A 57032-nucleotide genomic window follows, 5' to 3' on the forward strand; every position below is an offset into this window, starting at 1 on the left:
CGACGACATCGCACGCGCCCAGCTCGAAGAGTTCATCATCGAGGGCTAAAGCCGGCCGGTCGCCCCGGCCATTAGGTAACTCTCCAAAGCGCTGGCACATGCGCTAGCGAAACCGTGGATCACCTAATGGCCGGGGCGCTGTCATGTCTGGGGCGCCACGACCATTCCATCGACACGACGCTGTGCAGTTGCTTAGCATCACTGTCGATGACCGTTCAACCCGCAGCGTTTCTTCGCACGACGCTCCCCCTCGACCTGTCCCGGCTCGCGGAGCTCGACAGTGGTCGCTACCACTCCATCTGGCTGCCCGACCACATGGTCAGCTTCTGGCCGGACTCGATCTGGACTGCCGAGTTCACCGACCTGGCCACCGCTTCCCCATCGCCGCACCGACATCTGGACGGCTTGGCGGTAGCCGCTGCGGCCGCGGTCCTGACCGAGCGGGTTCCACTGGTCAGCGCCGTCGTCGACACGGTGCGGCGCCATCCCGCCCTGCTGGCCCAGACCGCGCTCACCATCGACCATCTCGCCAAGGGCCGGTTCATCCTCGGACTGGGCAGCGGCGAGAGTGAGAACACACTGCCCTACGGCTTCGACTTCTCGCGTTCGGTCAGCCGCTTCGAGGAGGCGCTGGCGGTGATCCGGCTGCTGTGGGAAAGCGACGGCCCGGTCGACTTCGACGGCCGGTTCTACTCGCTGCACCACGCCCGGCTGGACACCGAACCCTACGAAGGCCGGCTACCGCAGATCTGGATCGGCGCCAGCGGCCCGCGGATGCTCGACCTCGCGGGCCGGCATGCCGACGGGTGGTGGCCGGCGGGCGCGTGGACTCCGGAGCACTACGCGCAGATGCTGTCCGTGGTGCGGGCATCCGCAGAACGCGCCGGCCGCGATCCGCTGGCGATCACGCCATGCTTCATCCAGGTGTGCCTGATCGGTGCGGACGACGACGCCCTCGCCGAGATCCTGCAGGCGCCACTGGTCAAGGCCTTTCTGCTGCAGGTCTCCGCGAAGACATTGCACGACTTCGGATTCGAGCACCCCATGGGCGATGGTTGGCGCGGATTCCAGGACATCGATCCGGCCGTACTCACCCGCGAGCGGATCGTGGAGTTTCTGGACAACGTGCGACCCGAAATGGTCCTGGCCGTCGTCCCCCATGGCACACCGAAAGAGGTCGCCAAAATTGTCAAGACGTACGTGGACGCGGGTCTGCGCGTGCCCAAAATCCTCGATTACGGCGCCATGGCCGGGGTGAAATACGCGCAGGCTTCCGCGGCGAATGTCCTTGCGGCCGAAGACGAACTCGTGCGGCTCTGCGGAGAGCTGTCGTGACTGCACGTCTGGACGCGGCGGAGATGCTCGCCGCCGCCGAGGCGGAAACCGGATTGCGAGACTACGGCGACCCCACCCTGCCGGAACGCTTCGCCGTCGCGGTCGAGCACCTGAACGGCCTGGGCATGGATGCCGATGGCCGCTTCGAAGCCGCACAGGTGTGTCGCTGGCTGCTGACATCGCGTCTGGAATTCATCGAGGACCGCAACCGCTACCCGATCGGCGCCGAAGTGATCGACTCACCGATGTTCGTCACCGGCGAACCCCGTTCGGGGACAACGCTTATGCACGCCCTGATGGCCGTCGACCCGGACGCTCGGGCGTTGCGGTTCTGGGAGGTGATGTACCCGTCGCCACCGCCGGGACTGGCCGCACCCGACGACGCCCGCCGGACGCGGGCCGACGCGGACTGGCGTGAGATCAACGCAAAAATGCCGAAATGGCTGCACAGCCACCCCTACAACGACATGCTGGGCGACGGCCTTCCCGAAGACGAACGGACCTGGGCGTTCGACTTTCGGGTGATGACGCCCACCGCGTGGTGGCGGGTCCCGATGCAGTCGCTGGTCGGAGGTCTGGCGACCGACGCGGCCGCGCAGTACCGGCTGCACAAGGCCATGCTGCAGCAATTGCAATACAACCGTTCGCGAAAGTACTGGGTGCTGAAGGGTTTCCATGGCTTCCGGCTCAAGGAGATGTTCGACGCCTACCCTGACGCGACCCTGGTGTGGTTGCACCGCGATCCGGTGCAGGTCGCGGCCTCACGCACCATGATGATGGCCGACATCGCCGAAGGCATGGTCGGTCCCGTCGACCTGCACGCCCTGGCGAAGATGCACCTGGAGTTGACCCGTGCCGGCGTCGCCAACACCATGAGCAACCCCATGGTCGACGATCCACGCATCCTGCACGTCCGCTACACCGACTTCATTGCCGACCAAGTCGGAACGGTGCAGCGCTACTACGCATTCGCCGGTCGCGAGGTTACCCCGGAAGCCGAAGCGGCGATGCGCGCCTATCTGGCCGACAATCGCGGCGACCGCTACGGCAAGTTTCACTACTCCACCCAACTGCTGACCGACATCGGTGAAGATCTCGACGCGCTGCACGCCGAATTCCAGCCGTTCCGTGAGCGATTCGGCGTGGCGATCGAGAACCGGTCCTGATATGACGGGCGCACACGAACGGCTGTCGGTGCACAACGTCACCTTCTACGGCGAACCGCTGGCCGCGCTCGAGGAACACTGGGCGGCGCTCGGAGTGTCCCGGTTGAGCATCCTGGACAGCCAACTAGTCGATCCGGAATTTCCAAAGCTGTTGCAGCGCAATGACTATACCGTTGAAGCGGTCTGCCACATCTTCGGCGGGGGCCGGCTGGACACCGCCGGACCCGCGGCGCGCGACGCCCTGCTGACGGTGATCGACGCCGCGGCCACGGTCGGCGCGCGCGTGGTCTATATGTTGACCGGCGGGCGGGGCGCACTGAGCTGGCCGCAGGCGGCCGATCGCTTCAGCGCGATGATCGCGCCCTGCGTCGAGCACGCGAAGAGGGCGGGCGTGGCGCTGGCGGTCGAGAACGCCTCGAGCCTCTACGCCGACATTCATATCGCCCACACCCTGCGCGATACCATCACGCTGGCCGAAATGAGCGGGCTCGGCGTCTGCATCGAGCTGTTCCACTGCTGGGCGGAGGGCGATGTCGAAGCGATGGTGCAGCGGGCATTGCCCCGAACCGAGCTCATCCAGCTCAGCGATTACGTGCTGGGTGACCGGGCGCTCCCGGGTCGCGCGGTGCCCGGTGACGGCGTGATCCCACTCGAAGCGTTCGTCGCCCAGGCCCTGGCCGGCGGCTACGCCCACGGATTCGACCTGGAATTGATCGGTCCCCGCATCGAGGCCGAGGGCCGCCTGCGATCCGCGCGACGCGCCTGCGACGTGGCGGGAGCGATGCTGACCAGATCGGCTCCGTGACAATGGGATTCGGCGATGGCCCTGACGACGCGGCGCTGCAATCGGCCTGGACTGAATTCTGCGCCCAGCTGCAGCGCGCGGGCGAGCGGGTCTTCAAAGCCGCCAACCCCGCCGCCGCATCGCACCGCGTCGACGCGTACCGGTTCCTCACCCAGAACCTGGGCCAGGCCTTCGATCTGGCCCTGGAAACTCGCGACACCGGCTACCCGGCGCTGCACACGTTCTGCGGTCCGACCCGCAAGCTCGGCGGAGACTGCGCCGACTTCACCTATCAACAGGCATGGATCGACGGGCGCTCGACCTACCGGCTCACCGGCTCCCGCGGGACCTCGCGCTTCTTCAACGTCACCGTGCAGGGCCGGCGCACGCCCGGCCCGGGCGTCCTGCACGAGCCGTTCGGCGACACCCCACAGGCCAACCTGCTCGGCCATCAACTCGATGTCGGCGAGGACGGGGGATTCGAGCTGTACGTCGGAGGACCCGAGCGCGGCCCCAATTGGCTGCCCACCACACCGGAGTCACGAAAACTGTTCATCCGCCAGGGGTTTGACCGCTGGGACGAGTCGCCGGCGCGGCTGTGCATCGAACGCACCGACATGGCCTCGCCCAAGCCGTTGCCCACCCCCGCCGACATGATCGCGGCGATGGGCTGGGCCGGTGACTTCGTCATCGGCCTGATGAACGATTGGCCCGAATTCCCGTTCACCTACGGAGGCGTCGACGCCGAGCACCCGAACACTTTCCCGCGCGTCGGCGCCACCGCCGCGGACAACAAACGCGGCCGGGCCGCCGCCAACATGTATTGGGAGCTGGCCGCCGACGAGGCACTGATCGTCGAATTCGAGGCGCACGACGGGCTGTGGATGTTCACCAACATGGGCGTCTTCTTCAACAGCATGGACTACCTGTATCGCCCGGTGAGCTACACGCCGAGCCGCACCGAGATCGACCGCGACGGCCGCATCCGCCTGGTAATGGCTCACCGTGATCCCGGCGTGCACAACTGGCTGGACACCCAGGGCTTCGAACGCGGCAACCTCACCTACCGGCACATGCTCGAAGGCGACCCTGCCGTGCTCGACACCCGGGTGGTCAAATACGACGACCTGCTCGGCGCCCTGCCCGAGGAGACCGCCATGGTGAGCTCACCCGAGCGAACCGCCGCGATGTGGGACCGCTTCCACGGCATTCGCCGCCGCTACGTTTTGTAGCCAGCGCTAGTGTCAAAGATCGTGACCGAGATCTCCGAAGACGAACTGGCCGGGCTGTCCGAATTCTCGCTGCTGTCCGAAAACGCCGAGCAGGCCGGGGTGTCCGGCCCACTGCCCGACGCCGAACGCGTCGAGTCCGGCACGGGCGAAGCCAAGATCAGCGCCTTGCGCTGGGGTGGCAGCGCTCCCCCGCGGATCGTGTTCGTCCACGGCGGTGGGCAGAATGCGCACACCTGGGACACCATCATCGTCGGCATCGGTGAGCCCGCGCTGGCGGTCGACCTTCCCGGTCACGGCCACTCCGCCTGGCGCGAGGACGGCGACTACTCGCCGCAGCACAACGCCGACACCTTGCTGCCGATCCTGCGCGAACACGCCGCGTCGGCCGACCTCGTCGTCGGCATGTCGCTGGGCGGATTGACCGCGATCCGGCTGGGCGCGGTGGCCCCCGAGCTGGTCAACGAACTGGTGCTGATCGACGTCACCCCATCGGCGCTGCAACGGCATTCCGAGATGACCAAGGAGCAGCAGGGCACGGTGGCGCTGATGCACGGGGAACGCGAATTCCCCAGCTTCCAGGCCATGCTCGACTTGACGGTCGCCGCGGCCCCGCACCGCGAGGTGAAGGCACTGCGCCGCGGCGTGTTCCACAACTCGCGCAAGCTGGACAACGGCAACTGGACGTGGCGCTACGACGCCATCCGCACCTTCCCCGACTTCGCCGGTCTCTGGGACGACGTCGACGCGCTGTCCGCCCCCGTGACCCTGGTGCGCGGTGGCTCATCGGGCTTCGTCAGCGACGAGGACGCTGCCGAACTCGGCCGTCGCGCAAAGCATTTCCGCTCCGCGCACGTCGTGGAGAATTCGGGCCATTCCGTGCAAAGCGACCAGCCCCGCGCGCTGATCGACATTCTGCGTGGGGTGCTCGACGCGCGCTGAGCCTACGGTGGGGTCATGACCTCTGCTGACCGTCCCGTTCGAATCGGTGTGCAACTGCAGCCTCAGCACGCCCCCGAGTACAGCCAGATCCGCGACGCCGTGCGCCGCTGCGAAGACATCGGTGTCGACATCGCCTTCAACTGGGACCACTTCTTCCCGCTCTACGGCGATCCCGACGGCGCGCATTTCGAATGCTGGACGATGCTCGGAGCCTGGGCCGAGCAGACATCGAGCATTCAGATCGGCGCGCTGGTGACGTGCAACTCCTACCGCAACCCGGAGCTGCTGGCCGATATGGCCCGCACCGTCGACCACATTTCCGACGGCCGACTCATCCTGGGCATCGGGTCGGGTTGGAAACAAAAGGACTACGACGAGTACGGCTATGAATTCGGTACCGTCGGCAGCCGCCTGGACGACCTGGCGACCGCACTGCCCCGAATCCAAGCTCGGCTGGCCAAACTGAACCCGGCCCCCACCCGCGACATCCCGATCCTCATCGGCGGCAAGGGCCCGCGGAAAACACTGCGCATGGTCGCCGAACACGGCGACATCTGGCACGGCTTCACCACCGTCGAGACCTATCCGGCCGCGGCGGCCGTGCTGGAAGAGCATTGCGCCGCCGTCGGGCGCGACCCGTCCACCATCGAGAGGTCGGCCGGCGTCGAGAACAACAGCGGAGTTCGCCGCGGTGAGGGAACAGACGGATTGATCGCCAATGCCGAAGGCCTGACCGCGCTGGGTGTGACGCTGCTGACCGTGGGCGTCAATGGTCCGGACTACGACCTGACCGCCGCCGAAGCGCTATGCAAGTGGCGCGATAGCCGCTAAACCGGCCGGGCCGCAGTCGCCTAATGTTCGTCGGCCAAACACATAAACGCATCCGTCAATTCATGAGAAACTCTCACCGCTAGATTGCCGCACCGGCCGTGAAAGAGACTCAAGAAAACGATGCCGAAGAAATACGGGGTCAAAGAAAAGGACCTGGTTGTTTCGCACGTCCTCCACCTGTTGTTGACCGGGAAGCTGCGCAGCGGGGACCGCGTCGACCGCAACGAAATTGCGCTGGGTTTGGGTGTGAGCCGGGTGCCTATTCAAGAGGCACTGGTCCAACTCGAACACGACGGCATCGTCTCCACGCGCTACCACCGCGGCGCCTTCGTCGAGCGGTTCGACGAGGCCACCGTCCTCGAGCATCACGAGCTCGACGGCCTGCTCAATGGGATCGCGTCCGCACGCGCGGCGACCAATCCCACGCCGCGAATCCTCGGACAGCTCGATACGCTCATGCGCTCGCTGCGCACCGCGAAGGATTCGCGCGCCTTCACCGACCTCGCGGCCGAATATCGGCGCACCGTCAATGACGAGTACGCCGGACCGCGGCTGCATGCCACCATCCGCGCCTCGCAGAACCTCATCCCCCGCGTCTTCTGGACGACCTATCAAAGCGGGCGCGACGACATGCTGCCGTTCTACGAAGACGAGACCTCGGCAATACACCGACGCGACCCCGAAGCCGCGCGGGCGGCGTGCGTCGACCGCTCCTACCTGATGGCCCAGACGATGCTCGCCGAACTGTTCCGGCGGCGGGTCTTCACCCCGCCCGACGACATCAGCCGGGTCGTTCCCGGCCCGCTGCAGGTAATCGCCGACGCGGACACCATCTGCGGCGAGGCATCGCTGGCGCTGTGAACCGACGCTGAGCGGGCCGGGTCGCCGCTCAGTCGTTACGGTGACACTGATGAGTTCGCGCGTGGGCCGGCACACGAAGCGCCGCGGAAAGGCACTCGGCCTGGCCGCGACAGTCCTCATGGTGTGTGGCCTCGCGCTGGGCGGACCGGTCGGACCGGCGGCCGCCGACTGGAATCAATGCGCGCCGGCCGGCGTGGAGAGCGCGAGGACGCTGCCCAAAGATCTGACCGAGAACCCGACGACCGGCGAGGACGACCGCGACACAACGGCATCCGTCGAACCGCTCAGCGCCGTCGACGTCGGCTCTCTGGGCCTCGGCACGCCGGGACTCCTGACGATCGGCACGCTGTCGGACGCCCCGCCCAACATCTGCATCAATCCCACCGGCGAATTCAGCGGGTTCGACAACCAACTGCTGCGCGCCATCGCCGACAAGCTGCATCTGCAGGTCCGCTTCGTCAGCACCGACTTTTCCGCGCTGCTGGCGCAGGTAGCGTCCCGGCGCTTCGACGTCGGCTCGGCCGCGGTGAAGGCCACCGACGCGCGTCGGCGCACCGTCTCCTTCACCAACGGCTACGACTTCGGCTTCTATTCGCTGGTGGTGCCGCCGGGTTCCGCGATCCACAAATTCCGCGACCTCGCGGCCGGCCAGCGCATCGGCGTCGTGCAAGGCACCGTCGAGGAGTCCTTCGTCGTCGACGTACTGCATCTGCAACCCGTGAAGTATCCGGGCTTCGCCACCCTGTACGCCAGCCTGAAGTCCCGCCAGATCGACGCCTGGGTAGCGCCCGGAACCCTGGCGGCGACCGTCATTCGTCCCGGCGATCCGGCGGTGATCGCCGCGAATACCTACAGCCCAGGCAATTTCGTGGCTTACGCGGTCGCCAAAGGCAACAAGCCGTTGATCGATGCGCTCAATTCCGGGCTGGACGCCGTCATCGCCGACGGCACCTGGGCGCACCTGTACACCCAGTGGGTGCCGCGGACGATGCCGCCCGGATGGAAACCCGGTTCCAAGGCCGCGCCCGTCCCCAAGTTGCCGGACTTCGCCGCGATCGCGAAGCAACACCGTTCGTCGGCGGGCCCGCCCGCACCGAAATCACCCCTGGCGCAGTTGGGTGACTCCTTCTTCGACTGGGACATGTACCGGCAAGCCGTCCCCATGCTGTTCACCACCGGATTGCCCAACACCCTGATCCTGACCAACAGCGCGCTCGTCATCGGCCTGGCGTTCGGAATGGTGCTGGCGATGGCGGGGATCTCCACCCGGCGCTGGTTGCGCTGGCCGGCGCGCGTGTACACCGACATCTTCCGCGGCCTGCCCGAAGTAGTGATCATCTTGCTCATCGGGATGGGCATCGGCCCGTTGGTCGGTGGGCTGACCAACAAGAATCCATATCCGCTCGGCATCGCCGCACTGGGATTGATGGCCGCCGCCTACATCGGCGAAATCCTGCGCTCCGGAATTCAAAGCGTCGACCCCGGCCAACTCGAAGCCTCCCGGGCGCTCGGCTTCGGCTACGTCACCGCCATGCGGCTGGTGGTGGTACCGCAGGGAATCCGGCGCGTGCTGCCCGCCCTGGTCAATCAGGCCATCGGGCTGTTGAAGGCCTCCGCGCTGGTGTACTTCCTGGGCCTGATCGCCGACCAGCGTGAACTGTTCCAGGTCGGGCGAGACCTCAACGCACAGACCGGGAGCTTGTCGCCGCTGGTGGCCGCCGGACTCTTCTACCTGCTATTGACCATTCCGCTAACGCATTTGGTCAACTACATCGACACCCGCCTGCGCCGCGGCCGCCGCACCGCGAAGCCCGACGACGACGCCGACATGCTGGCAACGACATTCGGCCAGGAAATTACGTGACCCCCGGCATCCACGGGCGAGAGTCAGTCTCGCTGGCGGCCAAAGACGTTCACCAAACCCTGGGCGGAAGCAAGGTGCTGCGGGGCGTCGATCTCGAGGTGCCCGCGGGCAGCACCGTGGCGGTCATCGGGCCGTCCGGCTCGGGCAAGTCGACACTGCTGCGCACCCTGAACCGCCTGTACGAGCCCGACAGCGGCGACATTCTGCTGGATGGCAGATCGGTGCTGCGCGACGATCCCGACGAGCTCCGTCAGCGTATCGGCATGGTGTTCCAGCATTTCAATCTCTTTCCGCACCGCAGCGTGCTGGACAACGTCGCGATGGCGCCACGAAAGCTGCGGCGGCTGCCCGCCGACGAGGCCCGCGACTTGGCGATGGCGCAGCTGGACCGAGTTGGCCTGAAGCACAAGGCCGCTGCCCGCCCCGGCATGCTGTCGGGCGGCCAACAACAGCGAGTGGCGATTGCCCGTGCGCTGGCGATGGCGCCGCAGGTGATGTTTTTCGACGAGGCGACCTCGGCGCTGGATCCCGAAATGGTCAAGGGAGTACTGCAGCTCATTGCCGACCTTGGCGCCGGCGGCATGACAATGGTTGTGGTAACCCACGAAATGGGTTTCGCGCGGTCGGCATCCGACGCCGTGATGTTTATGGATCACGGCAAGGTCGTGGAATCGGGCCCTCCTGAGCAGATATTCGAAGCCGCGCAGACCGAACGGCTGCAGCGGTTTTTGTCGCAAGTCCTTTGATCCCGGATAACTAGTGGGCAATAGCTCCCTTGTAGGCACCTCATATCGGGATAGACTCCCGATTTATGTCAGACAGCGAATCGAACCCGGCCGAGGTAGCCGAGCTCGCCGAAGGTTTACACCGAGCGCTGTCCAAATTGTTCGCGATTCTCCGCCGTGGGGACCCCAGCGGGGCGGCGGCCGGGGAACTGACCCTGGCGCAGTTGTCGATTCTGGTCACGTTGCTCGACCAAGGCCCGATCCGTATGACCGATCTCGCCGCGCACGAACGGGTGCGGACTCCCACCACGACCGTGGCGATCCGCCGGCTGGAGAAAATAGGTCTGGTCAAGCGTTCCCGCGACCCGTCCGACCTGCGTGCGGTGCTCGTGGACATCACCCCGCGGGGGCGGGCCGTTCACGGTGAATCGTTGGCCAATCGACGCGCTTCGTTGGCGGCGATGCTGAGCCAGCTCCCGACGTCTGACCTCAACACCCTGATGCAGGCGCTGGCGCCGCTGGAGCGGCTGGCCTCCGGCGACCCGACGTCCGGACCCGCCGGCGTACCGCCCGCGCGCAAGGAAGCCTGAAAAGGGCTTTACCTCAACGCTTTCCGTCTTCGACGGCACGGTCGGTAAACTGCAGGGCATGCCCAATGCACTCATCACCGGCGCCGGCGGCGGTATCGGATCGGCAATCGCCACAGCGCTGGCCCCCACGCACACCCTGCTGCTGGCCGGCCGGCCATCCGAGCGGCTCGACGCGGTCGCAGAGCGGCTCGGCGCCACCACGTTTCCGCTGGACCTCACCGACTCCGAGGACATCGAAGCCGCCTGCGAAATCGTGGACGAACTCGACGTGCTGGTGCACAACGCGGGGTTGTCCATACCCGGCAGTGTCGCCGACTCGAACGTCGACGAATGGCGTGCCACGTTCGCGGTAAACGTCTTTGGACCGGTGGAACTCACGCTGGCGCTCTTGCCGGCGCTGCGACAAGCGCGCGGCCAGGTGGTGTTCATCAACTCCGGGGCGGGCCGCAACGCTTCGCGGAGTATGGCGTCCTACTCGGCCAGTAAGTTCGCGCTGCGCGCCTTCGCGGATTCGCTGCGCAGCGATGAATCCGATTTGCGGGTGACGACGATCTATCCGGGCCGGACCGACAGCGCCATGCAACGCGAACTCGTCGAGTTCGAGGGCGGCACCTACGATCCCGCCAAGTTTTTGAAGCCCGAAACGGTTGCGGCCGCGGTCGCCGATGCGGTGGCAACCCCGCCCGACGGACACATGCACGAGGTGGTGCTGCGGCCCGCCCAGCATTAGGCGCCGCTAAACAACCAGGTTGACCAGCCGGCCGGGGACCACGATCACCTTGCGCGGGTTGGCCCCCGCCAGGAACGCCTGAACCTTTTCATCGGCGAGCGCCGCGGCCTTCAGGGTGTCCTGATCGGCGTCGGCGGCCACCTGCACTCGTCCGCGCACCTTGCCGTTCACCTGCACCGGGTACTCCACCGTGTCGTCGACCAGATAGGCCGGGTCGGCAACTGGGAACGGGCCGTGCGCCAGCGGGGTCTCGTGGCCCAGTCGCAGCCACAATTCCTCGGCCATGTGCGGGGCCAGGGGCGCCAACATCAATACCAGCGGCTCCACCGCCGCGCGCGGCACCGCGTCACGGTGCTCCTTGGTGAGATGGTTGGTGTATTCGATGAGTTTGGCCGCAGCGGTGTTATTGCGCAGTGCGGCATAGTCTTCCGCGACGCCGGCGATGGTGCGATGCAGCGCTCGAAGCGTGCCGGTCGCCAACTCCGGCCCGTCAACCACGCGGGTGTCACCGGTCTGCTCGTCGACCACCAACCGCCACACGCGCTGCAGGAAGCGGTGGGCTCCCACGACGTCCTTGGTCGCCCACGGCCGGGACGCCTCCAGCGGGCCCATCGACATCTCGTAGACCCGCAGGGTGTCAGCGCCGTAGTCGTCGCAGATCTCGTCGGGCGAGATCGAATTCTTCAGGCTCTTACCGATTTTCCCGAACTCCTGGAAGACTTCGACCTCTCCCCCGGGCCCCGGGTAGACGAAGCGGCCGTCGCGTTCGACCACTTCTTCGGCCGGCACGTAAGACCCGCGCGCGTCGGTGTAGGCGAAGGCCTGGATGTAGCCCTGGTTGACCAGGCGACGGTAAGGCTCCCGGGAACTCACATGGCCCAGGTCGTATAGGACCTTGTGCCAGAACCGCGCGTACAGCAGATGCAGCACCGCGTGTTCGGCGCCGCCGACGTACAGGTCGACCCCGCCCGGATCCTGCGGCCCGTGCTCAGCCGGCCGCGGACCCATCCAGTAGGCCTCATTCTCCTTATCGCAGAACCTTTCCGAATTGTGCGGATCGGTGTAGCGCAGTTCATACCAGGAGCTGCCCGCCCACTGCGGCATCACGTTGGTGTCCCGGCTGTAGGGCTTCAGGCCGTCGCCCAGGTCCAGCTCGACGTGCACCCACTCCGTCGCCTTGGCCAACGGCGGCGAGGGCTCGCTGTCGGCGTCGTCGGGGTCGAACAGCACCGGCGAGTAATCCGGTACATCGGGCAACTCGACCGGCAGTGCGGCCTCGTCGAGTGCATGCGCACGTCCGTCCGCGTCGTAGACGATGGGGAACGGTTCGCCCCAGTAACGCTGACGGGCGAAAAGCCAGTCGCGCAACTTGAATTCGACGCGTGCCCAGCCGCGGCCATCGGCCTCCAAGCGGGCGGTGATCTTTTCCTTGGCCGCGGCCACGTCCAATCCGTCGAGGAAGCCGGAGTTGACCAGTACCCCGTCACCGGCGTAGGCGGATTCCGAAATGTCGCCTCCGGCAATGACTTCCACGATCGGAAGGCCGAATTCGTGGGCGAAGTCCCAGTCGCGCTGGTCATGGCCGGGAACCGCCATGATCGCCCCGGTTCCGTAGCCGGCCAACACATAGTCGGCGATGAAGATCGGCACGGGCTTCCCGTTGGTGGGATTGGCGGCATAGCCGCCCAAGAAGACGCCGGTCTTCGCTTTGCTTTCCTGACGCTCGAGGTCGGACTTCGACCCGATCGCCTGCCGGTAGGCGGCAACGGCCGCACCGGGTGTGGCTGCGCCATACGTCCAGCGCGGGTCGGTGCCCTCCGGCCAGGCGGGCGCCACCAAGCTATCGACCAGGTCGTGCTCGGGCGCCAGCACCAAGTAGGTGGCGCCGAACAACGTGTCGGGCCGGGTGGTGAACACCTCGATATCGACCGTCTCGCCGTCGCGCCCGGGGGCCGCGAACAGCGCTTTGGCACCGGTGGATCGGCCGATCCAGTTGCGCTGCATGGTCTTGACGGGTTCGGGCCAGTCCAGCACCTCGAGGTCGTCCAGCAGCCGGTCGGAGTACGCGGTGATCCGCATCATCCACTGCCGCAACCGTTTCCGGAATACCGGGAAGTTGCCGCGGTCGCTGCGGCCGTCGGCGGTGACCTCTTCGTTGGCCAGCACGGTGCCCAGGCCGGGACACCAGTTCACCATCGAGTCGGCCCGGTAGACCAGCCGGTGGCCGTCGATCACGTCGGCGCGCTCCCCCGCCGACAGCCCGGCCCAGTCCCGCCCGTCCTCGAGGCCGCGGACACCGGACTCGAATTCGGCGACCAGCTCGGCGATGGGGCGCGCCTTGTTGGCGGCGCTGTCGAACCAGGCGTTGTAGATCTGTAAGAAGATCCATTGGGTCCACTTGTAGAACTCGACGTCGGTGGTGGAGAAGCTGCGCCGGCTGTCGTGGGCGAGGCCCAGGCGCCCCAGTTGGCGCCGGAAATTCACGACGTTGGCCTCGGTCCGGGTGCGCGGGTGGGTGCCGGTCTGCACCGCATACTGCTCGGCGGGCAGCCCGAAGGCGTCAAACCCCAACGCATGCAACACGTTACGGCCGGTCATCCGGAAGTAGCGGGCGTACACGTCCGTTGCGATGTAGCCCAGCGGGTGGCCGACATGCAGACCCTCCCCCGACGGGTAGGGAAACATGTCCTGCACGAACAACTTGTCGTCCGGGACGGCGGCGCCGTCCAGCGGAGCCAGCGAGCCGACCGGGTTGGGCACGTTGAACGTTCCGAGCTTCGCCCAGTTCTCCTGCCACACACCCTCGATACGGCCCGCCAGCGTCGCGGTGTAGCGATGCGGCGGCGCGTCGGAGTCGGGCGGGGCGGCGCCAGAGTTGCTTGCTGGCGAAGCGGTCGGGGAGTCGGTCACCTGAACAGGGTATAAGGGCCGACACGACGGGGCCGCCGGCCACAGGTTGGTCTCGGTTCCATTGCGCACCGATCAGGGGTTCATCCCAGGTGTGTTTCGAGCCTGTTCACCGCCTTTGACCTGTAGTTACAGTCAGCCACTATCGACGGCTTCTGGTATCGAGCCATTGGAAGGACCGACGCAGATGATTGAGATCGTCCCCGGCCACCGGGCACTCCTCGGGGGTATGGTCGCCGGCCTGATGGGCCTGGCGGTTGTTGCGGGCGGCACGGCATCCGCAGACCCGTTGCCTCCTGCGCCAGCACCCGTCCCCGCGATTCCCGTGCCGGCGCCGCAGAATCTTGGGCCCGAGCTGGTGCCGCCGAGCAGATACCTCGCGGCCCCTCCGGCCGGTAATCAGATCGTCCCGCCGGCCACCGCCGCGGTCCCGGGCACCACGGCACCGGCCGCCGTCACGCCGGCGGCCCCGGCCCCGGCCCCGGCTCCCGCGACGTCCGGAACGATCCGCGAATTCCTGCAGTCGAAGGGCGTGAAGCTCGAACCCCAGAAGGCCCAGGGCTTCAAGGCACTCGACATCACGTTGCCGGTGCCCGCACGCTGGACCCAGGTGCCTGATCCCAACGTGCCCGATGCGTTCGCGGTCATCGCCGACCGGCAGGGCAGCAGCATTTATTCATCGAATGCCCAGGTCGTCGTGTACAAGCTGGAGGGCGCCTTCGATCCGAAGGAGGCCATCACCCACGGCTACGTCGACAGCCAGAAACTGCCGGCGTGGCAGCCCACCAACGCCTCGATGGCCGATTTCGGTGGCTTCCCGTCGTCGGTCGTCGAAGGCACCTATCGCGACGGTGACTTGACGCTCAACACGTCGCGGCGCCACGTCATCGCCACGTCGGGACCCGACAAGTATTTGGTGTCGCTGTCGGTGACCACCGATCGCGCGGTGAGCGTCGCCGACGCACCGGCCACCGACGCCATCATCAACGGGTTCCGCGTGAGCGCGCCCGGCGCGCCCGCCCCGGCGCGCACTGCCTCTCCGGTTGGGCTGCCCGCACAGGCTCCCGTCGCGCAGGCTCCCACCGCGCCGGCTCCACTCGCTGCTCCGGTTGCCCCGGCACCGGCCGCGGCTCCAGTTGTCCCGGCACCGGCCGCGGCTCCGGTCGCCCCGGCACCAGCCGCGACCCCGCTCGTACCGCTCGCCCAGACCTCGCCCGCGGCGCCGGTCGGGCTCCCCGCACAGGCACCCATGGCGGGCCAGCAGCACACGCCCAGTCTGTTGGCCATGGTGCCGGGCCTGCCCCCGCTCCCGAACTTCTCGTTCCTGCAGCACTAACGACGGCGGCCCCGGCACCCGCCGAGCCGGATTCGCGCGCCGGTGACCCGGCTCGTATTGTGAGCGCATGCTGATTGCGGGCGTGCTGTGCATGTGTGCGGCGGTGGCCTCGGCGGGGTTCGGCACTTGGTCGCTTGCACACAACCGGAGTTCCGGCGCCACTGCATTGGCGCTGCGCGCGATGGCGCCGACCCAGCTGGCGGTCGCGGTGATGCTGGCCGCCGGAGGCGTGGTGGCCATGGCCGCGGTCCCGGCTACCGCGCTGATTGTGCTCATCGTCTGTGTCGTGGGCGCGCTGGGAACGCTGGCCGCGGGCTCGTGGCAGAGCGCGCGCTTCGCGCTGCGCCAGGAAGCGGCGGCGCCTACCTGTGGCGGCAGCTGCGCCGGCTGCACGCAGTCGTGCCACTGATCTGAAGTGGGGGAGAGGCCCTAGTTTCGGCTGACGTCGATGGGGTGGGTGGCGAGCAGCGAAAGCGGCAGCGGCTGGCGACGCAGGACTTGGCCCCACAGATCCGACCTCGGTCCGACTAACACATCGGATGGCAAGGCGGACAACACAATCCAATCGTCGCGTTCGATCTCGCCTTCAAGCTGACCGATGGTCCAGCCCGAATATCCCGCGAAGATCCGTACCCCTTCGACCAGCGGCGCGATCACGTCGGGCTCGGCGTCCAGATCGACCATCACCACCCGGCCGTCCACGTGCCGCAGGCCCGGCGCGTCCTGCGGGTCGGCGCCGATGCGCAGCGTCGCCAGACACAGCGCGGCGTCACGCTTCACCGGGCCCCCGATGAACATCGTCTTCGGCTTGGCCGACAGCTTGGTCCACTGTGGCAACACGTTGTACACCGCGGTTTCGCTGGCGCGGTTCAGCACAACACCCAGCGTGCCGCCGTCGTTGTGCTCGACGATGTAGATCACGCTGCGCCGAAACGTCGGTTCGAGGAGATCGGTGTTGGCGAGCAGCAAGGTGCCCGCACGCACGCGTTGCGCGGCGGGTGCGACGTAGTCCTCTGGATCCTCCGGCGGCGGCACCAGACCATCATCGCATCCAGCGCACGGTCGCCCCAGGGCAATCGACGGGGTGGGCCACGGAGATTTGTACTGTTATTGGGACGGCTTTGACCGCGCGAGCCTTGCCAACCCCAATCGTGGAAGTCGGTTTCGTGATCCCAACTCGGATGCAGTCCAGCGCACCCGTCGAAGTCTGGCGGTCCGTGCGCGCTTTGCCGGATTTCTGGCGGCTGCTGCAGGTGCGGGTGGCGAGCCAGTTCGGCGACGGTTTGTTCCAGGCGGCGCTGGCCGGGGCGCTGCTGTTCAACCCGGATCGGGCTGCCGACCCGATGTCCATCGCGCGCGCCTTCACGGTTCTGTTCTTGCCGTATTCGCTGTTGGGTCCTTTCGCCGGTGCACTGATGGACCGATGGGATCGGCGCCTGGTGCTCGTCGGTGCCAACGTGGGCCGGCTGATCCTGTTCGCCGCGATCGGCACGATCCTGGCGGTGCGGGCCGGCGACTTGCCGCTGCTGCTGGGGGCCCTGTTCGCCAACGGATTGTCCCGGTTCGTCGGATCCGGGCTGTCGGCGTCGCTGCCGCACGTGGTGCCGCGGGAGCAAGTGGTGACGATGAACTCGGTCGCCACCGCGTCCGGGGCTATCGCAGCGTTCTTCGGCGCAAACTTCATGCTGGTGCCCCGATTCATCTTCGGGGCCAGCGACAAGGGCGCCTCGGCGATCGTGTTCCTCACCGCGGTTCCCGTGTCGATCGCGTTGCTGTTGTCGTGGCGATTCCGTGCCCGGGCATTGGGCCCCGACGACACCTGGCGAGCGATCCACGGACCGGTCATCTACGCGGTGATCACCGGCTGGCTGCACGGGGCGCGGACGGTGGCGCAGCGTCCGACGGTCGCTGCCACCCTGTCCGGGTTGGCCACCCACCGGATGGTCGTCGGCATCAACTCGCTGCTGGTCTTGTTGCTGGTCCATCACATGCCCAACATCGAGGGTGGGGGATTCGGCACCGCGTTACTGTTTTTCGGCGCCGCGGGCCTGGGCGCATTTTTGGCCAACGTGCTGACACCGCCGGCGATCCGCCGGTGGGGGCGTTACGCGACGGCCAACGGTGCGTTGGCGGCGTCGGCCATCATCGAGGTCGCCGGCGCCGAGCTGCTGCTCCCCGTCATGGTCGGGTGCGGCTTTTTGCTCGGCGTCACCGGCCAGATGGTCAAGCTTTGCGCCGACACCGCGATCCAGATTGACGTCGACGACGCTCTTCGCGGGCACGTGTTCGCCGTACAGGACGCACTGTTCTGGGTCGCGTTCATCGTCTCGATCACGGTGGCCGGCATCTTGATTCCCGATGACGGGCACGCACCCGCATTCGCGCTGTTCGGGTCGGGGCTGTACCTGGTCGGCCTGGCCATGCACAGCTTCCTGGGCCGGCGCGCGGAGCAGGCGAATAATCGCTACCCGGCGGGCGCAACCGACGAGCGGAGGCAATGATGGCGGGTCCCGAACCGATCGTGGCTGACCTACGGTCCGAAAGCGATGAGCTTGACGCCCTGGTCGCGCCGCTGCCGGCCGAACGCTGGGCCGATCCGACGCCCGCGCCCGGCTGGACCATCGCCCATCAGATCGGCCACCTGTTGTGGACCGACCGGGTCGCGCTGACCTCGGTCACCGATGAGGCCGGGTTCGCCGAAGAGCTCAAGGCCGCCGCCGCCGACCCGACCGGCTTCGTCGACGCGGGCGCCGCAGAGTTGGCCGCTCTGGCGCCGGCCGAACTGCTGGCCGATTGGCGGATCACGCGCGCCCGGTTGCACGACGAGCTGTTGTTGGTTCCGGCCGGGCGCAAACTTCCCTGGTTCGGGCCGCCGATGAGTGCGGCGTCAATGGCTACCGCGCGGTTGATGGAAACGTGGGCCCACGGGCTGGACGTCGCCGACGCGCTGGGCGTCAAGCGGGTGGCCACCGATCGGCTGCGGTCGATCGCACATCTCGGGGTGCGCACCCGCGACTACGCCTTTTTTGTGAACAATCTGGAGCCACCGGCCGAGCCGTTCCTCGTAGAGCTGCGCGCGCCCGGCGGCGACACTTGGAGCTGGGGATCCCCCGACGCGGCCCAGCGAGTCACCGGTTCGGCCGAAGACTTCTGTTTTCTGGTCACTCAGCGCCGCCCGCTCAGTGCCCTCGACATCACTGCGCATGGGGCCGACGCCCAGCGCTGGCTGGAGATCGCGCAAGCCTTCGCGGGGCCGCCCGGCGCCGGGCGATGAGCGCGTGAAACACGCGGAGAGGCGGGGCCAACCAGACCCAAGCGCCGGTCGATGAGCGCGTGAAACACGCGAAGAGAGCCGGGGCCAATCAGACCCAAGCGCCGGTCGATGAGCGCGTAAAACGCGTCCGTCAGTGCAGCGGGCCGCCGTAGCTCGCCCGGTTCTCGGCCTCGGCCTCCTCGCGCAGCGCGGTGATCGCGAGGTTCAGTCTTTCGGCCAGCTCGCCGTGGCCGTATCCGGTCATCACCCCGGGATGCAAAGTCAGTTTCAGCAACCGGCCGTCGGAATTCGCCACCGCGTGAATATCGCCCAGGTCGACGCTGTAGGTGACGGCCTCGGCCTGCGCCACAAGGGCTTCCCACTTGTCGGCCGCCTCGCTCAGTTCCCGAAGAACCGATTCGACGAGATCCTTCTCGCTGAGATTCGCGCGACTGCCCGAACCCGCCACCATGACAGTATCGTCGACCCCTCCGACCAGCGTCAATTCAGACGCGAGGGGGTTTGCGCGCAACTTGTTGGGCGCTCACCCGGCGAGCTTTTGATACCAGGCGAGGTGATAGTTCGCCGACACCGCGTCTCCGCTGGCGATGCCCTCGGTGGCGGCCATCAACAGGCACTTGAGCAGGAGCGCGGGATTGATGTTCGGATACTGAACGAGCAGCTGGTAGCGCGCGGTATCGAGATGGACCCGCAGCACGTCGACCTCCTGGTCGACCACAACCGTTCCCGCGGCGGCGGCTTGTGCCAGCCTCGGCACGATCTTGGGCAGATCGTCACGCCCACGTGCGGCCGCATTCAGCACGCTCGCCAAATCCTCGATGGCGGGCAGGGCGCGGGGCTCGACCGACGACGTGGTGGCGGCGAAGTCCACCGAGCGATGCAACGAATCACCGGGAGCGTAAGTGACGACGCGCACCGTTTCGCCGATCAGTGCGGCGACCCTGCCGCTGCGATGCTCGGGTTCCAGCAGGCGCACGCCGGCCGGCAGGGTGATGCCTGACGGTATCCATCCGTGCGCCAGATCGGTGACCAGTACCGTCGTGCCGTCGGAGCGATCGCCGATCGCCCAATTCAGGCGCGGCTCCTGCCGGACCACGAATTCGAGCAGCCTGTTCAGCCGTGCGTTTTCGAATCCTGTTGTGGTCGATGGCTTTTCGCTGCGCGTCTGGGCGGCGGGGAAGGCGGCGGTGTCGGTTTCGGCCGCGGCGGGGGTGGCGTCAGCGGGGGCGGCGTCGGCCACGGCTTCCTGCGGGACCACCGGCGGCTCGGCCTCGCCGGCGACCGGCTCGTCGACGACCACGTGGTGACGACCGGAGTCGGCCTGATCGGGCGTCGACTCCTGCGTCGGCGCCTCGAACATCGCCCGGCTGACCACCGGAATGACCTGCGTCTCCTCGAGAGGGGACCCCTCGGCGGCGGCGAGCTCGTCCTCGGCGGCGGCGTGCTCGTCCTCGGCGGCGGCGTGCTCGTCCTCAGCGGCGGCCCCCTCGTCCTCGCCGGCGGCCGGCCCGACGACCGCGTGGTGGCGACCGGAATCGGCTTGATCCGGAGCCGCCTCGGGCGCAGACGAAACGGGCTCGGCCCGGACCACCGGGATGACTTGTGTCTGGTCCAGGTGTGACACATCGGCGCTGCTAGGGGTGGGGCCGTCGGCAGGAGCCTCCTGTGAGGGTGCCTGCGGTGTGCCGATCTCGGCGACCGGTTCGAGCGCGGACGCTCGGCGACGACGCCTCCTGCCCGGACGTGGGGATGGCGTGGATGCGCTCGGTGCGGGAGCTTCGGCGATGGGCTTGACCTCGCGGATTGCGGGCAGCACCTGCGTTTTTTCCAGGTCGGCCTTGGACGGCTCGACCCTCGGTGGGGGAGCAGGGGGTGCTTTGGCGCCGCTTTGTACCGCATGCAGGTAACGAATCGTCGATTCGACTCGGCGCACGGCGCGGCCGCGGGCCTCGTCGATGACGCGCGCCTCCGCCGCCTGGCGGGAGAGGTCGGTCATCCCCGCTCGCTTGAGCAACTTCAACTGATCATTGGCCGCGTGAGCGATTCGCTCCAGGTCGGCCTTGAGATACTCAGCGAGGGTGGCAGTTTCGCCCGTGACCGTCGACAATTCGGCAGGCCACAACCCGCCTGTCACCCACGGGGTGCAGTCGATAGGGGAGCTGAAAGCCGGCGTCGCCAGTGATTCCCGGGTAGCTCTCCGGAGGCGCTGGCGCGCCGACATCCGACCGAAGACCGCCACCGGCTAAGCGTACCGGGGCCTGGCGGGCGGCTTGTGCGGTCAGTGAATTGTGCGGTCGCAAGGCCCTGGGTAGCGTGAGGACATGGCTGATTCTGCACTGCAGCAGCAACTCGACGAGGTGCGCACCTTGCTCGCCCGCGCGCGAGAGTTGTTCGGCCCCAATCCGGTAGAACCACCGACCGGAATCGCTCCCGATCCCAACGTTGCCAAGCCGTGGCTGCGCTAGGCCGGCAGCTGGCCTGAGATTCGGCTACCGCGCGCCGTTACGTCGGCGCAATTTGTGCGCCAGCAACTTCTCAATGGCCGCATCCAGATCGCGGGGGCTCGGGACCTCCGCGGAAGGGGTGTGCCCGGCCGCGACGATCTCATCGCGAATTTCCAGCAACGCTTTGAGGCACGACACGTCGGCGGTCAGCAGGATGCCCTGCGCCAGCGTCTCGGCATCGGTGTCCATTGCCTCTTCGCTCAGCGCGACGCTGTGCATATAACCGCCGCGGCAAGAGCGGACAAGGATGTGTCCACTCGGGTGAACAGTGTCAAAAGCGGGATTCGCGTCGGTCATCGACCGCGGTCGACGATGTCGCCGAACTTACCTGCCGCCTCCTGCTCGTGCTGTTCCCACATCGTCGCCGAAACAGTCAGTTTGTCGGCCAGATCAGCGTGGTCAGCAGCTTGCTGCTCATAACACTGACGTCGAAGCTCCAGCAGCTCACGACCCGCGTCGCGCAATTCACTGAAGATCGGCCCTAGCGAATCGAGGCTTTCTTGGATGGCGGCGTGCGACGACGGAACGGTACGCAAATACTCCGAGGTGTCCTGATGATGCGCGGCAGCCTGACGCAGGTGCGCAGGCACTACATGAATCGAATCTGCCATCCGCTTCTCCCGTTTACTCCCGCCGGTTTTGCCGGCGAGTTCGTTTCTGTCAGGTGGTCGACGAGGTCGCCGGCCGGGTAGGTGTCGGTGGGTCAGGCTTGGCCGGCGTCGTCACTGCCGCGGTCGCCGCCGGCGGATGCTCCCAGCCTAGGAAGCTCGGCCCACTCACGGTGGCGATGTGTTGAATTTGGCCGTCGAGAAGCGCCTTGCCGGGACCGAGGGCGAGCGCATGTCGATCGGTGAACATACCGATATCGCCGGGAGTCAACCGCACGGAATCGACGGGGTTGGGAACCGCGGTTCCCGGTGGGGGAATCGTCATGCCTTGCTGTTGGAAGGCCTCCGCTATCGGGGTGCCGCCGATGGCGGCCGTGATCGCCGCTGCCAATTGTGGGCTGGCCGCGGTCACCGTTTCCCCGTCGGGCAAGCTCACCGGTGTCGGTCCGGCAGCCGGCTCGTCGGGTGTGCCCTGCTGGTCGGTGGGCCCGTCGCCGGCCTCGGTCGCAGCGTCGTGTGCACCCGGGTCCTGGTCTTGGGCGTCCGGCAGCTCCTCGTCGGCCAGCTCTTCGACAGCGGGATCGGTCCCGTCGCCACCTTGCAGTCCGGCGAGCGGAAGGCCGCCGGGCGCTTCCCAGCCGCCGGTGGAGCCAAGTCCCGGAAGTGAACCGCCACCAAAGCTGGGCATCGCGGGCGCCATCGGGGGTGGCAGCGGGGGCGGCACTGCGGCGCTCGCGATCGGATCGGGCCCGGACGCCTCCCCCGAGAGCAGTTCGTCGTCGCCGGCCAATAAGGAGTCCAGCAACGGATCCCATTCGGTGTCGAGATCGTCGGTCGCGTCGACCGCGGGTGTATCACCGACGGGCACCGCGGCTCGCGGCTGTTCACCGTGGGGATCCTGTTCGCCTTTGGAGGCGTCGTACAACGACGTCCAGGCCGCCATCAGCGCTGACTTCGACGTGTCATCCAGGCTGGCGCCGAGGACGACCGCGCGAATGTCTCGCAGCTTGCCGATGAGGAACCGCTGGAAATCGCGTGCGCCCGCCGGGGTATCGAGGTCCGATCTGCTCCGTACCGCGGCTTCGGTTTCGTGTTGCAGTTTGGTGAGGGCTTCCCTGCCGTCGACCGCACGCAGGTGGGCGTTCAGGATCGCCGAGACGACCTGCATGTCCAGCTGCGAACTCGCCGAGTTCTGTTGCGCGAGAGCCGCTTCAGCGTTGGCGATGGCGTCCGCCGCAGCACCGGTCTCGTCATCGGGCGGCGGCGCGGTTTCGGCGGACGGGTGCCTCGCCGGCGGGTCGGCCGTTGTTGCGGCTCCGAAGACGCCCGGGTGCTGTTGGCGGATCTTGCTCAGGATCGCCTCGAGTTGTTCGGGTCGGGTGGCGGGGGTGATCACGGCGTTGATCTCGGTCGGCGCCAACCCCGCCTGCCACGCGTTCGGATCACCGGTGCGGTCTCGGACGTATTTGACCGCGGCAAGCAGGTCGTCATACGCCGACATCAGAGTGGCAGGCGGCGCCGCAGCCTGCGTGGACGCTGCTGCGAGAAATGGCGCGAGCCCTCCATGCCCGGCGACTGTACTCAGGCGCATAGCTGCCGACAATTCACTGGTTTGCACGGTGTGGACTAGTTCCGGCTAGCCGCTACCGGTGGCGTACTGGGCTCGAAGGCTCTGCAACACAGCCTTTTTCGCGTGATCGAATTCGCGGGCCTGAGCCACTACCGACGCGATCTCACGTTGCTTGGCCATGAGGAATTTCTGAAACTCGCGCGCCCCCATGGGCGTATCGAGGGCAAGATCCGCCTGGTTCACGGTCGCGCGGTCGATCTGCTCGGCGATGGAATCCAGTCGCCTGACACTCTCGCGCGCCGCCTCGTGAGCGCTGGTCAGCACTTCGTTCAGCACACGGTCGGCTTCCGACGCGGCGCCGTGCTGATTCGCCAGCGCCGACCGACGCGCCTCGACGGCCTCTAACGAAGGTCCGGGTTGTTCCGGCATCGGCTCACCCTTCTCGTCGTGCCCGCATTGCCGGGCGGTCTTGGCTGGTCATATCGGTCGACGGATCGCAATGTTGTTCCCCAGGCGGCTTATTCGCACCGTGGCACCCGAGTAGGGCGCTTCGACCACGAGGTTGTTCCCGATGGCCAGCTGCACATGGCCGGCGTGCGGAAACACCAGATCCCCTGGCCGCACCTGCGAGCGGGGCACCGGGATCCCGTCGTTGATCTGCTGATAGGTGGTGCGATCCAAGTGAATACCGGCCTGCGCGTAGCTCCACTGCACCAGGCCCGAACAGTCGAACTGGTCGGGACCAGTCGCGCCCCATACATACGGTCGGCCCAGGCGGGACAGTGCGGCGCGCACCGCCAGAGCGGCGCGGTCGTTCGGTAGGCCCCGCAGTCCTGATAGTCCGAGCCGGCGGTCGTGCCGGAGCCGATAGCGCAAGGCCACCAGTTCCGCGTGGCGACGTCGGGCGCGCAGACGCGCCGACAACACGTGCGCCCGCTGGGTACGCAGGCGAGTTGCGCGGCGCCGCATCGCCTCCCGCTGCGCCAGTGGTGTCGCCGGCATCGTGGCGGCATCCGCGCGGGCCACATCCAGGACGCTTCGGGTCAGGTCGCTGGCCTGTGCTCGCTCGCGATGCGCGCCGGCGATGATGTCGGTGGCCGCGGTGTCGGTGTCGGCGGCCGCCGCGAGGCGTTGCCGGCTCTGGTTCACCGCCAGTTGGTATCCGCCGTGCGCGAGCTTGCTGCTCAGCCGGGCGGCTCGCTGCAACACGTCGCGGTAATGCGCGGTGTCCGCGATGAGGGACGACGGCTGGGTGCTGCCGGCGAATAGCTGGTGGGCACGGCTCAATGCTTCGACTTCGCTTTGACTCACGATGCCCCCTCGCCGTCCTGGGCCGCGCCTTGTCGGCCCGACTCGAACGCATCGGTGAAGGCACGTACGCGGGGGAGAGCACCCGGCGCGATCACCCCCCGATTGCGGATGTCCCACATCTCGTCGACGTCGACGCCGACTAGTGCGGCGATGATGGTCTCCGGCAACGACGACTGTGTGCATGCCCGGTCGAAGCGGGCGCTCAGGCTGCTGGGCATCCGCTTCAGCAGCGCCGTGCGCGTCGCCTCCAAGGCTTGCAGGTGCTCCATCAGCCGGTCGGTCGAGTCGGCGCCGGCGTTCACGGCCACCCGCCAGGAGCTGGCGGCGAGCATCTCGGCCTTCACGCATTGCGCGATCACAGACAGAATATACGTCTCATATTCGTTTGATGTTGTCGCAGGCAATCGATCGATGACGGATTTGAGGGCATCGAGCTGTGCTTCGGCGTAGCCTTCCAGCACTTCTGTGTCGCTGTGCCGGTCGACCACCACCGGTCCGGTGCGCCGCGCGGGCATGGGGGCCGGAGGCTGCGCGGCCATCAGGCGGGCCAGCTCGGCGTCCGGATCTGCGGCCACCAACAGCCGCGAGTAGGTGCCCGGCGGCAGGCCTAGGCCATTTTCAATCTTCTGAACTGTGCTTTTGTGCGGCTTGCGGGCTCCACGCTCGAGAAAGCTGAGTCCCATGATGCTGACTCCTGTCGCGGCGGCGAGGTCGGCCAGCGACCAATCGCGCGATTCCCGCAAGGCGCGGATGGCCGCGCCGGCCGATTCACGGGTCACCGCACGCTCCGGCCATGGGCCGGATATTACACAGCCAGCGCCTTCGATATCGGTATATACGTTTTTGTCACGTTTCCCTTGCGTCGGGCGGCTGGTTCTGTATACGCTTTTGCCTACGTTTCACGCTCGACAAGGAGACCGACATGGGACACCCCTGCGCAGCCAACCCGGAACTTTGGTTCGGCTACCCCGACGACGACGGTGGTGACGGCGCCGCGAAGGCGCGCGCATACGAGCGGTCGGCCACCGAGGCACGCATCCAATGCCTGCGCCGCTGCCCGCTGGCACAGCAGCGCCGCTGCGCCGCACACGCCATCGCGCATCGTGAGGAGTACGGCGTCTGGGCCGGCGTCAAGCTGCCGGGTGGCCAGTACCGCAAACGTGACCAGCTCGCTCACGCCCACGACGTCCTGCGGCGTATCGCCGCCGGTGAGATCAATGCCCGGCAGCTGCCCGAGAACGCGGCGCTGCTGGCACGCCACGAGCACGAGTCAGTCGCGGTGGCCGCGGTCGTGCTGCACCTGCCGCTGGCGCAAGTCAAACCCCGTTCGGCTGCCTGACATTTCGCCAAAGGCCGGGGCAGCAGTTTGCTGAGCCGGTCAACGGGGTAGTCGGGGTCGGCAAGACCAGTCTGTCGACCTAGAGGCGCACCCATGACGTTCGACCTGACCCCGACGGCAGCACAACACGACCTGGCCCGGCGCACGCACGAGTTCGCCGAATCCGTAATTCGCCCAGTAGCCCTCGACTACGACCAGCGACAGGAATTCCCGTGGGCCGTGCTGGAGGAGGCGGCCCAGCGCGGTTTCTACAGCCCGCTGTTCTACCGCGATCTGATCGGTGATCCGACCGGCATCTCCCTACCGATGTTCATGGAGGAGCTGTTCTGGGGGTGCGCCGGGATCGGCTTGGCCATCGTCATGCCGGCGCTGGCACTGTCGGCGATCGGCCAGGCCGCCTTGCCGGAGCAGATGCTGGAGTGGGCGCCCGAATGTTTCGGCACACCAGGAGATCTCAAGCTCGCCGCCCTGGCCATCTCGGAGCCGGAGGGCGGCAGCGACGTGCGTAACCTGCGCACTCACGCGCGCCGCGACGGTGACGACTGGATCATCGACGGCCACAAGATGTGGATCGGCAACGGCGGCATCGCCAATGTGCACGTGGTCAACGCGGTGGTCGACGAGGAGCTTGGCCATCGCGGTCAGGCGTTATTCGTGGTTCCGGGCGGCACCCCCGGGCTCAAGCTGCTGCGGAAACTGGACAAACTGGGCTGTCGGGCCTCTCATACGGCCGAGTTGCTCTTCGAAGGAGTGCGCGTTCCGGGAGCCAATCTGCTTGGCGGAGAGGAAAAGCTGGAACACAAACTGGCCAAGGCCAGGGAAGTCGTGGCGGGCGGGAAGCGGTCCGGTTCAGCCACATTGGGCACCTTCGAGCAGACCCGGCCCATGGTCGCCGCGCAGGCCATCGGCATCGCGCGCGCCGCGCTCGAGTATGCGACGGCGTATGCCACCGAGCGCGAGGCCTTCGGTGGACCCATCATCGACAACCAGGGCATCGCCTTTCCGTTGGCGGAATTGGCCACCCAGATCGACGCCGCACGGCTGCTCACCTGGCGGGCCTCCTGGATGGCGGCCAACAACGTTCCCTTCGAACGCGGCGAGGGCTCTATGTCGAAGATGGCCGCCAGCGAAGTCGCGGTCAAGGCCACCGAGCGCGCCATCCAGACCATGGGTGGCTGGGGTTACATCACCGATCATCCGGTGGAGAAGTGGTATCGGGATGCCAAGCTGTACACCATCTTTGAAGGAACCAGCGAGATCCAACGGATGGTCATCTCCAACGCGCTGGGTGCCGCGGTCGGCACACCGCCACTGCATGTCGTGCTAGAGCCGTCCGGGGGAGCCCTGAACCGGGTGTTCGGGCGGGGCACCCCGCTGCGATCCCGGGTCGCCGACACCGCCCTGTCGATGCAAGATCGTGTGCCCGAGCCGGTCATGAGGCTGGCCATGAAGGTGCTGCGGCCCCCGGGCAAGTAGGTGCGCCGAGTACGGTCGCGGTTGACGGCGCCGCATCAGGGCCCGGCGACGAAGGGTGGACGATGAGCAACCTTGAAGTCGCGCCGGCCGAAGTTGCCTGCGCTGCTTCACAACAGCTGGACGCCTCGCAGATGGTGGAAGTGCTGCGGCCGCGTGAGGTTCCGCTGGGCGGCCCGAGGGCAATCCGGGTGCAGCGCACCCTTCCGCAGCGACAGCGCTCGCTCATCGGGGCGTGGTGCTTCATCGACCACTACGGCCCGACGGCCGCGAGAATGGACGTCCCGCCGCACCCCCATACGGGACTACAAACCGTCAGCTGGTTGTTCGGTGGGGAAGTGGAACACCGTGACAGCGCCGGCGTGCACGCGGCAGTTCGGCCCGGCGAGCTGAATTTGATGACCGCGGGGGCCGGCATCTGCCATTCGGAGGTGTCGGTCGATTCCGGCGGCCCGCTGCACGGTGTCCAGCTCTGGGTCGCGCTGCCCGGATCCGATCGTGACACCGGGCGAGACTTCGCCCATCACACGCCCGCGCCCCTGGCACTGCCCGGTGCGGAGGCGCGGGTCTTTCTCGGCGGGCTGGCTGGCGGCCGGTCCCCAGTGCCGACGTTTACGCCGTTGCTAGGGGCCCAGATCGACCTCGACGTCGGGGCCTCCTTGGACCTCGATGTTGACCCCTCCTTCGAACATGGTGTGCTTTGTGATTCCGGGTCCGTGCACGTGGACGGGACGGCGCTGGCGCCAGCCGAATTGGCCTACCGCAGTCCCGGCCATGCCCGGCTGCGCGTGTACAACACGGGGGAGGGGCCCGCGCGGGTACTGCTGCTCGGCGGCACACCGTTCGCCGAAGAGTTGGTGATGTGGTGGAACTTCGTCGGGCGGAGCCACGAGGACATCGTCGACTATCGCCGTTTGTGGGAGGGCGCCGACGACCGATTCGGCGCCGTCCAGGGATACCGGGGAGCGCTCGCCCGGCTGCCCGCCCCGCCTTTGCCGACCGCTCGGCTGCGGCCCCGGCCTACACCACAAAGAAAGGGAAGCACAGATGACAACCGATAAGACCGGCGCCGAAGCCACGGTCAGCCTGCAAGACGGCAAGTACACGATCGCCGTCGAGGGCAAGACGGTGGGGCTGGCCGATTTCGCCGACCGCGGCGATCAGCGCGTCTTCTACCACACCGAAATCGATCCGGCGTATGGCGGACGAGGGCTGGCGACCATCCTCGTCGAGGAGGCGCTCAACGAGGCGCGAGATGAGGGCAAGCGCATTGTGCCGGTGTGCTCGATGATCGGCACGGTACTCAAGAAGCATCCCGAATTCGACGACATCACCGATCCGGTCACTCCGGAGATTACGCGGTGGGTGCGTTCATAGCGGCAGTCGCGTTCTCAATTGGATGATGCCAAAAGAAACCGTCCGGCCACTCGATCGGACAGCTATTTCTAGCACTATTATCTCTAGAGCCCTCCCTGCTGGGCGATGTCCAGCAGTTCGTCTATCGACTTGTGCATAATATGGCTGAAAATCGTCGCATCGCCTACGACCAGAATCGCGCATTCACCATCCATGCACAGCTCTATATTTCCCTTGTCCAACTCGCTGACTTCGATTCCCTCAGAGTATCCCAACTTATAGAGGTCGGTGCCTAATGGGCCAGACGCCAGACTGGAGCGGGCAAGCGTGGCCCAATCCCACACTAGGTACTTTTCAACCAGGTCAAAGCTTGTGAATGTTGCGACATCATTTCGTCTATGACCGCGGTCATCGACCATATCGATTGCCCAGTGACTTCTATCGCCGCGGATATGGGCTGCATAATCATCGGCTTTGAATGCGATTGCGCAGTCTTCACAGTTTGACGATACTGACACGCCCTTTAAACCAGCCTTAGGCGCCCAGTCGGACCAAATCTCTGATAAACGCGAAAAATTTACCATTTCACCGTATCCGCCGTACCACGCCAAACCGTTCCAGCTGCTCCACAGTACCATTTGTGCCGTCTGGCTTGATAATTCGGTATTGCTGACCGCCGCCGGGCTGGTGGAACCAAGGCGCTGCTTCCGATTCCTCTATATGCCAGCCCGGTGGCAGCGCAGACGGATCTTGTACCACGTATTGGTAGAAGGGTTTGGCAGCACTTTCCGGTGGCAATGAAAGTTGAGGAAACGGCGTTCCGTCAGGAGCCAAATACGCACCGCCGGGGTGCCCGAAGCGGCCGAGAACCGTGCTCGTCGGCAGGTTTGCGTCCGGGATAACGGTGCCGGGCACGGCGTACGGCTTCGTCGCCAACGTGTCATCGGGGTAGAAAAGGCTGCCGTCGGGGTTGGTGAACTCCGGGCCAGGGTCGACTGGCGTGTACCCGTGGAATAGGGGGTGATTGTGCGGGAGCGGCGGAGGTGGCTCACCAACCGGCGCCGGGCTGTCGGGCATCGCAGGTACAGGGTGTCCGGCCGGCGCGTGGTCGACGGGCACGTCGCCGTGCGGCCCGGACGGCGCGTGCTCGACCGGTGGGGGGTCAAGAGGGTGGGTGCCCGGGACGGGCTCTCCGCCAGCGCCGGGTAGCGGGGCATGCGAGGTGAGGTTCCGCTCGGCGGCTTGAAAGTGTTCCTCGGCCCCGGCGAGTGCGCGGGGGAACACGTTGTCGGCGGTCAGGCCCTCCAACATTTCGCGGCTGAACAGCATCTTCACGCCTTGCACCAGCGCCTCGCCGCCCGCCTTGAGCTCCGGCGCCCCGACCGCCAGGGTGATCGCAGTAAATAGGGGCTCGGAGGTCGCTTCTACCTGCCCGGGATCCGGTGTTCGCATCCCGGCCAACTTGCCGCCGTTGAAGGTGAAGTACGTGCCGGTGGCTTGGTCGAAGAACTCACCCGTGCCGTTATTGAGCTGACCGAAAGCTTGTACGGACTGCCCGTTGACGTTGTAGGTGAACATGAAATGCCCGTCGGGGGCGACATTTATCGACGCGGGGTCAATGCTGTTGTAGTCGGGGATTTTTCCGAGGTCGTCGAGTGCATGGGCTAGATCGGCCTTGAGCTTTGGCAGCTTGGCACTGGCGGCCTCGCCTTCCGGCGAGCCCGGGCCGTGGGTGTAGAGGTCGGCCGTGGCTTTGTTGAGCGCGTCCTGCGCGGCGCGAACCTTGGCCATTTGGTCCACGACGGCCTGGTTGGTGACTTGGCGGATGTCAGCCAATGCGGCCTGTTGAGCCGGAGACGGCGGGGACACGCCGTCAGCGTCGGCGCCATGGAGGGGGGCGCCGTCATACCCCTCGGCATGAAGGTTGTTCAGTGATTTTTGAAGCCCGTCGGAATAGCCGTTGCGAATCGATTGCAGCGCAGCGAGTGCCGCCTTGGTGTCGCGGAGGGCGTCGTCCTCGCAGGTGTCGATGAGGGCATGCAGCGCATCCTGCTCGGCCACGCTGAGCGTCTTGTCGTTGGTCAACAGGGCGACGGTCTGGACCACCAAGTCCGAAATGTTCTTCAACTGGGAATCCAAGGTAGCGATCCGCGCTGCGCCTGCCTTTTGTGCGTCGGCCAACGCCGCAGCGATATCCTCCAGGTCCGCACCGATCTTGGGCAGCTGCAAGGATTGCGTCCCAAGGGATTTCACGACTCGCTGCACTTCTTCAGAGTCGTTGATCGGATGACCGCCATCATGGTGATTCCAGGCAGTTTCGAAGCGGGTGCGGGCTTGCTCGAAAGCGTTGTTGGCCTCCGCGGTGCATCGCCCCGCGCGATGAAATGCGCCGGCTAGATTGGAAATCTGCAGTGGGCTGCCGGCCTGAAGGCTTGCATTGATCGCCCAGGGATCGCCGCCGACTTCAGCGATCAACGCATCCTTATCTATATAGGGAAGTCCCATGACACCGTCGATGGCTGGCGAGCGACACATATCTCACCGGGGATGCAGCGGCGTGAATTCGCGCCGGATAGAGGACCCGCGCCGATATGCATTTGCTACCCCTCCTGAACTGTCCATCAGGGTACTAACGCGGACACACCGGTCAATTCACTGCAATATTGCGTGTCACGGAACGCGCTGCTGACGGTATGGGTTGTGTAACGGTCGCGCCCGACGTGAACGGCCGCCCTGTTCGAGTCGGCTAGCTGCGGTGCTGTGCGCATCCGCCCGGCCGACGTCGCATCCGTCTTTTATATACGGCCGCAACGTGTTCCGATGCCTACGGATCGCCTCGCAAGGACGGCCATTTTTGCGTGAATGCGCAGGGGCCGGTCTGAAATGATGGTTCGGTGACAGACCCCTGCCCGGAATGCGGTTTCACCTACGACGTGCGGCGAGCCACGACTACCGGCGACGACATCCGCGCCGGGGCCGCCGAAATTGTTGCGCTTCTGTGTCGTAACGACGTCGACGTGCGGCGGCGCGCACGGCCCGACGCGTGGTCTCCGCTGGAATACGCCTGCCATCTGCGAGATGTGCTACTCGTGCAACGCGAACGGGTGCTCGCCGCCCGACGGGTCAATGGCGCCGACTGCGCATCCATGGGTCGCGAGGAGCGCGCCGAGCACGACGGCTACAGCGAGCAGGACCCCGTCGGGGTCGCTCGCCAACTCACCGACGCCGCAACACTATTCAGCAATGTGCTGGCCCGACTCTCCGACGGCGACTGGGATCGCACGGTTGTCTATCACTACCCCGAGACCAGCCGGCGGTCATTGCGCTGGGTCGCGATACACACCGCACACGAGCTGCGGCACCATCTTCTCGACATTCGACGCCAACTGTGAACGGTCCGGGTCGCCGCCGGAGGGTCGTCGGCTCACCGGCGCTACGGTGCCGATCATGAAGGTCGATGCGCACGCGTTTAGCGAGCGGTGGGCGCGCAATTGGAACGCACACGACATCGAAGCGGTGCTCGCCGACTTCCATGACGACGTCGTATTCAGTTCGCCGGTGGCCGCCAGACTCTTCCCGGAAACGCAGGGCGTGGTCCGCGGCAAGGCCGCGCTGCGGCAGTACTGGACGGAGGCCCTGGCGCGAACCCCGAATCTCCACTTCACCGTCGAAGGCGTCTATCAGGGAATCGACACGATCGTCATCACCTACCGCAACCAGAACGGCAACCTGGTCAACGAAGTCTTGATCTTCAGAGATGGCACGATCGTCGAGGGCCACGGCACCTATCTCCTCGCCGACCCCTAGCCAGGCGAAAGCCCTGCCCTGAAAAACGAAAGTCACGACCTCTGTCGAGGCCGTGACCTTTCGTTGAACCGCTCAGTGTGGGCGAAGGGGGACTTGAACCCCCACGTCCCGAAGGACACTGGCACCTGAAGCCAGCGCGTCTGCCATTCCGCCACTCGCCCGGAAAAACAACCGATGGACCATATCACTCTAATGGCCCGATTCCCGAACCGATGCAGCGGGCCCGGAAGCCGTCTACCGAGTGCACCCGTCGGTCCGCGCGGCTTTGACCTGCGGCGATACGGTTCTCACGATTTCGAAAGTGCCGCGGCGACACGATGTCCCGATACCATGCGGGAGTGATCAAGCACCGAGGTGATTCGTTTGCCGTCCAGCGGCAATACCTCATGGCAAGTGCATGCGAACGGTAGGACATGAGTAGCCAATGGGGGCTGGTCGCGCGGATCGAGCGCAAACTCGAGGCGACGGTAGACAATGCCTTCGCGCGGGTATTCGGTGGATCGATTGTTCCGCAAGAGGTCGAAGCCCTACTGTGCCGCGAAGCGCGTGACGGAGTCCAGAAGCTGCACGGAAACCGCCTTTTGGCCCCCAACGAATACATCATTACCCTCGGTATGCACGACTTCGAGAAGGTGGACACCGATCCGGATCTCACGTCGAGCGCTTTCGCGAGGTACTTGGCTGACTACATCCACGAACAGGGGTGGCAAACGTATGGTGAGGTGGTCGTCCGGTTCGAGCAGTCGTCGAACCTGCACACCGGCCAGTACCGCGCCCGTGGTGCTGTCAACCCCGATGTCGAGCCCCGCCCGACGGTCGACGACCCCGTCCGGCCACAATCAAATAATGCGTTCGGCGAAGAACGAGGAGTAGCACCAATGACTGACAATTCTGGCTACCGCGGGGCTCAGGGGCCGGGGCGATCCGGCGACGAGTACTACGACGACCGCTACGGGCGCCCGCAGGACGATGCGCGCGGTGGCCCGGAACCGCAGGGGACACCCGAGCAGCGGGGTGGCTATCCACCCGAGCAAGGCGGCTACCCACCTCAGCAGGGCTACCCGCCCCCCCGGCATCCGGAGCAGGGCGGCTACCCCGAGCAGGGCGGCTACCCCCCTCAGCAGGGCTATCCCGAACAGGGCGGCTACCCGGACCAGCGGGGTTACCCCGAACAACAGGGTCAGGGCGGCTACCCCCCACAGCAGGGCTACCAAGACCAGCGCGGCTATCCCGAGCAGGGACAGGGCGGCTACCCGCAGTCGTATGAACAGCGGCCGCCCGCACCCGGAGGCTATGGCGGCCAGGGCTACGACCAGGGTTACCGCCAAGGTGGCGGCTACGGCCCGCCCGGCGGTCAGCAGGGCGGTGGTCAGCAGGGCTACGGCGGATACGGCGATTACGCTCGCGGCCCGGCCCGCCAGGACGAAGGCGGTTACGCCCCGCCAGAGCAGCGACCCGGATACCCCGAACAGGGCGGCGGGTACGACCAGGGCTACCAGCAGGGCGGCGGGTACGGCCGTCAGGACTACGGCTCCTCCGAGTACACCCAGTACTCGGAGCACGCGCAGGGCGGCACGTACGGCGGTCAAGCCGGTGGCTACCCCGAGGCCGCCAGCCCCGAGTACGAGTACGGCCAGCAGGCGGATTACGGACAGTCAGCGGATTACGGTCAGCAGGCCGATTACGGCCAGCCCGCCGACTATGGCCAGCAGGCGGGTGGCTACGGCGGCTACGGCCAGGGTGGCTACGGCGCCGGCGGCACCACGATCACCCTGCAGCTCGACGACGGCAGCGGCCGCACCTACCAGCTGCGCGAGGGCTCCAACATCGTGGGCCGCGGCCAAGACGCCCAGTTCCGGTTGCCCGACACCGGCGTGTCACGGCGCCACCTCGAGATCCGCTGGGACGGGCAGGTCGCGCTCCTGTCGGATCTGAACTCGACCAACGGCACCACGGTGAACAACGCACCGATCCAGGAGTGGCAGCTGGCCGACGGCGACGTGATCCGCTTGGGCCACTCGGAGATCATCGTCCGGATCCACTAAGCCACTGGGCTTAACGCTGCCGTGCTTCGCCCCGTGTCGACCGCCGTCCAAGTATCGTGACGTAGCCGATGTGCTCGGAGTCACGGGCACCAGGGATGCGACGCTAGGACGGAAAGGACGCCAGATGCAGGGACTGGTACTGCAGCTGACGCGCGCCGGATTTTTAATGCTGCTGTGGGTATTCATCTGGTCCGTGCTGCGAATCCTTCGGACCGACATCTACGCGCCCACCGGTGCTGTCATGGTGCGACGCGGGTTGGCGTTGCGCAGCACGCTGCTGCCCTCACGTCAGCGCCGGCATGCGGCCCGCTATTTGGTGGTCACCGAAGGCGCGCTGGCCGGCGGCCGCATCACCCTGAGCGGGCAGCCGGTGTTGATCGGGCGGGCTGACGACTCCACGCTGGTGCTCACCGACGACTACGCCTCGACGCGGCACGCCCGGCTGTCTCAGCGGGGCTCGGAGTGGTACGTCGAGGATCTAGGATCGACCAACGGCACTTACCTTGACAGGGCGAAGGTGACGACTGCGGTACGAGTTCCAATCGGAACGCCGATTCGAATCGGCAAAACGGCGATCGAGCTGCGCCCGTGACCCGCGCCTACGACGATGATGCCGGCACAGCCGGGATCGAGGAGTGGCGCCCGTGACGCTGGTCCTGCGGTATGCCGCGCGGAGTGACCGCGGCCTGGTACGCGCCAATAATGAAGATTCTGTCTATGCCGGTGCACGGCTGCTCGCGCTGGCCGACGGCATGGGCGGTCACGCCGCGGGCGAGGTGGCGTCCCAGCTGGTGATCGCCGCGCTGGCCCACCTCGACGACGACGAGCCGGGCGGCGACCTGCTGGCCAAGCTCGACAATGCGGTGCGCTCCGGCAACGCGGCCATCGCCGCACAGGTCGAGGCCGAACCCGAGCTCGAGGGAATGGGCACCACTCTTACCGCGATCCTGTTCGCCGGCGACCGCATCGGCATGGTGCATATCGGCGACTCGCGCGGCTACCTGCTGCGCGACGGTGAGCTGAGCCAGATCACCAAGGACGACACGTTCGTCCAGACCCTGGTCGACGAAGGCCGGATCACCCGGGAAGAGGCGCACAGCCATCCGCAGCGATCGTTGATCATGCGCGCCCTCACCGGTCACGAGGTCGAGCCGACGTTGACCATGCGCGAGGCGCGCGCCGGCGACCGCTACCTGCTGTGCTCCGACGGACTATCGAACCCGGTGAGCGACGAGACCATCCTCGAGGCCCTGCAGATCCCCGACGTCTCCGAGGCCGCCTACCGTCTCATCGAGTTGGCGCTGCGGGGCGGCGGCCCGGACAACGTGACCGTCGTAGTGGCCGACGTCGTCGACTACGACTACGGACAGACCCAGCCGATTCTCGCCGGCGCAGTGTCGGGCGACGAGGATCAGATGACCCTGCCCAACACCTCCGCCGGGCGCGCTTCGGCGATCCGGCCCCGCGATGAGTCCGCCAAACGTGTTGCACCGCAACCGGAAACACCGAATCGACCGCGCTGGTCGCGGCGGAAGATGTTCATCGCCGTCGCGCTGGCCGTGCTGTTGGTGTTCGCGGGACTCACCGTCGGATGGTGGGTGATCCAGCGGAACTACTACGTCGCCGAATACAGCGGCAGGATCTCGATCGTCCGCGGAATTCAAGGAACCCTGCTGGGCGTCCCGCTGCAGCAGCCGTATCTGGTGGGTTGTCTGAACGCCCGCAACGAGCTATCCCTGATCAGCTACGGGCAATCCGGTGGCCACGCCAACTGCCAGCCGATGACGCTGCAAGACCTGCGCCGCCCCGGACAAGTCCAAGTCCAAACGGGACTTCCGGGCGGCAGCCTGGACCAGGCCGAATCGCAGTTGCGGCAACTGTTGGCGGAATATCTGCTGCCGATCTGTCCGTCCCCGCGGGCCACGTCTCCGCCGGGCTCACCGGGAACCCGCAGCGGAACACCCGAATCCGGCACCACAGCATCGCCAGCACCACCGACCACCTCGAGCGCCAGCCCTTCACCGAGCACGAGCGCCAACGGCCCCGCGAACTCTGCGCCGGCAGGTCCGACGACCACCTCGCAGACAGTGACCGCGCTTCCCGGGCCGCCACTTCAACCGGGCATCGATTGCCGGCCCGTGGCATGACGACACAGCTTCAGCCGCCGGTCGCGGTCACGCCCCCGTTGCCTACCCGGCGCAATTCCGAGTTGCTGCTTCTGGGCTTCGCCTCGCTGATCACCGTCGCCGCGCTGCTGATAGTCGAAGCCAACCAGGAGCGCGAGCTGCACTGGACCGCGATCAGCTACGGACTGGTGTTTCTCGTCGTCTTCGGATCGGCGCACATGGCCATCAGGCGCTTCGCGCCGTATACCGATCCGCTGCTGTTGCCAATCGTGGCCTTGCTCAACGGCCTTGGCCTGGTGATGATTCACCGACTCGACCTGGTCACCAATCAGCTCAGCGGCCGGCACCACCCCAGCGCAACCCAGCAGATGCTGTGGACCCTGATCGGCGTGGTGACCTTCTCCCTGGTGGTCACATTCCTGAAAGACCATCGGCAGCTGGCCCGCTACGGCTACATCTGCGGGCTGGTCGGTCTTATCTTCCTGGTGATTCCGGCCCTGTTGCCCGCATCGCTGTCCGAACAAAACGGTGCCAAGATCTGGATTCGCTTCCCCGGCTTCTCAATTCAGCCCGCCGAGTTCTCGAAAATCCTGCTGCTGATCTTCTTTTCCGCGGTGCTCATTGCCAAGCGGGGCCTGTTCACCAGCGTCGGCAAGCATTTCATGGGTTTGACCCTGCCGCGTCCCCGCGACCTCGCCCCCCTGCTGGCGGCGTGGGTGATCTCGGTCGGCGTGATGGCCTTCGAAAAGGACCTGGGCACTTCGCTATTGCTGTACACGTCGTTTCTGGTGGTGGTCTATCTCGCCACCCAGCGCTTCAGTTGGGTGGGGATCGGTCTGGTGCTGTTCGGCGCGGGAAGCGTTGTCGCGTATTACATTTTCGCCCACGTTCGGGTGCGGGTGCAGATGTGGTGGGACCCGTTCTCCGATCCCGACGGCAGCGGCTACCAGATTGTCCAGTCGCTCTTCAGCTTTGCCACCGGCGGGATCTTCGGCACCGGCCTCGGTAACGGTCAGCCCGACACAGTGCCGGCCGCTTCGACCGACTTCATCATCGCCGCGTTCGGCGAAGAGCTGGGGTTGGTGGGGCTGGCCAGCATCTTGATGCTCTACACCATCGTCATCGTGCGCGGGCTGCGCACGGCGATTGCCACCCGCGACAGTTTCGGCAAGCTGCTGGCCGCCGGTCTGGCCTCGACGCTGGCCCTCCAGCTGTTCATCGTGGTCGGCGGGGTGACCCAGCTGATTCCGCTGACCGGGCTGACCACCCCGTGGATGTCCTATGGCGGCTCGTCCTTGCTGGCGAACTATGTGCTGCTGGCCATCCTGGCGCGCATTTCGCACAGCGCCCGTCGTCCCCTGCGCGCCCGCGCCCGCACCAAGCCGTCGATCGCGGCGGCCGGCACCGAGGTGATCGAGAAAGTATGAACGCCTCCCTGCGCCGGATCTCGGTGACCGTGATGGCGTTGATCGTGTTGTTGTTGATCAACGCCACGATGACGCAGGTCTTCGCCGCCGACTCGCTGCGCGCCGACCCCCGCAATCAGCGGGTGCTGCTCGATGAGTATTCGCGCCAGCGCGGCCAGATCGTGGCCGGCGGCCAGTTGTTGGCCTATTCGGCCGCCACCGATAACCGCTACCGCTTCCTGCGCGTCTACCCCAACCCCGCGGAGTACGCGCCGATCACCGGGTTCTATTCGCTGCGCTATTCCAGCACCGGTCTGGAACGCGCCGAGGATCCGCTGTTGAACGGCTCCGACGAGCGGCTGTTCGGGCGCAGGCTGGCCGACTTCTTCACCGGTCGCGACCCGCGCGGCGCGAACGTCGACACCACGATCAAGCCGCGGGTCCAGCGGGCCGCCTGGGACGCGATGCAACAGGGTTGCGGGGGTCCGCCGTGCAAGGGCGCCGTCGTTGCCCTCGAACCGTCGACCGGCAAGATCCTGGCGATGGTGTCGTCGCCGTCTTACGACCCCAACCTGCTCTCGTCGCACGATCCCGAGGTTCAGGCGCAAGCGTGGCAGCGGCTGCGCGACGACCCCAACAATCCGCTGACCAACCGTGCCATCTCGGAGACCTATCCGCCCGGATCCACATTCAAGGTGATCACCACCGCGGCCGCGCTGCAGTCCGGTGCGTCCGACACTCAGCAGCTGACCGCCGCCCCCTCCATTCCGCTACCCAACAGCACCGCAACCCTGGAGAACTACGGTGGGGAGCCGTGTGGAAACGCGCCGACGGTGTCTTTGCAGCAGGCCTTCGCCCTGTCCTGCAACACTGCATTCGTTCAGCTCGGCATCCTCACCGGGTCCGACGCGTTGCGCAACATGGCGCAGTCGTTCGGCCTGGACAGCACGCCCAGCGTCATCCCGCTGCAGGTCGCGGAGTCAACAGTGGGGATCATCCCGGATGCGGCGGCGCTGGGGATGTCCAGCATCGGCCAGAAGGACGTCGCTTTGACGCCCTTGCAGAACGCCGAGATCGCCGCGACCATCGCGAACGGCGGGGTGACGATGCAGCCCTACCTGGTCGACAGCCTCAAGGGGCCCGACCTGACCACCATCAGCACCACAGCGCCTTATGAGCAGCGTCGCGCCGTGTCACCGCAGGTCGCCGCTAAGCTAACAGAGCTGATGGTCGGCGCCGAGAAGGTCGCACAGCAGAAAGGGGCCATTCCCGGCGTGCAGATCGCATCTAAGACTGGTACCGCAGAGCATGGCAGCGATCCGCGGCACACCCCGCCGCACGCGTGGTACATCGCTTTCGCGCCCGCACAGACCCCGAAGGTCGCTGTGGCGGTGTTGGTGGAGAATGGCGCCGACCGCCTGTCCGCGACGGGGGGTGCACTCGCCGCGCCGATCGGACGGGCTGTGATCGAGGCCGCGCTACAGGGAGGACCATGAGCCCGCGAGTTGGTGTGACGCTGTCTGGCAGGTACCGCCTTCAGCGCCTGATCGCCACCGGCGGCATGGGTCAGGTGTGGGAGGCGGTAGACAGCCGGCTGGGCCGACGCGTCGCGGTCAAGGTACTCAAGCAGGAGTTCTCCCAGGACCCGGAGTTCATTGAGCGGTTCCGCGCCGAAGCGCGGACCACCGCCATGCTCAACCACCCAGGGATCGCGGCCGTCCACGACTACGGCGAAAGCCAGCTGGACGGGGAAGGCCGGACCGCCTATCTGGTGATGGAGCTGGTCAACGGCGAGCCGCTGAACTCGGTGCTCAAGCGCACCGGCCGGCTGTCGCTGCGCCACGCACTGGACATGCTCGAGCAGACCGGCCGCGCGCTGCAGGTCGCGCACGCCGCCGGCCTGGTGCACCGCGACGTCAAGCCGGGCAACATCTTGATCACCCCGACCGGCCAGGTGAAGATCACCGACTTCGGTATCGCCAAGGCCGTCGATGCTGCCCCGGTGACCCAGACCGGGATGGTGATGGGCACCGCCCAGTACATCGCGCCCGAACAGGCCCTGGGTCACGACGCCACGCCGTCGAGCGACGTGTACTCGCTGGGAGTCGTTGGCTACGAAGTTGTTTCGGGCAAGCGGCCGTTCACCGGTGATGGCGCCCTGACGGTGGCGATGAAGCACATCAAGGAACCGCCGCCGCCGCTGCCCGCGGAGTTGCCGCCCAACGTGCGCGAACTCATCGAGATCACGCTGGTGAAGAACCCCGCGATGCGGTACCGCAGCGGGGGACCGTTCGCCGACGCCGTGGCCGCCGTACGGGCCGGACGCCGTCCGCCGCGGCCCAGCGCGACACCGCCTGCCGGCCGGGCCTCGCCGGCGGCGATCCCGTCCAGTCCGACCACCCGCGCCGCCGCGGTGTCCCCGGGCCGCAACGCCGCGCCGCGCCGGTCGCGGCCCGCCACCGGCGGCCACCGCCCGCCCCCGGCCCGGCGGACCTTCTCGTCGGGTCAGCGGGCGCTGTTGTGGGCGGCGGGGGTGCTCGGCGCGCTGGCGATCATCATCGCGGTGCTCATCGTCATCAACTCGAAAGCGGACCAGCAGCAACAACCACCGACGGTGACCGACACCGGGACCCCGCCCGCCTCGGCCCCGCCGCCGCCCAGCAAGACACCGAGCGGTTCTGGGGCCCGGCTCGATATGCGGCTTAATTGGCCGGATGACGGGACAATAGGAACCTCCGCCTTCCGCAACGTCCCGGCCCGACACGGAACACCGCAATGAGCACGCCGCAGCACCTGTCCGACCGCTATGAACTGGGCGAGATCCTCGGCTTCGGGGGTATGTCCGAGGTTCATCTGGCCCGCGACGTCCGTTTGCATCGGGACGTCGCGGTCAAGGTGCTGCGCGCGGATCTGGCCCGCGATCCCAGCTTCTACCTTCGCTTCCGGCGCGAGGCGCAAAACGCCGCCGCGCTGAATCACCCGTCCATCGTCGCCGTCTACGACACCGGCGAGGCCGAGACGCCGACGGGGCCGCTGCCCTACATCGTGATGGAGTACGTCGACGGCGTCACCCTGCGCGACATCGTGCACACCGATGGTCCGCTGCCGCCGCGCCGGGCCATCGAGATCATCGCCGACGCGTGCCAGGCGCTGAACTTCAGCCACCAGAACGGCATCATCCATCGCGACGTCAAGCCGGCCAACATCATGATCAGCACCACCAACGCGGTCAAAGTGATGGACTTCGGTATCGCCCGCGCGATCGCCGACAGCGGCAACAGCGTGACCCAGACCGCGGCGGTGATCGGGACCGCGCAGTATCTCTCACCCGAGCAGGCCCGCGGGGACGCCGTCGACGCGCGTTCCGACGTGTATTCGCTGGGCTGCGTTCTCTATGAAATCCTCACGGGCGAGCCGCCTTTCACCGGTGACTCGCCGGTCGCCGTTGCCTACCAACATGTTCGGGAAGACCCGGTTCCGCCGTCGCAGCGGCACGAAGGGATCTCCGCGGACCTCGACGCCGTCGTGCTCAAGGCGCTGGCGAAGAACCCCGACAACCGCTATCAGACCGCGGCGGAGATGCGGGCCGATCTGATTCGGGTGCACAACGGGGAGAAGCCCGAAGCGCCCAAGGTGCTCACCGACGCCGACCGGAGCTCGCTGCTGTCGTCCGGCGCGGGCGCCGCCGGGCCGTCACGGACCGATCCGCTGCCGCGCCAGGTACTCGCCGACGCGGGCGAGGACCGCAGCGTCGGTTCGGTCGGCCGCTGGATCGTCGCAGTGGCCGCGCTGGCCGTCCTGACCATCGTCGTTGTCATCGCTTTCAACACGTTCGGCGGCGGCGCCCGCGACGTGCAGGTGCCCGACGTACGCGGGCAGGTGTCTGCCGACGCCATCGCCGCGCTGCAGAATCGCGGCTTCAAAACCCGCACCCTGCAAAAGCCGGATTCGACGATCCCGCCCGACCATGTCATCGCTACCGACCCGGGCGCCAACGCGTCGGTCAATGCGGGCGACGAGATCACCATCAACGTCTCCACCGGGCCCGAACAGCGCGAGGTGCCCGACGTGTCCTCGCTGAGCTACTCCGACGCGGTCGCCAAGCTCAAGGCCGCTGGGTTCAGCAAGTTCAAGCAGGCCAATTCGCCGTCGACCCCGGAACTGCTGGGCAAGGTCATCGGGACCAACCCACCGGCCAACCAGACGTCGGCTATCACCAACGTCGTCACCCTCATCGTCGGCTCCGGGCCGGAAACCAAGCAGGTTCCCGACGTCGCGGGCCAGACCGTCGACATCGCGCAGAAGAACCTGACCGTTTACGGCTTCAGCAAAATCACCCAGGCGCAGGTGGACAGCTCGCGGCCGGCTGGTGAGGTGATCGGCACCAATCCGCCCAAGGGACAGATGGTTCCGGTGGACTCGGTGATCGAGCTGCAGGTGTCCAAGGGCAATCAGTTCGTCATGCCCGACCTGTCCGGCATGTTCTGGACCGACGCCGAACCACGGCTACGCGCGCTGGGCTGGACCGGGATCCTGGACAAGGGCGCGGACGTCGACGCCGGTGGCTCGCAGTCCCATCGGGTGGTGTATCAGAACCCGCCGGCCGGCACCGGGGTCAATCGCGACGGCATCATCACGCTGAAGTTCGGTCAGTAGCCGTCGGATCGGCCGGGAAATACGGTCGCACCGCGGCGTGCACGTCATTCTCCAGCCGGCGCACCAACGTGTCATTGCGTTCCCACCCGCAATCCGCGAGCCAGTTCGCCAGCATGCGGTGGCCGCCCTCGGTGAGGATCGACTCGGGATGGAACTGAACACCGTGAATCGGCAATCCGGTGTGCCGCACGCCCATGATCACGCCGCTTTGGGTGCGGGCCGTGACCTCTAGCACCGGCGGCAGCGACTCGGGCAGGATGGTCAGCGAATGGTAGCGGGTCGCCGTAAAAGGATCCGGAAGTCCTTGCAGCACACCAACGTTGGTGTGGTGGACGCTGCTGGTCTTGCCGTGCAGCAGTTCGGGGGCGCGGTCGACGGTCGCGCCGAATGCGACGCCGATGGCCTGGTGTCCCAGGCAGACCCCGAGCAGCGGCGTGCGCTCGGCGGCACACGCCTGGACCATCCCGATCGACGCGCCGGCGCGCTCCGGAGTGCCCGGCCCCGGGCTGAGCAGCACCCCGTCGAACTGACGGGCGACGGCCGCGTCGTCGGACAGCCGCGTGTCGTCGTTGCGCCAGACTTCGGCGTCCACACCCAGCTGACCGAGGTACTGCACCAGGTTGAACACGAAGCTGTCGTAATTGTCGACGACCAGGATCCGCACCGTGTCAGGTTACCGTCCGCCGCCGCTCGCGCCGCTGGTCAGTAGTTCACCGGGCCGTTGGGCTGCGCAAAGTGCAGCCGGTCGGGCTCGAAATGACCCACCACCTGCACGTCGGACTTGACGTCTTCCGCGTAACCGAGGCCGAAACGGACTACGTACTGCTTGTACAGGATCACCAGGGGAGCGGCGGCGAGGGCGGCTTGCATGGCCGCGGCATTGCCGATCGCGGTGATCGTGTACGGCGGGCTGTAGGTGCGCCCGTTGAGCAGCAGCGTATTGCCGACGCAACGCGGCACCGATGTCGCAATGATGCGCTGGTCCTGCATCTGGATCGCCTCGGCGCCGACGCTCCACAGCGCGTTGAGCACCGCCTCGATGTCTTGCTGGTGCACCACCAGATCGTCCGGAGACGCATCGCGCGGGAAACGGCCGTTGGCGTCGCGCTGCGCGTCCGCGAGGGTGACGACCAGGCCCGGGCCGTGCACCGGGCCCATCCCCGCCTCGCCGGCGAGCTCGCTGGTGCGCCGCAGCATCGCGGCCAGCGCCGCATCCGAAGAACGCCCGTGCGCGGCATCGATCTGGTGCGCCAGATCCTCCCGCTGGCCGTTGAGACGGTTCACCGATGACTGGGTCTCGCGGACCAGGTCCACCAGCCGCGGGGCGTCACTGCGGCGGATTTCGGTGCCACCGGAGACACCGTGGGTCGCGGCCAGCAGCAGCCCGGCCAGCAGACATACGACCGGCACGCCCAGGCGCCACGGCGACCGGCGCGTCTGGATCATCGAGTCTCCATTTCCTGGTCACCGTCCCAGGTGAGTTAGTCTCGTAGCCGAGTCATGGGTGCAGCTGCAGTATTCATCGTTGCACCCCGTCCCGCTCACCGTGTCGCCAGAGGTAATCCGCGAGGTAATCATGCCCAAGTCCAAGGTCCGCAAGAAGAACGACTTCACCGTCAGCTCGGTCAGCCGCACCCCGGTGAAGGTCAAGGTCGGGCCGTCGAGCGTGTGGTTCGTCGCGCTGTTCATCGGTCTCATGCTGATCGGCCTCGTCTGGCTGATGGTGTTTCAGTTGGCCGCCGTCGGGAGCCAGGCACCGACCGCCCTCAACTGGATGGCGCAATTGGGACCATGGAACTACGCAATCGCGTTCGCCTTCATGATCACCGGTTTGTTGCTCACGATGCGGTGGCACTGAGTAGGGCGCTCCGCGTAATGAATTCATTTTCGGCCTGATTTGTCCCTGCCTCAGCAACTTTCCGACCACCCAATCACACGCGTGTGATTTATCCCCACTGTTGATAGCTGATGTGGATAACTGCATAGGCCGTGGTGGGAGGGGCTAAGGAGCGCATGCAGCAAACACAATGGGAGCCGCACACGGCGGGAATCGCTGGTTGTGGAGCCGCGGGCGTTTTGATGGCTATCGCGGCTGTGACCGTGGTCACAGACCCGCCGGGGCGCGTCCTGGCGGGCGTTGCCGCAGTGGGTCTGATCTTGTTTGCCGGCGTGTCGTGGCACGCGCGTCCCAAGCTGGCAATCACGGCCGACGGCCTACTGCTCCGCGGCTGGTTCCGGACGCAGTTATTGCAGCACGCCGACATCAAGATCATCCGCATCATCGAGTTCCGGCGTTACGGCCGCAAGGTGCGGTTACTCGAGATCGAGACTGCCGACGACGACCTGGTGCTGTTCTCCCGCTGGGACCTCGGGACGGACCCGCTGGAGGTGCTCGACGCGCTCACGGCGGCCGGCTACGCGGGCCGTCAGTCGGGCTGACCGGCCCGCGGCTTGCCGCCGGACTTAAGAGATCGTGATCGACTCGATGACGACGGGCTCGGTGGGACGGTCATTGCCGTCGGTGGCAGTCGTGGAGATCGCGTCGACCACCTGCTGCGACTCCGGATCGGTCACCTCGCCGAAGATCGTGTGGCGCCGGTTGAGGTGCGGGGTTTGACCGACCGTGATGAAGAACTGCGAGCCGTTGGTACCGGGGCCCGCGTTCGCCATGGCCAGCAGGTAGGGCTTGTCGAATTGCAGTTCGGGGTGGAACTCGTCGGCGAACTTGTAGCCCGGGCCGCCGCGACCGGTTCCGGTCGGGTCGCCACCCTGGATCATGAAGCCCCGGATCACCCGGTGAAAGACCGCGCCGTCGTAGAAGGGGCCGGAAGGGCCTCCCGATGCGTTCTGCGTCGAGTACTCCTTGGTGCCCTGCGCCAGGCCGACGAAGTTGGCGACGGTCTTGGGCGCGTGGTTACCGAATAGCGCGACCTTGATGTCGCCGCGGTTGGTGTGGAGCGTGGCGGTAGCAGTCTGAAAGGGGCTGTTGGTCACGGCATGAGAGTCTGCCACTACGCGCGGGCGTGCCCGCACCCGGTGTCACCCAATCCGAATGGCCCGCCGAAACCCGGGGCACGCACACCGCCCACCGCGACGTCCCTATGCTGGCAGTCTGTTCAGATACCGGACTCGTCATGGGCCGGCTTCGCGACAGGGTCCGGCAGCGGGGCAGAAAGGCGACAGATGAGCGCAAAGACGGAATCCCGGCTGAGCCCGCGGCAGCGACTGACCCGCGGCCTGAGCTATTCGGCACAGGGACCGGTGGATGTCACCCGGGGACTAGTCGGCCTGAGTGTTCAGTCCGCGCAATCGACCGCGTCGCAGTTGCGCCGCCGGTATGAGGAGGGGCGCCTGGCCCGGGACCTCGCCGCGGCCCAGGAAACGCTGGCCCAGGAGCTGGCCGCCGCCCAAGAGGTGGTCACCGGCCTGCCCCAGGCGCTGCAGGACGCGCGGCGCGCGCAGCGGCGCGGCAAGCGCCCCTTCGTCATCGCGGGAGTGGCCGTCGCGGTCCTCGCCGGTGGCGCCGTCGCGTTCAGCATCACCCGGCGCTCCGTGCAGGCGAAACCTCAAGAGCCCCAGTCGCGGCCGCCGAGCGTGGATGTGCAACCGCGCCCCTGAAGTCACCGCGCGACTAACCGCAACCGCTCGCGGCGCCGGACCAGGATGCTCGGCAGCCATTGCCCGATGTACGTTGCGTCGATCCACGTGGTGCGCTCGAGCAGCGTGCCCAACACGATGCGGGCTTCCAAGCGGGCCAGCGCTGCTCCAACGCAGAAATGAACTCCCTTGCCAAAGCTAACGTGATTCTTGGCGGCGGTCCGGTCGAGCCGGAACTCGTTCGGGTCGTCAAAGTGCGCCGGGTCGCGGTTGGCCGCTCCCCACATCAGCAGCAGGTGTGCGCCGGCCGGCACGTCGACCCCACCTAGCGTGGTGTCGCGCCACACGTGGCGGTAATGACCGCGAAACGGCGCTTCGAAGCGAAGCGTCTCCTCGATGAAAGCGCCTAGCAATTCGGGGTTTTCGCGTAGCTGCCGTTGGATCCCGGGCCGGTCGGTGAGGATCCCCACCGCGCTGCCCAGCAACGACGCGGTCGATTCGCCGGCGGCGCTGAAGAGCGTGAGCATGATGCCCAGCGCCGGCAGTTGCTCGAGTTCACCCGATGCGTAGCGTGCGGCCAGATCGGCTATCAGCCCCGATTCGCTGTCACCGCTTGCCTTTTCGAAATGCTCCAGGACGTAGCCGGACAGTTCCATCGCGGCCATTCCGGCCTGTTCGAGCTGCTCTGAAGTGACGATTCCGTCGAGCAGTGTCGTGGTGGCGTAGCCCAGCCTGATGAGTCTGTCGACATCGTCATCCGGCAGGCCCAGCAGCTTGCAGACCACCATCATCGGCAACCGGTTGGCAATCGCACTCATCCATTCGATTTGGCCATCGCGCAGGTTCTGCTCCCACAGGTCGTCGGCGGTCTGGGCGGCGAAGTCTTCGATGATCCGAATCCGCTTGGCCGACAAGTGTGGCAACAGAATCTTCCGGTGCAATGCGTGCACGGGCTCGTCCGCGGTGGCCAAGGCATGCATCGGCCCTCCCGGCGGACCCATGTCGAATGGAGTGACGGTACCGTCCTCGTGAAAGACCATGGTCGCCGTGAGGTTTGAGGAGAAATCCTCGACGCGCTCGACGGCCTCTTGTACCGCATCCCATCCGCACACGGCGTAGAACACGGAATCGCCGATGCGAAGTACGGGCGCCTCGGCGCGCATGCGGTCGTACAGCGGGTAGGGATCCTGTATCGCCTCACCGCCGAAGAATCGGATCGCACTGTCCAAGACCGCCATGTGTTTCAGGCTCGACGGCGCTGCACCGCAGCGTCAATGGATCGCGGAGAAGTTGAGGAGCGATCGCGGCCAAGACTGATGCTGGATAACCGCGAGGACCAGTCTTCAGCAGCCATTTTCCGTGAGAATGCCGGTCCATAATTTCTCACCTTGCGAGAGCTATTCCTACGGCCCGCAATGTGGTGGAGCATGGGTGGATGCCGCGTGAGGACTGGTTGGTGGGTCGCGATCGCCGAAGCGAAGCCACCGAACGGATCTACACGGCGGCGGCCGACCTCATCGCCCGCCTGGGGTATGACGGGTTCACCATCGAGGCCTTAGCCGCTCGGGTCCACTGCTCACCCGCGACGATCTATCGGCATGCCGGCGGGAAAGCGGCCATTCGCGACGCCGTCGTCGCTGCCCAAGCGGCTCGCATTGTCGACACGACGCGGGAAGCCATCAAGGACCTCACGGGCCCCGAGCGGGTGGTGACCGCCACGATCATCGCGTTGGAAAACCTGCGCTCCGATCCATTGGCCCAGCTGATGCGGTCGATCCACGCGGCCCCTGTCAGCGATTGGGTCATCAGCTCACCGACCGTGACCGGCTTGGCCGCCGAGATGCTGGGGCCCGGGATCGACGACCCGCTGGCTGCCCAATGGCTGATCCGCGTCTTCCTGGCATTGTGGAGTTGGCCGCTCAAAGATCCTGTCGCTGAACGCGATTTGGTGGAACGCTTCCTCGGCCCGTCCTACAGGCTGCAGGCCGAGGAGGGACCCACCTGGTAGCCGACGGGCTTGGCAGGCGACCACAACGCCGTTACGGCATCGCCTCGGCCCACGCGATATGTCCTTCGAGCCCAGACGTTCTCGCCATCTCGCGGTAGCGATCCCTGAGTTGCGGGTAAGCCGCGACATCACCGTGGGCCCGCGCCAGTAAGGCCCGCACCCGGCTCAGCCAGATCTCACGCAGCACCAAACCGTCATCGGCGGGCGCGGCCGCTAACCGCTCGATGGCGGCCTGGGCTTCGGCCAGGTCAGATTCGAACCCGCGATCGAGCAGCGTCTCCACCAGAACGGCGGTGGACACAATGCCCCAGGACAGCAGTTGTCCGCCACGGGCGAGCTGGTCGACCGCCGCGCGCATCAGCGGTAGCGCCTGGTCTCGGTCTCCGCGGCGAGCCGTCTCCCGCGCCACATACACGTCGAGCATCGGGACATCGCACAAATAGTGGCCGCCGCGCAGGAACACCTCGCGGACCTCCGCCAGCAGCTGCTGACCGCGATCTCGCTCGGACTCGGTGTCGCGGTGCACCAGCGCCAGGCCCAGGGTCAGCCAGGTGAACGCCAACTGCAGGTTGTCGCCGGATCGTTCGGCGATCGCCAGCGCCTCCTCGATCTCGCGCACCGCGGACTCGTCGGGTCGCAGCGCGCCGGCCGGTATCCCCGTGGTGTAGACGTAGCTGACAACGGTGACATAGCACAGCGAGTCGGCGCCGTGTGCCATAGCCAAGCCGCACCGCTGGTCGTCTCGCCACCCGGGATGGCCCAGGGAATAGCGGGCGATAGCGCGCTGCGCGAAGGCGAGCGCCAGGGGAGACCCGAAAAGGAAATTGCCCTTGGCGGGGTCACCGTCGGCCAGGTCAATGACCCTCTGTGAGAGGCGAAGCATCTCGGACCACTCGCCGCTGCCCATCTTCGCGCGGATCGACGTGAAGGACAGCCCCACCGTCAAGGTTGGGTCGCCGATGGACTCGATGAGGGTGATGGCTTCGGAAGCCAGCCGCGACGCCTCGCGCACCCGGTCCTGGAAGGTGTGGTCCACCACCAGCCCCGCCATCGCGATGGCCAGCGACGCCTTGTCCCCCGCGGCGCTGCACAACTGCCGCAACTCCTCGAAGCGTTCGCCGACATTGTGCACATGCACCCGCCACCCGATCCCACACAGCATGGTGCGCGGGGCGATGCACATGGCGGCCCGGTATGGCTCGTCTTCGGGCAACGCGTCGGCGATGCTCGCGGCGCTTTCCCACGCCAGACGCGCCGCAGCAAGGTCGCGGTAAGTCGCCCACGCGGCCGCCCGCATGTGCCAGCCGTAGGCGTCCCGGGAGTCACCCGCGGCTTCGAGATGTTCGGCGATCAGCGCCGCGTTCTGGTCGGCCAATTCGGGCTCGCGGGCCTCGATGGCGGTCGCCAGACGCCGGTGCATCTGGGCGCGATCGGATTTCAGTTGCGATTCGTAGGCCACGGCGCGGATCAGCGGATGGCGGAATGCGAACTCGGCACCGGGGGTGAACCGAACCTGATCGATCAGCGCGGCGCCGAGGAGCGCGTCGAGCGCAGGCGCGTTCCCCACCGCGGCGAGCAACTCCGGCGTGAAACGCGAGCCGATCACGGCGGCGGCGTTCAGCGTCCGCTTGGCAGCGGGATCCAAACGGTCGATGCGCGCGGCGATGGTGGCCTGCAGGGTGCCGGGAACGGTGACCTCGGCCAGATCTGTGACGCTGGTGAAACCTCCGCGGTCGCCCCGAAGCACGGCGCGCTCGGCGAGCTCGCGCACCATCTCCTGCGCGAAAAACGGGTTCCCGCCCGTCCGCTCGGCGATAAGCGATTTGATACCGGAAACCGACGGATCGGTGCCCAACAATTCGTCGAGCAACGTCGCTGTTTCCGAATCACTCAACGGCGCCAGTGAGATCGTGTGCGTGCCTGGGACTTTCGCCAATGCACCCTCGTAGTTCGGGCGGTATGTGATCAGCACCATCGACGGCGTTTGGGGTATGACGGCGAGCAGCTCGGCCAGCATCGAGTCGCTCACCTCGTCGATCCAATGCACATCTTCGATGACGTAGAGGACCGGTTGGGTGCGGTTCAACGACATGGAGTTGATCAGCGCGGTCAACCGCCGGCGGCGCGCGTCGGGATGGATTGTGGGAGGCGGCGTGTCCGGGTCGCGAATGCCCATCAGGTCGTAGAGCAGCAGCACGTCCTCGTCGGAGGCATTGGGGATCCTGGCGCGCACCTGCGCGCGCGCGGACTCGTCGTCGAGCTCGGTTGTTCGAATGGCTTCGCGCAACAGCCCAGCGGCAATCAGGAAGGGGACATCGCTGGTATGCGACTCGCAGAAGACCGACACCACCTCGACACCGCGAGTGCGGGCCATCGCGACCGCTTCATCCGCGAGTCGCGTCTTGCCGATGCCCGCGGGGCCGGCAACGCAGACCACACATCCCCGCCCGGTCATGGATCGATCCAAAAGGCCTGCGATCGTGGTCACTTCGAGCTCTCGCCCTACCAACGCGCCTTGCAGGGAGCGACTTCGCCGCCGCTCGTCGGCCATGCCCAGAAGACGACGCGCCAGCACCGGACCCTCGCTGCCCTTGACGCGCACCATCTCGGCATCGCCCAGCAGGGTGGCGTGCGCGACGAGTCGGGCGGTGGATTCGCTGAGCATCACCCCGCCCGGCGGTGCCACCGCTTCCATCCGTTGCGCCATCCCGACCTGCTCACCGATCGCGGTGTAGCCGAGCGGTCCCGAACCGATGTCGCCCGCGATCACCTGACCGGAGTTCAGTCCCACCCGCAACTGAAGCTCGACGCCGTCGCGCTCGCGGACGTCGGCGGCAAGGCGCTTGATCTCGTCCTGAACACCCAGGGCCGCCAGACAGGCGCGAACAGCGTGGTCCTCCATTGCTACGGGTGCGCCGAACACCGCCATGATGCCGTCGCCGGTGAATTTGTCCACCGTGCCCCGGTAGCGGTGCACCACCTTGGTGCAGCGGTCGACCAGGTCGGCCATGATCTCGCGCAACCGCTCCGGACCGACGGCCATGGCGATGTCCATGGAATGGACTACGTCGGCGAACAACACCGACACTTGCTTGTACTCCGCATGTGCGGCGATGTCGGCCACCGGTGAGCCGCATTCGTGACAGAACCGGGCACCCTCGAAGAACGCGGTGCCGCACGCCTGGCACGCCGCTACGGCCGTCATCCGACCCTCCGCCAATCCTCGGCCCCCACGTTTGCTGAGCTCCTCAAAGGATAGGCCGTCTTACACTCCGCGAGGGAGCCTTAACTTCACACTCAAGTGCCGTCAACACGATATTTACGCGACCCTCACGCCTCACTCCCTGTCGAAGCAGAACAACCGGTAGGAAGCCTCGCCGTTTTCCAGACGGCGGTAGATCAGCGAGCCCCGCCCACCCGCGTAGTCGTCGGCTATGCCGCGCAACAGTCCGATATTCGGCAGCCGGCGCGTGATCTGGTCGAGAAACCGATTCTTCTCCAGCCCCCGCATCACCTCCGCATTGATGATCCGTTCGGACACCAGCCGCATCGGGATGTTGGCCAGGTCCGCCTCCCACGCATCGATTTCGTCGGCGTAGCGAATGTCGGCATAGAGAAAGTGCCCGCCCGGGCGCAGCACGCGTTTCACTTCGGCGAAGAACTCGGGGACATTTTGGTAGTTGATCGCCGCCTCGACATTGATCACCGCGTCGAAGGAATGTTTGGGAAAGGGCAGGCTCTCGGCGTTGCCCGGCACGAAGGTCAAACCGGGCAGGTTGTGCCTCTGGCGGCAGAATTTGATGCCGACCGTGTTGAGATCCAGCCCCGTGTAAGACGCCGGATGCAGGGTCCGCATCAGATACGCAGCGCCGCCGCCATGGCCACAACTGACCTCGAGCACGTCCTTGCCCGCGAGGTCCACCTGCGTGGCCGTCCGATGGTAGAGCTGGATGGGAAACCGATCGGCCTCCTCGGCCGCCGTCAGCGGCAAGGACATCGGCGGATCCTCTTCGTACCCGTAATTCAGGAACAACACGTCGTCCCTCGTGAGCAGGCGACTGAGAAGCCGGTAACCGTATTTGAAACGCAAATTCAACAGAGCCAGAGAGATTGGGTTGCGATTCAACCGGTCGATGAGGCGTTCCATCGGCGTACGTTGGAGTCGCCCATCGTCTTTCATGCAAAACCGACGTGTTGAGAACGGCCGAGGTAACCTGACGCCCATGCTCAAGTGTCCCATTCCGACACTGCTGCGCGAACGGGCGAGTCTGCAGCCTAATCAGACGGCGTTCACGTTCATCAATTATGACCACGACCCGGACGGAATCGCAGAAAGTCTGACGTGGTCGCGGCTGCATCGACGAGTGCTCAATCTTGCCCAGGAACTCAGACTTCGCGCATCCCCGGGCGACCGTGCGGTGGTCTTGGCGCCACCCGGACTGGACTACATCAGTGCATTTCTCGGCGCACTACAGGCCGGCCTCATCGCGGTCCCGCTAGGTGCGACCAGCGACGAGCGCGTGGATACGGTGCTGCGTGACGCATCGCCGTCCGTCATCCTCACGACATCGTCAGTCGCCGGCGCTATTGCCGACAACCCCGGGTCCAAATTCGGCGAATCCGCACCACCGATCGTCGAGGTTGATCTCTTGGATCTCGACTCCAACAAAGGCGCCCCCACCCGGGCCGAGATTGCAACGGACACAGTCTATTTGCAATACACTTCCGGGTCGACGCGCACGCCCGTCGGGGTCATGGTCACGTACAAGAACATCATGGCGAATTTCGGGCAGATCAACGCCGCTTTCTTCGGGGACCACGGGGGCGTTGCCCCGCCGGACACCACCGTGGTTTCCTGGCTGCCGTTCTACCACGACATGGGCTTGCATCTCGGAATCATCTTTCCGGTTCTGACCGGATTCCGCACCGTGCTGCTCAGCCCGGTCGCCTTTCTCCAGCGACCCGCCCGATGGATCCAATTGCTGGCGACGAACAGTCACGCACTTTCGGCGGGGCCGAACTTCGCTTTCGAACTCGCGGCACGGAAAACCTCGGATGGCGACCTGGCCGGGCAAGATCTCGGGAATGTGTTGAGCATCCTCAACGGTAGTGAGCGAGTACAGCCTGCGACACTGCGGCGCTTCACCGAGCGGTTCGCTCCTTTCAACCTGCCGGACAAGGCATTACGGCCCTCGTACGGAATGGCGGAGGCCACGTTGTACGTCGCGACCCGCGAGGCGGGCCAGCCACCGCGGGTAGTTCACTTCGGCTCCGAGGAACTGACGGCGGGCCTCGCGAGACGGTGGGCAGGCGCGGGCGGCACACCGTTGGTCAGTTACGGCGCGGCGCGTTCGCCGGTGGTGCGGATCGTCAATCCCGACAGCAGGATCGAGTGTCCGGCGGGCACGACCGGCGAGATCTGGGTGCACGGGGACAACGTCGCGACCGGCTATTGGCAGCGACCCCGGGAGTCTGAGGAGACATTCGGCGCAACCGTTGTCACGCCATCGCAGGGCACCCCCGAGGGACCGTGGCTGAGGACCGGCGATTTGGGCTTCTTCTCCGACGGCGAGCTGTTCATCGTCGGCCGTATCAAAGATCTGTTGATCGTCTACGGACGCAACCACTCTCCCGACGACCTCGAGGCAACTATTCAAAGCATCGCGCCGGGACGTTGCGCGGCGATCTCGGTTCCCGACGAGGGCACGGAAAAGCTGGTCGCGATCATCGAGTTCAAGAAACGGGCCGGCTCCGGCGAAGAGGCGGTCGATGCGTTCGACGTCGTCAAACGCCAAGTCACCTCCGCGATATCCAATGTGCACGGACTGAGCATCGCGGATCTTGTTGTGGTGGCGCCCGGTTCGATCCCCATCACCACCAGCGGCAAGGTCAGACGGGCGGCCTGCGTCGAACGGTACCGACAGAATCAGTTCGCCCGCTTGGACACGTAACACCAGGACGGACTTCCGGCGTCATCTGACTGAAAAGGGAGCTGATGCGGCCCGGCGGCTTGAATCTCGCAAATGCGCTGCGTACCGAAAGCGAGCGCGTTGTGGCCGCCGCGCGATACCGCTTGAGCCACAACGCTTTACAATTCCTCTGCGCAACACATTTGGAACTGCCGCCGCAGCCTGCGCCCGGTTGCCGCACGCTAGTTCTGTTCGCACACTTTGATCCGCACGGCATCATCGATCCTTATGTCGCCTATTACCTGAAGGCACTGTACGGGCTCGGGGCGAGCATCATCTTCGTCTCCGGCTCACCCATGCTCAAGCCGGAGTCGGTCGCTCCCATTCGGTCTCTTTGCGCCGGCATTTACACCCGCCGCACGCTCTCCCTTGACTTCGGCTCGTGGCACCTCGCATGGTGCATTCTGCGGGATCGCGGCTGGTCGCTCGATCAGTTCGACCGTCTCGTGATCGCCAATGACAGCGTGTTCGGACCTCTATTTCCGCTTGACGAGATGTGGAATTCGTTTCGCGGTGCCGACATGTACGGGCCCGTCGAAAACACTCAGATGGCGCCCCATCTCCAAGCCTTTTTGCTGACTTGGGATCTCAACTCACGCACCCGTCCCTTCCTCACCGATTTCTGGAACGATTTCCAGTACGTCGTTCACAAAGGCGCCCTCATCTGGCGGTACGAGGTCGGCTTGTCCAAACGGGCTCGGCTGGCGGGTCTGACGATCAAACCGTTCGTCACCGCCACCGCCATCAAAAACACCTATAGGCGCTCATCTACGCACCTCTGGGACGGCGACCGTTCCGCGGGAAGTAACGGCACGCTCTACTTTTGGGACGGCCTCATCGGCGACTTTCGATTCCCCTTCCTCAAGGCGAACCTGGCGCGGTACGACATGCCGTGGCACGCGTCCATGGCGCAGCTGCGCGACGTAATCGAGCAGCACACGCCCTATCCCTTCGAACTCATCCAATCGAATGTGGACAGGCTCGGCCGAAGGGCACCCTCACTGCTCAGCGGCTATGCCCGTCCGCTTGCCAGGTGGACACACCGCGAAGCATGCAAGACCCCGCCGACGGCTGGCGGGGCGAAATGAACGCGTCTCCCGCTCAAATGCTGCTCATACCCGCCGTCACACACATCAGCCCCACGGCCGCGGTTACGGTGATGAGCAGCCGCCGCCGGTGAGTGGCGACCCATCGATGCAGTTGCGACATCACCAGCCGGGTTGTTGCCGGCATGACCAGATAGCTGACGAGCGGCACCTCCACGAGAACAAGCACCACCACGGTGAATGCCACGACTGCGCCGAATTGGATGCCGATTGCGGCTCGAGAGGAGACGATGAGGATGAGCACGACGAGATAATCGACGACTGGCATGGTGGTGACCAGGCCGATCCCGAATGCCATCCACGGATTTCCGCCTTGCAGTGCATCACGCACGCGGGCCGTCATCCGTGCGGATGCGGTCAATGTTCTTGGCTGTAGAGCAGGGTCTGACGGGGCACCGCCGTACATTGCCGTGCCGGCATACAGACGCGCCGGAAACCCCGCCGCAACTACTGCGGCGATCATGAGCGCGAGTACGCCGACAGCAATTTGGAAATATCCGCCCGTGCAGCTTGCGACCGCGGACCTCGCATTTTCCACAACCAGCAGCAGCGAACCGTGCAGCAGGACAAGCGCTCCCAGGCCGGGTGCGACCCCTGCCGCAAGGCCGCCCAGCCAGTAAGCAAGAAGGTTGTGCCGGGGCCGGGGACTCGACATCAGGATTCCACCGATCACCAGGCGGGTCGGGTCGATCGACAGCCACAGTGCGAGCCCCAGCACCGTGCCCCACATCAGTCGAGGCGCTTCGTAAGGGCCGCAACTTCCAGGAGATCGGCCGCCGCGGTGACGCTTTCGGCGGGTTTGGTCATCCGGGTGGCGATTTCACGGGCCCGGATGGCGTATTGCGGCGCGCGGATCTCACGTAGGTGCGCGACCAGCGATTCCCGGGTCATGGTCGAGAAGCGCTGGGCACGACCGACTTTCATCCGTGTGACCTGTGCCGCCCAAAACGGCTGGTCCGCTACGTCCCAAAGGACCAACATGGGCATGGCGGCACGCAGGGCCGCGGCCGTGGTGCCCGCGCCACCGTGGTGCACAACCGAGCGGCATAAGGGAAAGATAACTGAATAGTTAACCAGGTCGACCATTTTCACGTGGTCATAATGAGGGACATTGTTGTAGCCGCTCGTGCCGGAATAGACGACGGCCCGCTCGCCGAGTTCCCCGCAGACGGAGGCGATCGTGGCGATCGTCTCGGCGGGGGATCGAACCGGTGTGCTGCCGAAGCCGAAGTAGATCGGTGGCGTTCCCTGGCGAATCCACGACGCGACCTCATCGTCGGCATCCGTCGGTAAGTCCATCGTCAGCGCGCCGACGAAGGGTCGCCGGCCGTTCCATTCGGTCGCGAGGCCCGGAAAGCATGCCTCGTCGTATGCCTGGATTTCGAGCGCTCCACGTGCCGCCATCCGTTTCGCTGCTGGGATCGACGTCCTCGGTAGGCCCAGTTCACGGCGCTGCGCGTCGTCGACATCCTTGGTGATGCGCCAATACATCCACCACGCCGACCGCAAAGCAGAGCGGACCAGCGGAGCCGGCGAGGGTATCGAAGGAAGGCCGAGCCGGCCGTTGACGCAGATCG

55 protein-coding genes and 1 tRNA gene (1 of these 56 running past the window's edge) are annotated in these 57032 nt (G+C 66.2%); 35 read left to right on the plus strand and 21 right to left on the minus strand.

Going from position 1 to position 57032, the window contains the following annotated elements:
* The first annotated feature begins 207 nt into the window (after window positions 1–207).
* The 11 genes from A5688_RS23370 (at window position 208) to A5688_RS23420 (ending at window position 11057) form a co-directional block, all read left to right on the plus strand.
* On the plus strand, window positions 208–1335 hold the full coding sequence (locus tag A5688_RS23370; protein WP_067914810.1) for an LLM class flavin-dependent oxidoreductase: 1128 nt from the start codon (window positions 208–210) through the stop codon (window positions 1333–1335).
* On the plus strand, window positions 1332–2501 hold the full coding sequence (locus A5688_RS23375) for a sulfotransferase family protein (RefSeq protein ID WP_067838264.1): 1170 nt from the start codon (window positions 1332–1334) through the stop codon (window positions 2499–2501). Before A5688_RS23370 ends, A5688_RS23375 begins: the two co-directional genes overlap by 4 nt.
* A gap of 1 nt (window position 2502) precedes the next feature.
* Window positions 2503–3306 carry a sugar phosphate isomerase/epimerase family protein gene (locus A5688_RS23380; protein WP_067838267.1) on the plus strand — a complete coding sequence of 268 codons (804 nt, stop codon included), beginning with the start codon at window positions 2503–2505 and terminating at the stop codon, window positions 3304–3306.
* A 2-nt stretch (window positions 3307–3308) separates the two neighbouring features.
* A complete protein-coding gene (locus A5688_RS23385) occupies window positions 3309–4517 on the plus strand; it encodes a DUF1214 domain-containing protein (protein ID WP_067838270.1) in 1209 nt (402 codons plus the stop codon).
* A gap of 21 nt (window positions 4518–4538) precedes the next feature.
* Window positions 4539–5456 (plus strand): alpha/beta fold hydrolase, encoded by a 918-nt coding sequence (locus A5688_RS23390; protein WP_067838338.1) that lies wholly within the window; start codon window positions 4539–4541, stop codon window positions 5454–5456.
* A 15-nt stretch (window positions 5457–5471) separates the two neighbouring features.
* Window positions 5472–6287 (plus strand): LLM class F420-dependent oxidoreductase, encoded by an 816-nt coding sequence (locus A5688_RS23395; RefSeq protein ID WP_067838273.1) that lies wholly within the window; start codon window positions 5472–5474, stop codon window positions 6285–6287.
* A gap of 120 nt (window positions 6288–6407) precedes the next feature.
* Window positions 6408–7148: a GntR family transcriptional regulator gene (locus A5688_RS23400; protein ID WP_067838276.1), complete on the plus strand. Its 741-nt coding sequence runs from the start codon at window positions 6408–6410 to the stop codon at window positions 7146–7148.
* A gap of 49 nt (window positions 7149–7197) precedes the next feature.
* Window positions 7198–9012 carry an ABC transporter substrate-binding protein/permease gene (locus A5688_RS23405; RefSeq protein ID WP_067838279.1) on the plus strand — a complete coding sequence of 605 codons (1815 nt, stop codon included), beginning with the start codon at window positions 7198–7200 and terminating at the stop codon, window positions 9010–9012.
* A gap of 8 nt (window positions 9013–9020) precedes the next feature.
* Entirely contained in the window at window positions 9021–9758 is a 738-nt protein-coding gene (locus A5688_RS23410) for an amino acid ABC transporter ATP-binding protein (protein WP_431602704.1), read from the plus strand.
* A gap of 65 nt (window positions 9759–9823) precedes the next feature.
* The gene (locus tag A5688_RS23415; RefSeq protein WP_067838284.1) at window positions 9824–10327 is read left to right on the plus strand and encodes a MarR family winged helix-turn-helix transcriptional regulator; all 504 of its coding nucleotides are present in this window, start codon (window positions 9824–9826) and stop codon (window positions 10325–10327) included.
* Window positions 10328–10385: 58 nt separating this feature from the next.
* Window positions 10386–11057 (plus strand): SDR family oxidoreductase, encoded by a 672-nt coding sequence (locus tag A5688_RS23420; RefSeq protein ID WP_067838287.1) that lies wholly within the window; start codon window positions 10386–10388, stop codon window positions 11055–11057.
* Window positions 11058–11063: 6 nt separating this feature from the next.
* Here A5688_RS23420 and leuS read toward each other — a convergent pair whose 3' ends face one another.
* Complete coding sequence (leuS, locus tag A5688_RS23425; RefSeq protein WP_067838290.1) at window positions 11064–13967, minus strand: leucine--tRNA ligase; 2904 nt, start codon at window positions 13965–13967, stop codon at window positions 11064–11066.
* A 184-nt stretch (window positions 13968–14151) separates the two neighbouring features.
* Between leuS and A5688_RS23430 the strand changes: the two genes are divergently transcribed.
* Together A5688_RS23430 and A5688_RS23435 are read left to right on the plus strand one after the other, a co-directional pair.
* Window positions 14152–15300 carry an LpqN/LpqT family lipoprotein gene (locus tag A5688_RS23430; RefSeq protein WP_067838341.1) on the plus strand — a complete coding sequence of 383 codons (1149 nt, stop codon included), beginning with the start codon at window positions 14152–14154 and terminating at the stop codon, window positions 15298–15300.
* A 67-nt stretch (window positions 15301–15367) separates the two neighbouring features.
* Window positions 15368–15709, plus strand: a complete 342-nt coding sequence (locus A5688_RS23435; protein ID WP_067838293.1) for a hypothetical protein — start codon at window positions 15368–15370, stop codon at window positions 15707–15709.
* 20 nt (window positions 15710–15729) lie between these two features.
* Here the strand turns inward: A5688_RS23435 and A5688_RS23440 are convergent, their stop codons facing one another.
* Window positions 15730–16338, minus strand: a complete 609-nt coding sequence (locus A5688_RS23440) for a YqgE/AlgH family protein (protein ID WP_120312230.1) — start codon at window positions 16336–16338, stop codon at window positions 15730–15732.
* Window positions 16339–16481: 143 nt separating this feature from the next.
* On the opposite strand from A5688_RS23440, the gene A5688_RS23445 reads away from it, so the two are divergent.
* Window positions 16482–17801: an MFS transporter gene (locus A5688_RS23445; RefSeq protein WP_067838347.1), complete on the plus strand. Its 1320-nt coding sequence runs from the start codon at window positions 16482–16484 to the stop codon at window positions 17799–17801.
* The gene (locus A5688_RS23450) at window positions 17801–18574 is read left to right on the plus strand and encodes a TIGR03084 family metal-binding protein (RefSeq protein ID WP_067838344.1); all 774 of its coding nucleotides are present in this window, start codon (window positions 17801–17803) and stop codon (window positions 18572–18574) included. Before A5688_RS23445 ends, A5688_RS23450 begins: the two co-directional genes overlap by 1 nt.
* 130 nt (window positions 18575–18704) lie before the next feature.
* On the opposite strand, the gene A5688_RS23455 is transcribed toward A5688_RS23450, so the two are convergent.
* Both A5688_RS23455 and A5688_RS23460 read right to left on the minus strand, forming a co-directional pair.
* Entirely contained in the window at window positions 18705–19025 is a 321-nt protein-coding gene (locus A5688_RS23455; RefSeq protein ID WP_064953503.1) for a DUF2710 family protein, read from the minus strand.
* A 72-nt stretch (window positions 19026–19097) separates the two neighbouring features.
* On the minus strand, window positions 19098–20813 hold the full coding sequence (locus tag A5688_RS23460; RefSeq protein WP_068268292.1) for a DUF5631 domain-containing protein: 1716 nt from the start codon (window positions 20811–20813) through the stop codon (window positions 19098–19100).
* An 82-nt stretch (window positions 20814–20895) separates the two neighbouring features.
* On the opposite strand from A5688_RS23460, the gene A5688_RS27845 reads away from it, so the two are divergent.
* A complete protein-coding gene (locus tag A5688_RS27845) occupies window positions 20896–21039 on the plus strand; it encodes a hypothetical protein (protein ID WP_165606973.1) in 144 nt (47 codons plus the stop codon).
* Between the two features lie 24 nt (window positions 21040–21063).
* On the opposite strand, the gene A5688_RS23465 is transcribed toward A5688_RS27845, so the two are convergent.
* The 6 genes from A5688_RS23465 to A5688_RS23490 all read right to left on the minus strand — a co-directional run bounded on the left by A5688_RS23465 (window position 21064) and on the right by A5688_RS23490 (window position 25346).
* A complete protein-coding gene (locus tag A5688_RS23465) occupies window positions 21064–21375 on the minus strand; it encodes a DUF2694 family protein (RefSeq protein WP_067838303.1) in 312 nt (103 codons plus the stop codon).
* A complete protein-coding gene (locus A5688_RS23470; RefSeq protein ID WP_007771671.1) occupies window positions 21372–21689 on the minus strand; it encodes an ESX-1 secretion-associated protein in 318 nt (105 codons plus the stop codon). The genes A5688_RS23465 and A5688_RS23470 overlap by 4 nt, the downstream gene beginning before the upstream one ends.
* A 49-nt stretch (window positions 21690–21738) precedes the next feature.
* Complete coding sequence (locus A5688_RS23475; RefSeq protein ID WP_067838306.1) at window positions 21739–23187, minus strand: DUF4226 domain-containing protein; 1449 nt, start codon at window positions 23185–23187, stop codon at window positions 21739–21741.
* 135 nt (window positions 23188–23322) lie between these two features.
* A complete protein-coding gene (locus A5688_RS23480) occupies window positions 23323–23685 on the minus strand; it encodes a DUF4226 domain-containing protein (RefSeq protein ID WP_067838310.1) in 363 nt (120 codons plus the stop codon).
* A 48-nt stretch (window positions 23686–23733) separates the two neighbouring features.
* Window positions 23734–24567, minus strand: a complete 834-nt coding sequence (locus A5688_RS23485) for a C40 family peptidase (RefSeq protein WP_067838314.1) — start codon at window positions 24565–24567, stop codon at window positions 23734–23736.
* Window positions 24564–25346 (minus strand): helix-turn-helix domain-containing protein, encoded by a 783-nt coding sequence (locus A5688_RS23490; RefSeq protein WP_067838317.1) that lies wholly within the window; start codon window positions 25344–25346, stop codon window positions 24564–24566. The genes A5688_RS23485 and A5688_RS23490 overlap by 4 nt, the downstream gene beginning before the upstream one ends.
* 143 nt (window positions 25347–25489) lie before the next feature.
* Here A5688_RS23490 and A5688_RS23495 point away from each other — a divergent pair, with 143 nt between their 5' ends.
* The 4 genes from A5688_RS23495 (at window position 25490) to A5688_RS23510 (ending at window position 28756) form a co-directional block, all read left to right on the plus strand.
* Entirely contained in the window at window positions 25490–25906 is a 417-nt protein-coding gene (locus A5688_RS23495) for a WhiB family transcriptional regulator (RefSeq protein WP_067838319.1), read from the plus strand.
* A gap of 93 nt (window positions 25907–25999) precedes the next feature.
* Window positions 26000–27382 (plus strand): acyl-CoA dehydrogenase family protein, encoded by a 1383-nt coding sequence (locus tag A5688_RS23500; RefSeq protein WP_067838322.1) that lies wholly within the window; start codon window positions 26000–26002, stop codon window positions 27380–27382.
* A 62-nt stretch (window positions 27383–27444) separates the two neighbouring features.
* Window positions 27445–28440 carry a pirin family protein gene (locus A5688_RS23505; protein WP_067838325.1) on the plus strand — a complete coding sequence of 332 codons (996 nt, stop codon included), beginning with the start codon at window positions 27445–27447 and terminating at the stop codon, window positions 28438–28440.
* Entirely contained in the window at window positions 28427–28756 is a 330-nt protein-coding gene (locus tag A5688_RS23510; RefSeq protein ID WP_067838328.1) for a GNAT family N-acetyltransferase, read from the plus strand. Before A5688_RS23505 ends, A5688_RS23510 begins: the two co-directional genes overlap by 14 nt.
* Before the next feature lie 83 nt (window positions 28757–28839).
* On the opposite strand, the gene A5688_RS28255 is transcribed toward A5688_RS23510, so the two are convergent.
* The gene (locus A5688_RS28255) at window positions 28840–29319 is read right to left on the minus strand and encodes a hypothetical protein (RefSeq protein WP_242660412.1); all 480 of its coding nucleotides are present in this window, start codon (window positions 29317–29319) and stop codon (window positions 28840–28842) included.
* A gap of 1 nt (window position 29320) precedes the next feature.
* Window positions 29321–31240 (minus strand): TNT domain-containing protein, encoded by a 1920-nt coding sequence (locus A5688_RS23520; protein WP_067914805.1) that lies wholly within the window; start codon window positions 31238–31240, stop codon window positions 29321–29323.
* Window positions 31241–31629: 389 nt separating this feature from the next.
* Here A5688_RS23520 and A5688_RS23525 point away from each other — a divergent pair, with 389 nt between their 5' ends.
* Together A5688_RS23525 and A5688_RS23530 are read left to right on the plus strand one after the other, a co-directional pair.
* A complete protein-coding gene (locus A5688_RS23525; RefSeq protein WP_082951337.1) occupies window positions 31630–32127 on the plus strand; it encodes a DinB family protein in 498 nt (165 codons plus the stop codon).
* A gap of 55 nt (window positions 32128–32182) precedes the next feature.
* Entirely contained in the window at window positions 32183–32542 is a 360-nt protein-coding gene (locus tag A5688_RS23530; protein ID WP_067838352.1) for a nuclear transport factor 2 family protein, read from the plus strand.
* 78 nt (window positions 32543–32620) lie between these two features.
* Here A5688_RS23530 and A5688_RS23535 read toward each other — a convergent pair.
* Window positions 32621–32703, minus strand: a tRNA-Leu gene (locus tag A5688_RS23535).
* A gap of 252 nt (window positions 32704–32955) precedes the next feature.
* On the opposite strand from A5688_RS23535, the gene A5688_RS23540 reads away from it, so the two are divergent.
* The 7 genes from A5688_RS23540 (at window position 32956) to pknB (ending at window position 42775) form a co-directional block, all read left to right on the plus strand.
* Window positions 32956–34587 carry a DUF3662 and FHA domain-containing protein gene (locus tag A5688_RS23540; protein ID WP_067838330.1) on the plus strand — a complete coding sequence of 544 codons (1632 nt, stop codon included), beginning with the start codon at window positions 32956–32958 and terminating at the stop codon, window positions 34585–34587.
* A gap of 124 nt (window positions 34588–34711) precedes the next feature.
* Complete coding sequence (locus tag A5688_RS23545) at window positions 34712–35179, plus strand: FHA domain-containing protein FhaB/FipA (protein ID WP_007771646.1); 468 nt, start codon at window positions 34712–34714, stop codon at window positions 35177–35179.
* 52 nt (window positions 35180–35231) lie between these two features.
* A complete protein-coding gene (locus tag A5688_RS23550) occupies window positions 35232–36734 on the plus strand; it encodes a PP2C family protein-serine/threonine phosphatase (protein ID WP_067914812.1) in 1503 nt (500 codons plus the stop codon).
* Entirely contained in the window at window positions 36731–38140 is a 1410-nt protein-coding gene (locus tag A5688_RS23555) for an FtsW/RodA/SpoVE family cell cycle protein (RefSeq protein ID WP_067838333.1), read from the plus strand. The genes A5688_RS23550 and A5688_RS23555 overlap by 4 nt, the downstream gene beginning before the upstream one ends.
* Window positions 38137–39615, plus strand: a complete 1479-nt coding sequence (gene pbpA, locus A5688_RS23560; protein WP_067838336.1) for a D,D-transpeptidase PbpA — start codon at window positions 38137–38139, stop codon at window positions 39613–39615. Before A5688_RS23555 ends, pbpA begins: the two co-directional genes overlap by 4 nt.
* Window positions 39612–40898, plus strand: a complete 1287-nt coding sequence (locus A5688_RS23565; RefSeq protein WP_067914804.1) for a serine/threonine-protein kinase — start codon at window positions 39612–39614, stop codon at window positions 40896–40898. The genes pbpA and A5688_RS23565 overlap by 4 nt, the downstream gene beginning before the upstream one ends.
* Window positions 40895–42775: a Stk1 family PASTA domain-containing Ser/Thr kinase gene (gene pknB / locus A5688_RS23570; protein ID WP_067834985.1), complete on the plus strand. Its 1881-nt coding sequence runs from the start codon at window positions 40895–40897 to the stop codon at window positions 42773–42775. Before A5688_RS23565 ends, pknB begins: the two co-directional genes overlap by 4 nt.
* Here pknB and A5688_RS23575 read toward each other — a convergent pair.
* Together A5688_RS23575 and A5688_RS23580 are read right to left on the minus strand one after the other, a co-directional pair.
* Window positions 42753–43439: an aminodeoxychorismate/anthranilate synthase component II gene (locus A5688_RS23575; protein ID WP_067834987.1), complete on the minus strand. Its 687-nt coding sequence runs from the start codon at window positions 43437–43439 to the stop codon at window positions 42753–42755. The genes pknB and A5688_RS23575 overlap by 23 nt on opposite strands.
* Window positions 43440–43477: 38 nt before the next feature.
* A complete protein-coding gene (locus tag A5688_RS23580) occupies window positions 43478–44221 on the minus strand; it encodes a DUF881 domain-containing protein (RefSeq protein ID WP_067834988.1) in 744 nt (247 codons plus the stop codon).
* A gap of 130 nt (window positions 44222–44351) precedes the next feature.
* Between A5688_RS23580 and crgA the strand changes: the two genes are divergently transcribed.
* Together crgA and A5688_RS23590 are read left to right on the plus strand one after the other, a co-directional pair.
* Window positions 44352–44633 (plus strand): cell division protein CrgA, encoded by a 282-nt coding sequence (gene crgA, locus A5688_RS23585; RefSeq protein ID WP_067835019.1) that lies wholly within the window; start codon window positions 44352–44354, stop codon window positions 44631–44633.
* 155 nt (window positions 44634–44788) lie between these two features.
* Window positions 44789–45214, plus strand: a complete 426-nt coding sequence (locus A5688_RS23590) for a PH domain-containing protein (RefSeq protein ID WP_067835020.1) — start codon at window positions 44789–44791, stop codon at window positions 45212–45214.
* A 24-nt stretch (window positions 45215–45238) separates the two neighbouring features.
* Here A5688_RS23590 and A5688_RS23595 read toward each other — a convergent pair whose 3' ends face one another.
* Entirely contained in the window at window positions 45239–45787 is a 549-nt protein-coding gene (locus A5688_RS23595) for a peptidylprolyl isomerase (RefSeq protein ID WP_067834989.1), read from the minus strand.
* Window positions 45788–45958: 171 nt separating this feature from the next.
* On the opposite strand from A5688_RS23595, the gene cwsA reads away from it, so the two are divergent.
* The gene (gene cwsA / locus A5688_RS23600; RefSeq protein WP_067834990.1) at window positions 45959–46393 is read left to right on the plus strand and encodes a cell wall synthesis protein CwsA; all 435 of its coding nucleotides are present in this window, start codon (window positions 45959–45961) and stop codon (window positions 46391–46393) included.
* 2 nt (window positions 46394–46395) lie between these two features.
* Here cwsA and A5688_RS23605 read toward each other — a convergent pair whose 3' ends face one another.
* Window positions 46396–47610: a cytochrome P450 gene (locus A5688_RS23605; RefSeq protein WP_067834991.1), complete on the minus strand. Its 1215-nt coding sequence runs from the start codon at window positions 47608–47610 to the stop codon at window positions 46396–46398.
* Between the two features lie 197 nt (window positions 47611–47807).
* Here A5688_RS23605 and A5688_RS23610 point away from each other — a divergent pair, with 197 nt between their 5' ends.
* The gene (locus A5688_RS23610; protein WP_067834992.1) at window positions 47808–48380 is read left to right on the plus strand and encodes a TetR/AcrR family transcriptional regulator; all 573 of its coding nucleotides are present in this window, start codon (window positions 47808–47810) and stop codon (window positions 48378–48380) included.
* 31 nt (window positions 48381–48411) lie between these two features.
* Here the strand turns inward: A5688_RS23610 and A5688_RS23615 are convergent, their stop codons facing one another.
* On the minus strand, window positions 48412–51585 hold the full coding sequence (locus tag A5688_RS23615) for an ATP-binding protein (RefSeq protein WP_067834994.1): 3174 nt from the start codon (window positions 51583–51585) through the stop codon (window positions 48412–48414).
* A 132-nt stretch (window positions 51586–51717) separates the two neighbouring features.
* On the minus strand, window positions 51718–52527 hold the full coding sequence (locus A5688_RS23620) for a phthiotriol/phenolphthiotriol dimycocerosates methyltransferase (protein WP_120312231.1): 810 nt from the start codon (window positions 52525–52527) through the stop codon (window positions 51718–51720).
* A gap of 76 nt (window positions 52528–52603) precedes the next feature.
* On the opposite strand from A5688_RS23620, the gene A5688_RS23625 reads away from it, so the two are divergent.
* Together A5688_RS23625 and A5688_RS23630 are read left to right on the plus strand one after the other, a co-directional pair.
* Window positions 52604–54331, plus strand: a complete 1728-nt coding sequence (locus A5688_RS23625) for an AMP-binding protein (protein WP_067834995.1) — start codon at window positions 52604–52606, stop codon at window positions 54329–54331.
* A gap of 44 nt (window positions 54332–54375) precedes the next feature.
* Window positions 54376–55437, plus strand: a complete 1062-nt coding sequence (locus A5688_RS23630) for a rhamnan synthesis F family protein (protein WP_067834996.1) — start codon at window positions 54376–54378, stop codon at window positions 55435–55437.
* 13 nt (window positions 55438–55450) lie between these two features.
* On the opposite strand, the gene A5688_RS23635 is transcribed toward A5688_RS23630, so the two are convergent.
* Together A5688_RS23635 and A5688_RS23640 are read right to left on the minus strand one after the other, a co-directional pair.
* Window positions 55451–56185, minus strand: coding sequence for a GAP family protein (locus tag A5688_RS23635; protein ID WP_067834997.1), 735 nt, complete (start codon window positions 56183–56185; stop codon window positions 55451–55453).
* Window positions 56185–57032 carry the 3' portion of a glycosyltransferase gene (locus A5688_RS23640; protein ID WP_067835023.1) on the minus strand. 409 nt of this gene lie beyond the right edge of the window, so the window shows 848 of its 1257 coding nt (coding positions 410–1257); its start codon lies beyond the right edge, outside the window; the stop codon is at window positions 56185–56187. Before A5688_RS23640 ends, A5688_RS23635 begins: the two co-directional genes overlap by 1 nt.

The sequence above is a fragment of the Mycobacterium mantenii genome, from assembly GCF_001667865.1.
GTDB lineage: Bacteria > Actinomycetota > Actinomycetes > Mycobacteriales > Mycobacteriaceae > Mycobacterium > Mycobacterium mantenii_A.

Coding starts and splice junctions, on each gene's coding strand:
- A5688_RS23370 (WP_067914810.1), top strand. CDS start 208: ATGACCGTTCAACCCGCAGCGTTTCTTCGCACGACGCTCCCCCTCGAC.
- A5688_RS23380 (WP_067838267.1), top strand. CDS start 2,503: ATGACGGGCGCACACGAACGGCTGTCGGTGCACAACGTCACCTTCTAC.
- A5688_RS23385 (WP_067838270.1), top strand. CDS start 3,309: ATGGGATTCGGCGATGGCCCTGACGACGCGGCGCTGCAATCGGCCTGG.
- A5688_RS23395 (WP_067838273.1), top strand. CDS start 5,472: ATGACCTCTGCTGACCGTCCCGTTCGAATCGGTGTGCAACTGCAGCCT.
- A5688_RS23400 (WP_067838276.1), top strand. CDS start 6,408: ATGCCGAAGAAATACGGGGTCAAAGAAAAGGACCTGGTTGTTTCGCAC.
- A5688_RS23405 (WP_067838279.1), top strand. CDS start 7,198: ATGAGTTCGCGCGTGGGCCGGCACACGAAGCGCCGCGGAAAGGCACTC.
- A5688_RS23415 (WP_067838284.1), top strand. CDS start 9,824: ATGTCAGACAGCGAATCGAACCCGGCCGAGGTAGCCGAGCTCGCCGAA.
- A5688_RS23420 (WP_067838287.1), top strand. CDS start 10,386: ATGCCCAATGCACTCATCACCGGCGCCGGCGGCGGTATCGGATCGGCA.
- A5688_RS23430 (WP_067838341.1), top strand. CDS start 14,152: ATGATTGAGATCGTCCCCGGCCACCGGGCACTCCTCGGGGGTATGGTC.
- A5688_RS23435 (WP_067838293.1), top strand. CDS start 15,368: ATGCTGATTGCGGGCGTGCTGTGCATGTGTGCGGCGGTGGCCTCGGCG.
- A5688_RS23445 (WP_067838347.1), top strand. CDS start 16,482: ATGCAGTCCAGCGCACCCGTCGAAGTCTGGCGGTCCGTGCGCGCTTTG.
- A5688_RS23450 (WP_067838344.1), top strand. CDS start 17,801: ATGGCGGGTCCCGAACCGATCGTGGCTGACCTACGGTCCGAAAGCGAT.
- A5688_RS23455 (WP_064953503.1), bottom strand. CDS start 19,025: ATGGTGGCGGGTTCGGGCAGTCGCGCGAATCTCAGCGAGAAGGATCTC.
- A5688_RS27845 (WP_165606973.1), top strand. CDS start 20,896: ATGGCTGATTCTGCACTGCAGCAGCAACTCGACGAGGTGCGCACCTTG.
- A5688_RS23465 (WP_067838303.1), bottom strand. CDS start 21,375: ATGACCGACGCGAATCCCGCTTTTGACACTGTTCACCCGAGTGGACAC.
- A5688_RS23470 (WP_007771671.1), bottom strand. CDS start 21,689: ATGGCAGATTCGATTCATGTAGTGCCTGCGCACCTGCGTCAGGCTGCC.
- A5688_RS23475 (WP_067838306.1), bottom strand. CDS start 23,187: ATGTCGGCGTATGACGACCTGCTTGCCGCGGTCAAATACGTCCGAGAC.
- A5688_RS23480 (WP_067838310.1), bottom strand. CDS start 23,685: ATGCCGGAACAACCCGGACCTTCGTTAGAGGCCGTCGAGGCGCGTCGG.
- A5688_RS23495 (WP_067838319.1), top strand. CDS start 25,490: ATGGGACACCCCTGCGCAGCCAACCCGGAACTTTGGTTCGGCTACCCC.
- A5688_RS23500 (WP_067838322.1), top strand. CDS start 26,000: ATGACGTTCGACCTGACCCCGACGGCAGCACAACACGACCTGGCCCGG.
- A5688_RS23505 (WP_067838325.1), top strand. CDS start 27,445: ATGAGCAACCTTGAAGTCGCGCCGGCCGAAGTTGCCTGCGCTGCTTCA.
- A5688_RS23510 (WP_067838328.1), top strand. CDS start 28,427: ATGACAACCGATAAGACCGGCGCCGAAGCCACGGTCAGCCTGCAAGAC.
- A5688_RS28255 (WP_242660412.1), bottom strand. CDS start 29,319: ATGGTAAATTTTTCGCGTTTATCAGAGATTTGGTCCGACTGGGCGCCT.
- A5688_RS23520 (WP_067914805.1), bottom strand. CDS start 31,240: ATGGGACTTCCCTATATAGATAAGGATGCGTTGATCGCTGAAGTCGGC.
- A5688_RS23530 (WP_067838352.1), top strand. CDS start 32,183: ATGAAGGTCGATGCGCACGCGTTTAGCGAGCGGTGGGCGCGCAATTGG.
- A5688_RS23540 (WP_067838330.1), top strand. CDS start 32,956: ATGAGTAGCCAATGGGGGCTGGTCGCGCGGATCGAGCGCAAACTCGAG.
- A5688_RS23545 (WP_007771646.1), top strand. CDS start 34,712: ATGCAGGGACTGGTACTGCAGCTGACGCGCGCCGGATTTTTAATGCTG.
- A5688_RS23555 (WP_067838333.1), top strand. CDS start 36,731: ATGACGACACAGCTTCAGCCGCCGGTCGCGGTCACGCCCCCGTTGCCT.
- pbpA (WP_067838336.1), top strand. CDS start 38,137: ATGAACGCCTCCCTGCGCCGGATCTCGGTGACCGTGATGGCGTTGATC.
- A5688_RS23565 (WP_067914804.1), top strand. CDS start 39,612: ATGAGCCCGCGAGTTGGTGTGACGCTGTCTGGCAGGTACCGCCTTCAG.
- pknB (WP_067834985.1), top strand. CDS start 40,895: ATGAGCACGCCGCAGCACCTGTCCGACCGCTATGAACTGGGCGAGATC.
- A5688_RS23580 (WP_067834988.1), bottom strand. CDS start 44,221: ATGATCCAGACGCGCCGGTCGCCGTGGCGCCTGGGCGTGCCGGTCGTA.
- crgA (WP_067835019.1), top strand. CDS start 44,352: ATGCCCAAGTCCAAGGTCCGCAAGAAGAACGACTTCACCGTCAGCTCG.
- A5688_RS23590 (WP_067835020.1), top strand. CDS start 44,789: ATGCAGCAAACACAATGGGAGCCGCACACGGCGGGAATCGCTGGTTGT.
- cwsA (WP_067834990.1), top strand. CDS start 45,959: ATGAGCGCAAAGACGGAATCCCGGCTGAGCCCGCGGCAGCGACTGACC.
- A5688_RS23605 (WP_067834991.1), bottom strand. CDS start 47,610: ATGGCGGTCTTGGACAGTGCGATCCGATTCTTCGGCGGTGAGGCGATA.
- A5688_RS23610 (WP_067834992.1), top strand. CDS start 47,808: ATGCCGCGTGAGGACTGGTTGGTGGGTCGCGATCGCCGAAGCGAAGCC.
- A5688_RS23615 (WP_067834994.1), bottom strand. CDS start 51,585: ATGACGGCCGTAGCGGCGTGCCAGGCGTGCGGCACCGCGTTCTTCGAG.
- A5688_RS23620 (WP_120312231.1), bottom strand. CDS start 52,527: ATGGAACGCCTCATCGACCGGTTGAATCGCAACCCAATCTCTCTGGCT.
- A5688_RS23625 (WP_067834995.1), top strand. CDS start 52,604: ATGCTCAAGTGTCCCATTCCGACACTGCTGCGCGAACGGGCGAGTCTG.
- A5688_RS23630 (WP_067834996.1), top strand. CDS start 54,376: ATGCGGCCCGGCGGCTTGAATCTCGCAAATGCGCTGCGTACCGAAAGC.
- A5688_RS23635 (WP_067834997.1), bottom strand. CDS start 56,185: ATGTGGGGCACGGTGCTGGGGCTCGCACTGTGGCTGTCGATCGACCCG.